This window comes from Microbacterium sp. J1-1 (assembly GCF_024498615.1).
Classification (GTDB): Bacteria; Actinomycetota; Actinomycetes; order Actinomycetales; family Microbacteriaceae; genus Microbacterium; species Microbacterium aurugineum.
Window position 1 is genome coordinate 1,016,461 of record NZ_CP089590.1, and the last position, 57,420, is coordinate 1,073,880.

At 69.5% G+C, this 57,420-nt stretch carries 47 protein-coding genes and 1 riboswitch (2 of these 48 cut by a window edge); of the genes, 19 read left to right on the plus strand and 28 right to left on the minus strand.

The window, feature by feature from the left end; genetic code table 11:
* The 9 genes in view from LRQ07_RS04855 to LRQ07_RS04895 are tightly spaced (at most 37 nt apart) and all read right to left on the minus strand, a layout consistent with a single transcriptional unit that may run on beyond the window.
* Positions 1 to 322 carry the 5' end (the start) of a C45 family autoproteolytic acyltransferase/hydolase gene (locus tag LRQ07_RS04855; protein WP_256535990.1) on the minus strand. 770 nt of this gene lie to the left of the window's left edge, so the window shows 322 of its 1,092 coding nt (coding positions 1-322); the start codon lies at positions 320 to 322; its stop codon lies beyond the left edge, outside the window.
* Positions 319 to 996: an FMN-binding negative transcriptional regulator gene (locus LRQ07_RS04860; protein WP_232762372.1), complete on the minus strand. Its 678-nt coding sequence runs from the start codon at positions 994 to 996 to the stop codon at positions 319 to 321. The genes LRQ07_RS04855 and LRQ07_RS04860 overlap by 4 nt, the downstream gene beginning before the upstream one ends.
* Positions 966 to 1,985 (minus strand): P1 family peptidase, encoded by a 1,020-nt coding sequence (locus LRQ07_RS04865; RefSeq protein ID WP_231555033.1) that lies wholly within the window; start codon positions 1,983 to 1,985, stop codon positions 966 to 968. Before LRQ07_RS04865 ends, LRQ07_RS04860 begins: the two co-directional genes overlap by 31 nt.
* Complete coding sequence (locus LRQ07_RS04870) at positions 1,982 to 2,752, minus strand: ATP-binding cassette domain-containing protein (RefSeq protein ID WP_256535991.1); 771 nt, start codon at positions 2,750 to 2,752, stop codon at positions 1,982 to 1,984. Before LRQ07_RS04870 ends, LRQ07_RS04865 begins: the two co-directional genes overlap by 4 nt.
* Positions 2,749 to 3,744, minus strand: coding sequence for an ABC transporter ATP-binding protein (locus LRQ07_RS04875; protein ID WP_256535992.1), 996 nt, complete (start codon positions 3,742 to 3,744; stop codon positions 2,749 to 2,751). The genes LRQ07_RS04870 and LRQ07_RS04875 overlap by 4 nt, the downstream gene beginning before the upstream one ends.
* Complete coding sequence (locus tag LRQ07_RS04880) at positions 3,741 to 4,625, minus strand: ABC transporter permease (RefSeq protein WP_256535993.1); 885 nt, start codon at positions 4,623 to 4,625, stop codon at positions 3,741 to 3,743. Before LRQ07_RS04880 ends, LRQ07_RS04875 begins: the two co-directional genes overlap by 4 nt.
* Positions 4,622 to 5,587 carry an ABC transporter permease gene (locus LRQ07_RS04885; RefSeq protein WP_131494453.1) on the minus strand — a complete coding sequence of 322 codons (966 nt, stop codon included), beginning with the start codon at positions 5,585 to 5,587 and terminating at the stop codon, positions 4,622 to 4,624. The genes LRQ07_RS04880 and LRQ07_RS04885 overlap by 4 nt, the downstream gene beginning before the upstream one ends.
* A gap of 1 nt (position 5,588) precedes the next feature.
* Positions 5,589 to 7,199 (minus strand): ABC transporter substrate-binding protein, encoded by a 1,611-nt coding sequence (locus tag LRQ07_RS04890; RefSeq protein WP_256535994.1) that lies wholly within the window; start codon positions 7,197 to 7,199, stop codon positions 5,589 to 5,591.
* A 37-nt stretch (positions 7,200 to 7,236) separates the two neighbouring features.
* Positions 7,237 to 9,264, minus strand: coding sequence for a primary-amine oxidase (locus LRQ07_RS04895; RefSeq protein WP_256535996.1), 2,028 nt, complete (start codon positions 9,262 to 9,264; stop codon positions 7,237 to 7,239).
* A gap of 141 nt (positions 9,265 to 9,405) precedes the next feature.
* On the opposite strand from LRQ07_RS04895, the gene LRQ07_RS04900 reads away from it, so the two are divergent.
* Complete coding sequence (locus LRQ07_RS04900) at positions 9,406 to 10,425, plus strand: LacI family DNA-binding transcriptional regulator (RefSeq protein WP_256535997.1); 1,020 nt, start codon at positions 9,406 to 9,408, stop codon at positions 10,423 to 10,425.
* The gene (locus LRQ07_RS04905; protein WP_256535998.1) at positions 10,422 to 11,573 is read left to right on the plus strand and encodes a CaiB/BaiF CoA transferase family protein; all 1,152 of its coding nucleotides are present in this window, start codon (positions 10,422 to 10,424) and stop codon (positions 11,571 to 11,573) included. The genes LRQ07_RS04900 and LRQ07_RS04905 overlap by 4 nt, the downstream gene beginning before the upstream one ends.
* On the opposite strand, the gene LRQ07_RS04910 is transcribed toward LRQ07_RS04905, so the two are convergent.
* The gene (locus LRQ07_RS04910; RefSeq protein ID WP_256535999.1) at positions 11,570 to 12,907 is read right to left on the minus strand and encodes a PucR family transcriptional regulator; all 1,338 of its coding nucleotides are present in this window, start codon (positions 12,905 to 12,907) and stop codon (positions 11,570 to 11,572) included. The two genes, LRQ07_RS04905 and LRQ07_RS04910, sit on opposite strands and share 4 nt — an antisense overlap.
* Before the next feature lie 89 nt (positions 12,908 to 12,996).
* Between LRQ07_RS04910 and LRQ07_RS04915 the strand changes: the two genes are divergently transcribed.
* From LRQ07_RS04915 to LRQ07_RS04950, 8 genes are all read left to right on the plus strand, one after another.
* Entirely contained in the window at positions 12,997 to 14,322 is a 1,326-nt protein-coding gene (locus LRQ07_RS04915; protein WP_256536000.1) for an aminotransferase class III-fold pyridoxal phosphate-dependent enzyme, read from the plus strand.
* Complete coding sequence (locus LRQ07_RS04920; protein WP_256536001.1) at positions 14,319 to 15,497, plus strand: acyl-CoA dehydrogenase family protein; 1,179 nt, start codon at positions 14,319 to 14,321, stop codon at positions 15,495 to 15,497. The genes LRQ07_RS04915 and LRQ07_RS04920 overlap by 4 nt, the downstream gene beginning before the upstream one ends.
* A complete protein-coding gene (locus tag LRQ07_RS04925; protein ID WP_256536002.1) occupies positions 15,497 to 16,948 on the plus strand; it encodes an aldehyde dehydrogenase family protein in 1,452 nt (483 codons plus the stop codon). The genes LRQ07_RS04920 and LRQ07_RS04925 overlap by 1 nt, the downstream gene beginning before the upstream one ends.
* 183 nt (positions 16,949 to 17,131) lie before the next feature.
* Positions 17,132 to 18,652: a DNA-3-methyladenine glycosylase 2 family protein gene (locus tag LRQ07_RS04930; RefSeq protein ID WP_256536003.1), complete on the plus strand. Its 1,521-nt coding sequence runs from the start codon at positions 17,132 to 17,134 to the stop codon at positions 18,650 to 18,652.
* Positions 18,649 to 19,146, plus strand: coding sequence for a methylated-DNA--[protein]-cysteine S-methyltransferase (locus LRQ07_RS04935; protein WP_256536005.1), 498 nt, complete (start codon positions 18,649 to 18,651; stop codon positions 19,144 to 19,146). Before LRQ07_RS04930 ends, LRQ07_RS04935 begins: the two co-directional genes overlap by 4 nt.
* 319 nt (positions 19,147 to 19,465) lie before the next feature.
* Positions 19,466 to 21,397, plus strand: a complete 1,932-nt coding sequence (locus tag LRQ07_RS04940) for an ABC transporter ATP-binding protein (protein ID WP_256536006.1) — start codon at positions 19,466 to 19,468, stop codon at positions 21,395 to 21,397.
* Complete coding sequence (locus LRQ07_RS04945; protein ID WP_047519850.1) at positions 21,394 to 23,208, plus strand: ABC transporter ATP-binding protein; 1,815 nt, start codon at positions 21,394 to 21,396, stop codon at positions 23,206 to 23,208. The genes LRQ07_RS04940 and LRQ07_RS04945 overlap by 4 nt, the downstream gene beginning before the upstream one ends.
* Before the next feature lie 121 nt (positions 23,209 to 23,329).
* On the plus strand, positions 23,330 to 24,145 hold the full coding sequence (locus LRQ07_RS04950; RefSeq protein ID WP_232762358.1) for a hypothetical protein: 816 nt from the start codon (positions 23,330 to 23,332) through the stop codon (positions 24,143 to 24,145).
* Between the two features lie 102 nt (positions 24,146 to 24,247).
* Here the strand turns inward: LRQ07_RS04950 and LRQ07_RS04955 are convergent, their stop codons facing one another.
* Positions 24,248 to 24,706, minus strand: a complete 459-nt coding sequence (locus tag LRQ07_RS04955; protein ID WP_131492478.1) for a GNAT family N-acetyltransferase — start codon at positions 24,704 to 24,706, stop codon at positions 24,248 to 24,250.
* A 176-nt stretch (positions 24,707 to 24,882) separates the two neighbouring features.
* Here LRQ07_RS04955 and LRQ07_RS04960 point away from each other — a divergent pair, with 176 nt between their 5' ends.
* A complete protein-coding gene (locus LRQ07_RS04960) occupies positions 24,883 to 27,102 on the plus strand; it encodes an NADP-dependent isocitrate dehydrogenase (protein ID WP_134353193.1) in 2,220 nt (739 codons plus the stop codon).
* Positions 27,103 to 27,337: 235 nt separating this feature from the next.
* Here LRQ07_RS04960 and LRQ07_RS04965 read toward each other — a convergent pair whose 3' ends face one another.
* Both LRQ07_RS04965 and LRQ07_RS04970 read right to left on the minus strand, forming a co-directional pair.
* Positions 27,338 to 28,825, minus strand: coding sequence for a L,D-transpeptidase family protein (locus LRQ07_RS04965; RefSeq protein ID WP_256536007.1), 1,488 nt, complete (start codon positions 28,823 to 28,825; stop codon positions 27,338 to 27,340).
* A 108-nt stretch (positions 28,826 to 28,933) separates the two neighbouring features.
* A complete protein-coding gene (locus tag LRQ07_RS04970; protein WP_134353195.1) occupies positions 28,934 to 29,338 on the minus strand; it encodes a RidA family protein in 405 nt (134 codons plus the stop codon).
* Between the two features lie 25 nt (positions 29,339 to 29,363).
* On the opposite strand from LRQ07_RS04970, the gene LRQ07_RS04975 reads away from it, so the two are divergent.
* The 5 genes from LRQ07_RS04975 to nagB all read left to right on the plus strand — a co-directional run bounded on the left by LRQ07_RS04975 (position 29,364) and on the right by nagB (position 36,886).
* A complete protein-coding gene (locus LRQ07_RS04975) occupies positions 29,364 to 30,581 on the plus strand; it encodes an alanine racemase (RefSeq protein WP_256536008.1) in 1,218 nt (405 codons plus the stop codon).
* Positions 30,572 to 33,838 carry a family 20 glycosylhydrolase gene (locus LRQ07_RS04980; RefSeq protein ID WP_256536009.1) on the plus strand — a complete coding sequence of 1,089 codons (3,267 nt, stop codon included), beginning with the start codon at positions 30,572 to 30,574 and terminating at the stop codon, positions 33,836 to 33,838. Before LRQ07_RS04975 ends, LRQ07_RS04980 begins: the two co-directional genes overlap by 10 nt.
* Positions 33,839 to 33,917: 79 nt before the next feature.
* Positions 33,918 to 35,105, plus strand: a complete 1,188-nt coding sequence (locus LRQ07_RS04985) for an ROK family transcriptional regulator (RefSeq protein ID WP_131492472.1) — start codon at positions 33,918 to 33,920, stop codon at positions 35,103 to 35,105.
* A 43-nt stretch (positions 35,106 to 35,148) separates the two neighbouring features.
* Entirely contained in the window at positions 35,149 to 36,114 is a 966-nt protein-coding gene (locus tag LRQ07_RS04990; RefSeq protein ID WP_197055606.1) for an ROK family protein, read from the plus strand.
* Entirely contained in the window at positions 36,107 to 36,886 is a 780-nt protein-coding gene (gene nagB, locus LRQ07_RS04995; RefSeq protein WP_047519835.1) for a glucosamine-6-phosphate deaminase, read from the plus strand. Before LRQ07_RS04990 ends, nagB begins: the two co-directional genes overlap by 8 nt.
* Positions 36,887 to 36,901: 15 nt before the next feature.
* Here the strand turns inward: nagB and LRQ07_RS05000 are convergent, their stop codons facing one another.
* From LRQ07_RS05000 to LRQ07_RS05030, 6 genes are all read right to left on the minus strand, one after another.
* Positions 36,902 to 37,309: an NUDIX hydrolase gene (locus LRQ07_RS05000; protein ID WP_047519834.1), complete on the minus strand. Its 408-nt coding sequence runs from the start codon at positions 37,307 to 37,309 to the stop codon at positions 36,902 to 36,904.
* Positions 37,302 to 38,666 carry an FAD-binding oxidoreductase gene (locus tag LRQ07_RS05005; RefSeq protein WP_232762352.1) on the minus strand — a complete coding sequence of 455 codons (1,365 nt, stop codon included), beginning with the start codon at positions 38,664 to 38,666 and terminating at the stop codon, positions 37,302 to 37,304. The genes LRQ07_RS05000 and LRQ07_RS05005 overlap by 8 nt, the downstream gene beginning before the upstream one ends.
* A gap of 24 nt (positions 38,667 to 38,690) precedes the next feature.
* Complete coding sequence (locus tag LRQ07_RS05010) at positions 38,691 to 39,062, minus strand: YrdB family protein (RefSeq protein ID WP_232762351.1); 372 nt, start codon at positions 39,060 to 39,062, stop codon at positions 38,691 to 38,693.
* A 9-nt stretch (positions 39,063 to 39,071) separates the two neighbouring features.
* Positions 39,072 to 41,060, minus strand: coding sequence for a sigma-70 family RNA polymerase sigma factor (locus LRQ07_RS18490; RefSeq protein ID WP_264760418.1), 1,989 nt, complete (start codon positions 41,058 to 41,060; stop codon positions 39,072 to 39,074).
* A gap of 697 nt (positions 41,061 to 41,757) precedes the next feature.
* Positions 41,758 to 42,927: an N-acetylglucosamine-6-phosphate deacetylase gene (locus LRQ07_RS05025; protein ID WP_256536010.1), complete on the minus strand. Its 1,170-nt coding sequence runs from the start codon at positions 42,925 to 42,927 to the stop codon at positions 41,758 to 41,760.
* Positions 42,924 to 44,435, minus strand: coding sequence for a family 20 glycosylhydrolase (locus LRQ07_RS05030; protein WP_256536011.1), 1,512 nt, complete (start codon positions 44,433 to 44,435; stop codon positions 42,924 to 42,926). The genes LRQ07_RS05025 and LRQ07_RS05030 overlap by 4 nt, the downstream gene beginning before the upstream one ends.
* A 106-nt stretch (positions 44,436 to 44,541) precedes the next feature.
* Positions 44,542 to 44,626, plus strand: a riboswitch (ZMP/ZTP riboswitch).
* Positions 44,627 to 44,666: 40 nt separating this feature from the next.
* Between LRQ07_RS05030 and glyA the strand changes: the two genes are divergently transcribed.
* Both glyA and LRQ07_RS05040 read left to right on the plus strand, forming a co-directional pair.
* A complete protein-coding gene (gene glyA / locus LRQ07_RS05035) occupies positions 44,667 to 45,941 on the plus strand; it encodes a serine hydroxymethyltransferase (protein ID WP_256536012.1) in 1,275 nt (424 codons plus the stop codon).
* Positions 45,938 to 46,816, plus strand: a complete 879-nt coding sequence (locus LRQ07_RS05040; RefSeq protein WP_232762348.1) for a bifunctional methylenetetrahydrofolate dehydrogenase/methenyltetrahydrofolate cyclohydrolase — start codon at positions 45,938 to 45,940, stop codon at positions 46,814 to 46,816. The genes glyA and LRQ07_RS05040 overlap by 4 nt, the downstream gene beginning before the upstream one ends.
* A gap of 46 nt (positions 46,817 to 46,862) precedes the next feature.
* Here LRQ07_RS05040 and LRQ07_RS05045 read toward each other — a convergent pair whose 3' ends face one another.
* The 9 genes from LRQ07_RS05045 to LRQ07_RS05085 form a co-directional block, all read right to left on the minus strand.
* Positions 46,863 to 47,426, minus strand: coding sequence for a phage holin family protein (locus tag LRQ07_RS05045; protein ID WP_256536013.1), 564 nt, complete (start codon positions 47,424 to 47,426; stop codon positions 46,863 to 46,865).
* Positions 47,427 to 47,459: 33 nt separating this feature from the next.
* Positions 47,460 to 48,182, minus strand: a complete 723-nt coding sequence (locus LRQ07_RS05050) for a DUF6882 domain-containing protein (protein WP_256536014.1) — start codon at positions 48,180 to 48,182, stop codon at positions 47,460 to 47,462.
* A gap of 22 nt (positions 48,183 to 48,204) precedes the next feature.
* Complete coding sequence (locus LRQ07_RS05055) at positions 48,205 to 49,452, minus strand: MFS transporter (protein WP_134353203.1); 1,248 nt, start codon at positions 49,450 to 49,452, stop codon at positions 48,205 to 48,207.
* A 110-nt stretch (positions 49,453 to 49,562) separates the two neighbouring features.
* Complete coding sequence (locus LRQ07_RS05060) at positions 49,563 to 50,363, minus strand: HpcH/HpaI aldolase family protein (RefSeq protein ID WP_256536015.1); 801 nt, start codon at positions 50,361 to 50,363, stop codon at positions 49,563 to 49,565.
* Positions 50,348 to 51,133 carry a fumarylacetoacetate hydrolase family protein gene (locus LRQ07_RS05065; RefSeq protein WP_256536016.1) on the minus strand — a complete coding sequence of 262 codons (786 nt, stop codon included), beginning with the start codon at positions 51,131 to 51,133 and terminating at the stop codon, positions 50,348 to 50,350. The genes LRQ07_RS05060 and LRQ07_RS05065 overlap by 16 nt, the downstream gene beginning before the upstream one ends.
* 9 nt (positions 51,134 to 51,142) lie before the next feature.
* Positions 51,143 to 52,309: a 3,4-dihydroxyphenylacetate 2,3-dioxygenase gene (gene hpaD, locus LRQ07_RS05070; protein ID WP_047522686.1), complete on the minus strand. Its 1,167-nt coding sequence runs from the start codon at positions 52,307 to 52,309 to the stop codon at positions 51,143 to 51,145.
* Between the two features lie 93 nt (positions 52,310 to 52,402).
* Positions 52,403 to 53,902, minus strand: coding sequence for a 5-carboxymethyl-2-hydroxymuconate semialdehyde dehydrogenase (gene hpaE / locus LRQ07_RS05075; RefSeq protein WP_131492449.1), 1,500 nt, complete (start codon positions 53,900 to 53,902; stop codon positions 52,403 to 52,405).
* Entirely contained in the window at positions 53,899 to 54,585 is a 687-nt protein-coding gene (locus LRQ07_RS05080; protein ID WP_131492447.1) for a GntR family transcriptional regulator, read from the minus strand. Before LRQ07_RS05080 ends, hpaE begins: the two co-directional genes overlap by 4 nt.
* A complete protein-coding gene (locus LRQ07_RS05085) occupies positions 54,582 to 56,105 on the minus strand; it encodes a fumarylacetoacetate hydrolase family protein (protein ID WP_256536017.1) in 1,524 nt (507 codons plus the stop codon). The genes LRQ07_RS05080 and LRQ07_RS05085 overlap by 4 nt, the downstream gene beginning before the upstream one ends.
* Before the next feature lie 87 nt (positions 56,106 to 56,192).
* Between LRQ07_RS05085 and LRQ07_RS05090 the strand changes: the two genes are divergently transcribed.
* On the plus strand, positions 56,193 to 57,420 hold the 5' portion of the coding sequence (locus LRQ07_RS05090) for an MFS transporter (protein ID WP_256536018.1). Its footprint extends 152 nt past the window's final position; only the first 1,228 of its 1,380 coding nucleotides appear in the window; the start codon lies at positions 56,193 to 56,195; its stop codon lies beyond the right edge, outside the window.

Sequence of the window (57,420 nt, forward strand, 5' to 3'; positions counted from 1 at the left end):
CGATCGTGGAGCATTCCATCGACGGGGTCATCCGGGCGAGGATCTCGGTGCGGGCGGTGAGCAGATGCACGTCGGTGAGCGCCAGCCCACTGCCTTCCGCGACACCACGGAACTCGTCCGCGACCTCGCGCGCGAAGGACTCGACCATGCCCCGGCACTCGTCGGCGATGCTCCTGGCCTGCTCCGCGGAGACCCCGGACTGCTGGAACAGCCGGAGGTACGAGTCGCGCGCCGCGCGCAGCTGCGGTGCCCAGCGCTGGCCGAAGCGGTGGCCCTCTTCGCGCTGATCGGCGGTTTCGGATGTCCACTCGTGGATGATCATGCTTCTCCTCCGATGCGCTCGACGAGTTCGGCGACGTCTCCGTAGGGGCAGCCTCGGGCGCGCGAGGCGGCGGCGACACGTCGTCTGACCTCGATCGGCTTGTCCTGGCTGACCTTGAACACCGCGCGCTGCTCGATGATCTCGAAGCGGAACGAGACGATGCCGCCGACGATGCGCTCGAACGTGGGGAGCGAACTCGTCATGTCCCAGCGCGTGGGCTCCAGACCTTCCAGCTCCTCGACCGTCCGCGTGACGACGTGCATGCCGTCTGCGGAGTCCTCCAGCACGGTCACCCGTGCCGTCAGGTGCACCGCCGCATAGTCCCAGGTCGGGACGTTCGGGTCATCCGCGTACGTCGTGGGCGAGACGTAGTCGTGGGGGCCGGAGAACACCAGGAGCACGGCGTCGCCATCGGAGATGTGCTGCCACTGCGGGTTCTTGCGGGCGACGTGTCCGAGGAGCTCGCCTCCGACGAAGCCTCCGTCATCGGCCAGGCGCTCGATGATGACCGGCGTGTGGGTGACGGTCGGGGCGCCGGACTCGCCGCCGCCGTTGGACACGATGAGCGCGAACGGATGTCGCCGGACGAGCTCGTTCACCTCGTGCTGCGACGGGGCGAGGTACTTCTCGAACTCGTACACGGTCAGCCCGCCGCGCAGAGGATCGCGTCCCACGCGGTCTCGCCGGCGAGGGTCGCGACCGCGGTCGAGTTCAGCGAGAGCCGCCCGCGGGAGGATCCGGGGTCTTCGGGCAGCGCGACCTCGTCGGTGGTGAGGGCGAACAGCGTGTCGCCGTCGAGCGGGGTGTGGAACGGCTGGATGCCGCGGTGCATCGAGCTGTGCACCTGGAGTCCGAACTGCTTCAGCTCGACGTCGGACAGCTGCACGTTAGTGACAACAGCCGTGATCGTGGTGTTGCCGGCCATGGAATCCAGCAGCCGAGATTCGCCGATGGCCTCTTCGTAGTCCCGTGCGGGGTGGCGGCGTTCTCCGGTCGCGTCGTCGTAATTGCCGCGGATGATGCGCCCTTCCCGGTCGAGGATCACACCGTAGGGGTTGAGCACCGTCACGACGAGGACCTTCACATCGCCGACCTGGCGGAAGGCGACGCCCTGTCCGGTGAACTCGACACGCGCGGGGTCGACCTTGCCGGACGACGCCGACGCCCCGCCGCCGACGCGTCCGACCTCCACGACGCCCTCGCGCGCGGCCCGCAGCGCGGCCTTGCCGAGCGCGGCGTCGGGGAACACCGAGTTGTCGCGGACCGAGTAGTCGTAGATGATCGCCCCCGACACCAGCTGGAGCTGGTCGAAGCCGGACCGGTGGTCCACACGCGCGAACAGCTCCTCGGAGACTCCCGCGACGGCGGAGAGCCCGTACACGGACCCGCCGGCGAGGCAGATCGCATGGTTGTAGCCGTAGAGACCGCTCGCACCGACAGCGCCTCCGCGCCGGTCGGTGAAGGTGCGAGCGCCCGCCGGGATCGAGACGACCGTCGCGCCGGTCGGTCCCTCCGCGTACTCGGCCGTCCCGAGGAGGACCCCGGGGAAGTCATACTCGACCAGACCGCGGTCGGTGCCGTGGACGGGGGAGAGGGCGAAATCGTCGTTGGAGAGGCGCGGCCCGGCGGAAAGGACGGGGGCGAGGCGGTGGGTGTCGGTCACGATGAGAGCTCCTGGAAAAGTTGACGCGAATAGGGATGGCTGGGCAGGTCGTAGAACACGTCGGTCGGCGCGTGCTCGACGATCTCACCGGCGCGCATCACCGCCACGTGGTGGGAGATGTAGCGGACGGCGGCGAGGTCGTGCGAGATGAACAGGGCGGCGAAGCCGTGCTCGGCCTGCAGATCCTGGATGAGGTTCAGGATCTGCGCCTGCACGGAGACGTCGAGCGCGCTGACCGCTTCGTCGAAGACGATGAACGCCGGACGGGTGACGAGGGCACGGGCCACGCTCACACGCTGCAGCTGACCACCGGAGAGCTGATGTGGTCGGCGGGCGGCGAAGGAGGCGGGGAGCCCGACCTGTTCGAGCATCGCGATGGCACGGTGCTCGACCGCGGGGGTGCGCCGCTCGTGCACGAGGAGCGGTTCGAGGACCGAGGACAGGACGGTGGAACGTGGATCGAGCGCCCAGCGAGGGTGCTGGAGGACCGCTTGCATGCGACCGGCGCGGGAGCGCAGACTGCGGGCGAGCGGCGCGCCTTGGAACCGCACGGTGCCGGTGTCGGGGCGCTGCAGGCCCAGGACCACCGAGCCCGTCGTCGTCTTGCCCGAACCGGATTCGCCGACGAGGCCGAGTGTCTCTCCGGGGGCGACCGAGAACGACACGTGTGCCATCGCCGTGACCGTGCGCCGACTCGCACCGATACCGGAGGAGAAGGCGAGGCCCACGTCGTCGAGTTCGATCGCGGGTGCGGTCGCGTCGCTCATACGATCACCCCTTCGTCCGGCACCAGGCCGGCTCGGCGGTCCGCTTCACCGAGTTCGGCGGCGCGGATGCACAGGCTGTGCCGTGGGGGCACGGGATCGGGGCGGACCACCTCGCACGCGTCGATGCGGTGAGCACAGCGCGCGGCGAAGGCACATCCCTCGGCCTCGCCATGCAGGACCGGCGGGGAGCCCGGGATGCTGGACAGGCGCTCGCCGCATCGTGCCCGGGAGGGATCGGTGGCGGCGAGGGCGCGGGCGTAGGGGTGGACGGGACGCCCGAGCACGGCGGCGGCGGGACCTCGCTCCACGACGCGCCCGGCGTACATCACGGCCACCTCATCACACCAGCGCGCGACGGCGGGCAGATCGTGGCTGAGCCAGAGGATCGTCGTCTTCTGCTCCCGTGCCTGGGTGAACAGCAACCGGATGACCTCTTCGCGGACCTGGCTGTCGAGTGCCGCGGTCGGCTCGTCGGCGATGAGCAGTTTCGGCCGGCGACACATCGCCATCGCGATCGCCACGCGCTGCGCCATGCCACCGGAGATCTGGTGCGGGAACAGTCTCACCACCCGCGCGGGGTCGCTGATCCTCATCGACTCCAGCAGCGCGAGCTGCCGGGGCAGGCCGTCGTCGTCGCCGATGGCCCGCAGCACGAGCCTCAACTGCGCACCGATCCGCATCGTCGGGTCGAGGGACCCGATCGGGTCCTGGGCGATGTAGGCGAGCGTGTCGCGGCGGTAGGCGCGCAGCGCATCGTGGTCGAGGCTCCGCACGTCGATGCCGTCGACCTCGAGCTCTCCGCGCACGATCTGTGCGGACTTCGGCTGGAGGCGTCCGATCACGGCGGCGAGGGTGGACTTGCCCGACCCGGACTCGCCGACGATGGCCATCGAGCTCCCGGCGGCGACGTCCAGGTCGACGCCGTCCAACGCGCGGACGGTGGTGGTCCCGGTGAAGTCCAGGGCCAGGTCGCTGATGCGTACGGCGGTCATCGGAGGGACCTCGTCTCTCGCGGTTCGAATCGGTCTCGGAGTCCGTCGCCGATGATGTTGATGCACAGGATCGAGATCACCAGCACGATGCCGGGGATGATGAGGAGTTGCGGCGCCTGTGTCATGTAGAGCATCCCCTGCTGGATGAGCAGTCCGAGAGAAGCCTCCGGTACCTGCACGCCGAAGCCGAGGAAACTCAGTCCGCCCTCGACGAGGATCGCGACGGACAGGGCATAGCTCGCCTGCACGGCGATGGTGCCCCCGATGTTCGGCAGCAGCCGCCGGGCGAAGATCACGGGGGTCCTGACGCCGCTGATGCGCGCCGAAACGATGAAGTCGCGGTCGGCGACTCCTCTCGTCGCGATGCGGACGACGCGGGTCATGAGAGGGATCGTGATCACGACGATGCTGATGATCGCGGCGGGCCGACCGGGGCCGATGAGCGCGGACACGAGGATCGCGAGCACGAGCGCGGGGAAGGCGTACAGGACGTCCGCGACGCGCATGACCGCTTCATTGACGGCGCCTCCGTAATATCCCGCGAGCATTCCGAGGATCGTGCTCACCACCGCGGAGCAGAGGACCGCGATGAGGGAGACCACGAGCGTCGTCGCGGTTCCCTGGAAGAGCCGAGGCAACAGCGAGCGGCCGAGGTTGTCGGTGCCGAGCGGAGCGATCGCGGAGGGGCCTTCGAGGCGCCCGGCGACCGTCGCATCGGTGGAACCGGTCAGGCCGGAGAGGACCGCGATCACGGTGGCGACGACGATCACCCCCAGCACGATCACGGCCGTGCGCAGGACGGCATCGCTGCGTCGCCACGCGCCTCGGGATGACTGTCCGGCCGCGCGGATGCGATGGGCGGCCGTGGGTGCGATGGTCATCGGCGGCTCCCTCCGGTCAGGCGCAGGCGCGGATCCAGCGCGTTGGCGATCAAGTCGACGATGAGGCTCGCGGCGATGAAGACGACCGCGGCGAGGAGCACGGCGCTCTGCACGATCGCGTAGTCGCGTCGACCGAGGGCGGTCTGCAGATACGAGCCCATGCCGGGGATGTCGAAGACGAACTCGACGATCACGGTGCCTCCGAGCAGGACGGCGACCAGGGCGCCCACGATCGTGAGGATGGGAGCCGCCGCGTTGCGCAGCACGTGGTGCCGCACGATGAATCCGGGTGTCTCCCCGCGTGCGACGGCTGCCTGCACGTGCGGCTCGACGAGGACGTTCATGACGGCATCCCTCGTGTTCCGGGCGACCACGGCCACGCAGCCGACGGACAGAACCGTGACCGGGAGCACCAGCGATCCGAAGAAGCGTGCCGGATCGACGGCGAAGGGGGCGAAGCGTCCGAGCGACACCCCGAGACCCAGGGTCGACACGGCGAAGACCACGAGTCCCGCGAGGAGGAACTCGGGGATGCTGATGCCGAGCGCGCTGACGATACGACCCGCCGCGCCGGCCGAACCCTCCGAGCGGAGCGCGGCGATGAACCCGAGCGGGATGCCGACCAGGAGGGTCACGATGATCGTCAGCAACGCGATCGTCGCCGTGACCGGGAGTCTCGCACCGAACTCCTCCGACACCGAGACGTTGGACACGAAGGAATACCCCAGGTCGCCGGTGAAGACGCCGAAGAGCCAGTGGAAGTACTGGGCGACGACCGGATCGTCGAGCCCGGATGCGGCCACCGCCTGGGCCCGCTGCGCCTCGGTGGCGAGCGGACCCAGGACGAGGTCGATGTAGTCGCCGGGCATGAGGCGCACTGAGGCGAAGATCAGCACCGAGACGACGAGCAGCGTCAGCAGCGCGGCGCCGATGCGCCGGAGCGACCACAGAGCGACGGCCATGTCAGTTGGCGCGGAACTCGGTGAGGTAGCGCAGGAAGTTGCCGTAGCCCTCGTCGCTGCTGAGCGTCGGGGACAACGACGCCGTGTTCCAGCCGATGGTGGAGGGGCGCAGCACCAGGGGCACCATCTCGCTCTGCTCGTCGGCAAGTGTGCAGAGGTCCTGGAAGACCGCGGCCCGCTCCTCACCCGGCGCGGTGGTGTACCCGTCCTCGATGAGGGCGTCGAGCTCGTCGCTCCCCTTCATGAAGACCGCGGAGAATCCGGCGACCTCGGGGTTCCACCACGTCGTGACCATGGCGGGATCGGCGTACCCGGCGAACCAGCTCAGCGCGAGGTCGAAGTCCGCGGGGCTGCCGTAGACCTTGGCGGAGTACGTGGCGAAGTCGACCTGCTGGATCTCGACCTTGACGCCGATCTCCGCCAGATTCTGCTGCATCACCTGAGCGATCTGTGCGAGCACCGGCTCGTCGGTGTAGACGAAGAGGTCGAGCTCGAGTCCGCCGACCTCGTCGATCACGGACTTGGCCGCGGCGACGTCCCGGGCCGCGGAAGGCAGATCCTCCGCGCGGCAGGCATCGGGCAGGACGGCGGGGGTGATGCCGGTGGAGGCGGTCGACCCCCCGAACGCGAGCTCGTTGATCGCGTCACGGTCGATGGCGGAGTTGATCGCGAAGCGCACGTCCTCATCCTGCAGCGCCTCGTCGCCGGTGAGGGAGTTGATCATCAGGTAGTGGAAGTCGGTGTTCCGCTGTCCCACCACGGTCACGTCCGCCGCGTTGGCGAGGAGTTCCGCGGAGTCGATCGAGTTCAGCACCGCGAAGTCGGCGGATCCGTCGCGCAGCGCCGCTGCCCGCGTCGCCTCGTCGCCGACGATGTCGACCGTGAGGGTGGAGAAGCCGAGGGCATCGGCATCCGGGTGGTGGACGTTCGGCTCGAACGTCCACTCCTCGTCCTGACGGTGAGCGGTCGCGACGAGCGGGCCCGTGCCGAGCATCTCCGTGGTGATGTCGACCTCGCCGGACTCGATCTCCGCCATCGGCAGGATCGCGGCGGGGATGTTCGCGAGAGCCGCGAGGAACGGCGCATAGGGGCTGGACAGCGTGACCGTGACCTCGAGGTCTCCGGTCTCCTCGATCGAGGCGACCGGGCCGAGCTGTCCGGTCCAGGTGGTGGGGATGTCGATCAGCCGCTGGAGGCTGCCGACGACATCGGCTGCGGTCATCGGGCGTCCGTTCGAGAACACGGCGTCATCGGCGAGGGTGAAGACGTACTCGGTGTCGCTCGGAGTCTCCCAGGATGTGGCGAGCTTCGGCGCCACGTCGAGGTTCTCATCGATCGTCGTGAGCGTCTCGTAGGAGAGCCCTTCGAGCATCCAGGAGCGGGCGGTGGCGGCCCCCTGCGGGTCGAGGCCGCTCGCCTCCGCGGTGTCGTAATCGACCTGGACGACGAGGTCGCCGCCCCCGTCGAACGCCTCATCGGCGACGGCGAGGAAGCCGGGTGCGGCTTCGTCCTGAGTGGGTTCGGTTTCGGGTGAGGCGCCGGCGGCGCACCCGGTGAGGGCGAGGAGGGCGACGGTGGCGACGGCCACCCCCGCACGAGCTGCTTTGTGCATGTCGGTGTTTCCCTTCGGGATGTCGGGCGACGGCCGGTCAGGCGTCGGACGACGACGGGCGGACAGAGAGGTGATGCAGGTGGTGCTCGGTTCGGGCTGCGCCGGCGTCCTCGTGAGCGCAGGCGCATGCGGTGGGGGAGGCCGGAACGTCGAGGGTCGGGTTCCGGTCGAAGAAGTCGTGGGGTTTCAGTGTGAAGCCGCAGCTGTCGACCGGCATGATGGGCCAGTCCTCCGTGCGCGGGAAGTGCGTGAGGCCGAACGTGTGCCACAGCACGAGGTCTGCGCCGTCCAGCGAGGCGTTCTCGGCGACGAAGGCCGGCAGCCCCTGCTCCGGTGCGCTCTGGTTGACGACGTCGCCGGCCGGATAACGCTCCTCGGGGTCGTACGCGGTGACCCACAGATCGGCGGTCGCGAAGCGGGCGCGCGAGGCGATCACGGATTCGGGGCGTGCGAGGAGGACGGGCTTCCCCTCCGGTGTCAGGACGTAGGAGGTGGGACGACCGAGCCGGTTCGTGGCCGTCGCGCTGCTCACCCGCCATGTGCGGTCGACCGACGCGTCGGCCCGGCGCCGCCCCTCGAGCTCGCTGCGAAGCCGGGTCCGGGTGAAGCCGATCGCGCTGCCGTGCAGGTTGTCGTCGGAGATCGGGAGCGACCGCACGTCGACTTCGTCGATGACGGCAGGCCCGTCGTCGACCGCCATGTCCAGCCGCGCGCAGAACAGGTGCTGGTGGTACGGCGCCGCGAGCCCCGGGGCCAGCTCGCTCGCGAAGCGGCCGGTGCGCTCGTCATAGGCGGCGGTGAACACGAGTCCGGTGGCCTTGGCCTCGAACTCGATCTTGCCGTCCAGGTAGAAGTACCAGTAGAAGCCGTAGTCGTAGTTGCCCACCGTGACGAAGAACGAGATCACGAGTCGGCGCTGGCGGCGGACGTCGCTCGATCCCGTGAACTGCTCGGTGTGCTTCCACAGCACCCCGGCGTCCTCCTCGTGGACGCAGATCACGTTCGGGAGCACCTTCACGTTGCCGCGGGCGTCGGCGATCGGGACGTCGAGGTAGGTGATGTCGCCGACGCAGTCGCAGCCGAGTTCCAGCGAGTTCGCGAGTCTGCCGAGGAGATACTCACCGGTGTCGAAGTAGTTCTGCCAGAAGCGCACGGGCCCCGGGTCGCCGTAGGGCACCAGCATCTCGGCGATTGAGGCGCGGTGCACGATGGGGCGGACCCGGCCCTCGTCCTCGAACCCGATGCCGTGCAGGATGAGTCCTTCGCGCATGTCGTAGCCGATGCGCAACGACCACTTCTCCCAGGTGATCACGTCTCCCTCGAAGGCGAAGCTCGGTCCTTCGGGCTGAGTGATGACGATCGGCTTCTGTGTGGTCCGCTCCGGGCCGAATGTGCCGGGCACGTGATAGTCCGCGGTCTCTTGTGGAATCGGCATCGCGCCCACGTCGATGACATCGACCACGGTGCGCGCGGCGACGTCGACGTATGCCACCAGTCCGTCGATCGGATGTGCCCAGGGCATGGTCTGTGGAGTGGGCTGATGGTGTCCGAGCACCCGTGCGAGTCGGCGCCCGCTCTCGCCCTCGATCGGGAAGCGCCCGGCTGACAGCCCGGCCAGAGCGACCGTGCTCGGGTCCTCGATGCCCCGGGCGGCGAGTGCTTCGGCCCAGCGCTCGTCGGCGCCGATCAACTCGCGGATGATCGCGTGCTCCTCCTGGAGCAGGGGGACCTGGCCGTCGTGCTCCGGGTCGATGTCGACGTCCGTGACGATCTCGCCGGTGCCGATGTCGACCGAGAGGGCACGAGCGCGTCCGGTGTCGGTCTCGAGCAGCTGGACACGGGCGCGGCGGGGGACGGGGCGCCCGGCGGCGACCTCGGTGCGGTCCGGCTCATCGAGTCCGACGTAGGCGATCCGCTGCGCCTCACCCAGTGCGCCGTGGGCACGCAGCGTCTCGGAGACCCGCTGCAGCTCGTCCGCGGAGAGCGTCGCGTACGGCGCACCGGATTCGTCTCCGAGCGGGCGCGAACGCTGGACGTGGTCGGACGGGGAACAGCTGCAGTTCATGGAGTCTCCATCGGATGTGAGTTCGGGAACGTCTGCGTGCCGGAACGTTCCGGCAAAAGTATGCGATGAATGTGTTTCAGCGCAAGACCTGATGTGTTTCGAGTGGATTACGACGTGCTCCGTGTGGTTAGACTCGGCCGCATGCAAGAGCCACGACGGGTCAGATTGATCGACGTCGCACGGCGCGCGGGGGTCGGGAAGACCACGGCGTCCGATGCGCTGAGCGGCGTCGGGCGCGTCTCGCAGCCCACCAGGGAGGCCGTCCTGGCCGCGGCGGCGGAGCTCGGCTACTCGGTGAACACCGCGGCCCGGCATCTGCGCGGCGGCAGCATCGGCACGATCGGCATCGTGCTTCCTGAGGTCGTGTCGCGGTCGGCGTACTACATGGCTTTCACGTTCGGTATCGTCACCAGCGCGGCCGCTCACGACATCGACGTGACGATCGTGAGCCCCTCCGTCTCGTCTGGCCGTTCACGTCCGATCCGTGCCGACGGACTCATCATCGGCGACCCGCTCTCCGGTGACCCCGGCCTCCCGGCGCTGATGGCGTCGGGGATCCCCGTCGTCACCCAGGAGCACCTCCCGGACGATGTCGACGGCACGCCGGCGGGTGTCGTGTGGTCCTCGCATGAGGCGGGCATGCTGCGGCTCCTCGACGAGATCGATGTCACCGGCGCCCGGCACCCCGTGCTGCTGGTCGCGCCCGACGCCACCGACTGGTCGCGCCAGCTGGTCTCCGGCTATCGGAAGGGGTGTGCGACACGCGGATTCGATCCGGTCATCGCCCCCGTCTCCTTCGAAGCATCGTGGCCCGACGTCAGGGTGGCGACGGAGCGGGTCCTCCAGGCGCATCCGGACACGGACGTGATCATCTGCGGTCCGGATTCCAGTGCGATCGAGGTCGCCGCCGTCCTCGGACGACAGGGGCGGACGGTCGGTCAGGACATCACGGTGGTCTCGTGCGTGGACCATCCCTCGCTGCCCTTCCTGACCCCGTCGATCACATCGATCGATCTGCGGCCTCGAGACTCCGGGGTCGCCTGCGCCGAGCTGCTCATCGACCTGATCGAGGGGCGTGCCGCGCCGGGTACGGACGTGGAGTTCCCGATCTCCGTCGTCGCGCGGGAATCCACCGCCCACCCGCTGCGGGTGCACGCATGACCGCACCGCTCGACGGCATCGTGGTCGCCGATTTCTCCCGTGTGCTCGCCGGGCCCCTTGCGACGATGACGTTGGCCGACCTCGGGGCGCGCGTGATCAAGGTCGAGCGCCCCGGCACGGGAGACGACACCCGGGCATGGGGGCCGCCGTACGCGGAGTCCGGCATGACGACGTACTTCGAGTCCGCCAACCGGGGCAAGGAGTCGGTTACGCTCGACCTCACCGACGCCGGAGATCGCAAGAGAGCGCTCGAACTCATCGCCCGCAGCGACATCGTGATCGAGAACTTCCGGCCGGGACTGTTCGCCGCACTGGGATTCGATGAGGAGAAGCTCGCGGCGGCCCATCCGCGTCTCATCTCGGTGTCGGTGAGCGGCTTCGGCCTCGGCGCAGGGGCATCGCTCCCCGGCTACGACTTCGTCGCGCAGGCGGTGGGCGGTCTCATGCACATCACGGGTGAGAACGACGGTGAGGCCATGAAGGCGGGGGTCGCGCTCGTCGACGTGCTCACCGGCAAGGACGCGGTGATCGGCATCCTCGCCGCGCTGCGCCGACGCGAACTCACCGGCCACGGATCGAGGATCGAGGTGAACCTGCTCTCGAGTCTCCAGGCGGCCCTGGTGAACCAGATGTCCGCGCACCTCGGAGCGGGCGCGGAACCGGGCCGGCTCGGAAACCGACATCCGTCGATCGCCCCCTATGAGTCGCTGCGTTGCGCCGATGCGCCGATCGCGGTCGCCTGCGGCAACGATGCCCAGTTCGCGAAGATGGTCACCGCGCTCGGTCGGCCGGAGCTCATCGACGACGAGCGCTTCCGTCGCAACCCGGACCGTGTCGCGAACCGCGAGGATCTCGTCGTGGAGCTGGAGGGCGCGCTGGTCACGGATACGGCTGCGGCCTGGGCGGAGCGGCTGAACGAGATCGGCGTCGCCGCGGGGGTCGTGAACTCCGTGGGCGAGGGCGTCGAACTCGCCACGCGTCTGGGCCTCGACCCGGTCCGGGAGCTGATCGGGGAGGACGGCCGGCGTTCGCGCCAGATCCGGTCACCGCTAACTTGGAAGCCGGAGATCCCCGTGTCGGTGGCGCCTCCGCCCCGGCTGGGCGAACACGACGACCGCGTGCGGGCCTGGCTCGACGGCCGTGACTAGACGGATCGATCCCGGATCGCCAACCACAGTTCGGCGGCGACGTCGGGATCGTCCAGCGCGACGCCGAGCAGGCTCTCTGCGGCGGCGATGCGGGGGCGGACGGTGTTGCGATGCACACCGAGCTCCCGGGCGGTGCGCTCCGCCTGGTGGCGATGCCGGAGATACGACGTCACGGTGCGCAACAGCATCGGGTCCGTCGCCGCGAGCAGGTCCGCCCACCCTGCGGCGCGCGACTCCGGTTCGATCACGAGAGCGGTGTCCGGCGCGCGACGGTGCAGGGCCAGCGCACGAGCGGTCGCGGCGGGGACGTCGTCGAGGGTGACCGGAGCGCTGAGCACTCCGGACCTGGCGGAGGGGTGCTCAGCGGGGTCGAGGAGTGCGACGACCACGCCGTCCGACTCGGCCGAGAAGATGCTCGGATCCAGGGCCCCCACGAGGACGCGGAACTCCAACGGCAGGTCGAGGTCGGCGACGGCCGCCAGCGCGCGCGCCGCGGCTGTGTCTCCTCGCAGCGCCAGGGCGGTGAACCACCCTTCGGCTCGTCGGGTGCCGGCCGTCGGCGAGGTGACCAGTCGCAGGAGCGCGCTCGCGGTGAGGGCGAGCTGACGGTCCGCCCGTGCGAGGGGGCGGCCGGCTCCGATGGCGAGGGCCCCGCGCGTGAGCTCGCCGTCCGTGACCGCGTGAGCCACGACCGCGGACCCCTGGGACACGAAGGAGGCGGCCTCGACTCCGGATCGGAGGAGCGATCGCTCCACATCGACCCGCACCGCGGGCAGGAGGCCTTCGAGGGAGGGCGGATGCAGCGTTCCGAGCGACGCCCCCGGTCCGAAGGGGAGCCAGGCCACCCATCCGCCGATCGCCTGCGACATCTGGCGCAGGATCGAGGCGACGGGATCGCGGCCGGCCGCGGCTTGGACCAGCCGCGTGTGCGTGTGGGCGGTGCGCAGCGCCTCATCCTGTCCGCCCCGTCCGGTGATCGACCAGAACGCCCGCGAGACATCGAGGAAGGGTGCTCCGTCCGGTACCGCGAACACCGGGATGCCGAGCGTCCGACATCGGTCGACGAGCGCGGCCGGAGGATCGTCCCAGCCCTCGCCGAGGCCGATCCCGATCGCACCGACGTCCTGCGCATCGAGTCGATCCACATAGGCGTCCATCGGTCGGCTGCGCAGCGGGATGCCCGTGGTGAGCAGCAGCTCTCCGCCGTCCAGGTAGCGGCCGGGATCGTCGAGCTCCGACACGTGCACGCCCGTGATCGTCCGCGCGGCGTCGAACGGCGCGAGCGGGCGCAGCGCGGTGCCCGCCGTGCTGACCAGTTCGCCGAGGGAGACCATGCATCCAGTGTGCGGGATGCACAGTGAGTCTGCCAAGACTGGGCGAAGTGTTCGTCCGCTCGGGCGTCTGAGCTTCTAGCGTCGAGCCCATGACGACTGTTCCTCACCTGCGCACCGAGATCCCCGGACCCCGGTCACGCGAGCTCCATGCCCAGCGCGAAGCCGCCGTCGCCTCCGGCTTCGGCATCACCCTCCCGGTCTTCATCGAGCGAGCCGGCAGCTCGACGCTCGAGGACGTCGACGGGAACACCCTCATCGACCTCGCATCCGGCATCGCGGTGACCAGTGTGGGGGCGGCGAATCCGGTCGTGCGCGCCGAGGTCGCCGCGCAACTCGACCGGTTCACGCACACGTGCTTCATGGTGACCGAGTACGAGGGCTTCGTCCGCGTCGCGGAGTGGCTGAACGAGCACACCCCCGGTGACTTCGACAAGCGCACCGCGCTGTTCAGCACCGGAGCCGAAGCCGTGGAGAACGCCGTCAAGATCGCGCGGGCCCACACCGGTCGTCCCGCCGTGCTCGTGATCGACGAGGCGTACCACGGTCGATCGCTCCTGACGATGGCGATGACCGCGAAGGAACACCCGTACAAGACGGGCTTCGGGCCCTTCCCCGAGGCCGTGGTCCGCGCCCCCAACGCGAATCCGCTGCGCGGGCAGGGGGCGGATGCGGCCCTCGCCGAGATCGAGCGGCTCATTGCGGAGCACGGCCCGGAGCACTTCGCCGCCCTGGTCGTCGAACCGATCCAGGGCGAGGGCGGCTTCGTCGTTCCGGCTCCCGGGTTCCTCCCTGGCCTCCGCCGGATCGCCGATGCCTACGGGATCGTCCTCGTCGTCGACGAGATCCAGTCCGGACTCGGCCGCACCGGGACGCTGTTCGCGAGCGCGCACGAGGGCATCGCCGGTGACATCACCCTCACCGCGAAGGCGCTCGGAGGTGGCCTGCCGTTGAGTGCCGTGACGGGGCGTGCGGACATCATGGACGCCGCCCATCCCGGCGGGCTCGGCGGCACCTACGCGGGCAATCCGCTGGCGTGCGCGGCTGCGCTCGCCGTGTTCGAGGTGCTCGACGATCCGGGGCTCCTGCCGGGGGTCACCGGCATCGAGCGCTCGATCCGTCGGCATCTCGAGCCCCTGGTCGACGAGCTCGCCGTGGTCGCCGAGGTCCGCGGGCGCGGTGCGATGATGGCCGTCGAGTTCGCAGATCCGGGAACGCTCGCCCCTCGTCCCGACCTCGCCCAGCGGGTCGCTGCGGCATGCCATGCGGCGGGGGTGATCGCCCTCACCTGCGGCACGCACGGCAACGTCATCCGGTTACTCCCGCCTCTGGTGATCGAAGAGGCCGTTCTGGAGGCCGGCCTGGACATCCTGACCGCATCCATCCGCACCGTCGTCGCCGAGGAGGCCACCGCATGACCGTTCCCGACCTGCTCGACTTCGACGAGCTCCTCACCGAGGACGAACGGGCTACGCGCGACCGCGTGCGCGCTTTCGTCGACACGCGCATCCGCCCCCACATCGCCGACTGGTACGACCGTGCCGTCTTCCCGACCGAGCTCGTCCCGGAGCTCGCCGAGCTGGGCGTGCTGGGCATGCACCTCGACGGATACGGATGCGGCGGCCGCAGCGCCGTCGAGTACGGGATCGCGGCGATGGAGCTCGAGGCGGGCGACTCCGGTCTGCGCACCTTCGTCTCCGTGCAGGGCTCGCTCGCGATGAGCGCGATCCACAAGCACGGCAGCGAAGAGCAGAAGCAGGAGTGGCTCCCGCGGATGGCGCGGGGAGAGGTCATCGGCTGCTTCGGCCTCACCGAGCCCAACTCCGGATCCGACCCCTCCAGCATGACCACCTTCGCCCGTCGCGACGGAGATGGCTGGGTGCTCAACGGCGCGAAGCGCTGGATCGGGCTCGCCTCCATCGCCCAGGTCGCGATCATCTGGGCGCAGACGGACGAGGGGGTGCGCGGCTTCCTCGTCCCGACGGACACGGCGGGCTTCGTGGCGACGCCCATCGCCCCGAAGCTGTCGATGAGGGCCTCGATCCAGTGCGACATCACGATGACGGATGTGAGGCTGCCCGCCGATGCCCGGTTGCCGGGGGCGCGGGGGCTGCGTGCGCCGTTCTCGTGCCTGAACGAGGCGCGGTACGGCATCGGCTGGGGGGTGATCGGTGCCGCACGCGACAGCTATGACGCGGCGCTGACATACGCCCGGTCGCGCATCCAGTTCAACCAGCCCATCGCCGCGTTCCAGCTCACCCAGCAGAAGCTGGTCGACATGGCGGTCGAGATCGAGAAGGCGCAGTTGGTCGCCCTGCGACTCGGACGGCTGAAGGACGCCGGGCGACTGGAGCCGCATCAGATCTCGGTCGCGAAGCTCAGCAACACCCGAGCGGCCATCGCGATCGCGCGTGAGGCGAGGACGATCCTCGGCGGCAACGGCATCTCCGGCGACTACTCGCCACTGCGTCATGCCGCGAACCTCGAGTCCGTCCGTACCTACGAGGGCACCGACGAGGTGCACACGCTCGTGCTCGGGGCGCACATCACCGGTTTCTCCGCGTTCCGCAGCACCGACTCCGAAGGAGCATGATGGCCACCACGTACGATCTCCGACACTTCATCGACGGGACCTGGGTCACCGGTGAGGGACCGCTCCTGGTCGATGTCAACCCGAGCCGACCCGGCGACATCGTCGGGCGGGGGCCCGGCGCGTCCGCGGCCGACGTCCACCGTGCCTTCGCCGGTGCACGAGCCGCACTCGACGGATGGCGCCGGACTCCCGCCAGGGCGCGGGCCGCGATCCTGCTGCGAGCGGCCGACATCATCCACGCGAATCGCGAGGAGTGGGGGCGCGAGCTCGCGCGGGAGGAAGGGAAGACACTCGTCGAGGCGATCGGCGAGACCGGGCATGCCGCGAACATCCTCCGCTTCCACGCGCAGGAGGTCGAGCGTCAGAGCGGCGGCCTGTTCGAGTCGCCGAGTGCCGGAGAGCGCATCCTCGTCATCCGTCGTCCGGTCGGGGTGATCGGGGCCATCACCCCGTTCAACTTCCCGATCTCGATCCCGGCCTGGAAGCTGGCCCCCGCCCTGGTCTGGGGGAACACGGTGGTCTGGAAGCCGGCGACCTTCGTCCCCCTGCTCGCGATGCGGTTCGCTCAGGCGCTCGAGCAGGCCGGGCTTCCGCAGGGCGTCCTGAACCTCGTGAACGGTGACGCCGGCGTGGGGGAGGCCATCGTGTCGCATCCCGACGTCGATGCCGTCACGTTCACCGGTTCCACGAAGGTCGGCAGGATCATCGCCGCGCAGCTCGCCGCGCGCGGTGTTCCGTTCCAGGGGGAGCTCGGTGGGAAGAACGCGGCTCTCGTCCTCGCCGACGCCGACCTCGACGTCGCGGTGGAGCAGGTGGCGGTCGGAGCCTTCCGCGCGGCCGGACAGAAGTGCACCGCGACCTCCCGAGTGATCGTGCACGAGGCTGTGGCGGACGAGTTCCTGCGACGACTCGCGATCCGCACCGAGCGGATGGTCGTGGGCGACGCGCAGGACGAGGGCGTCGACGTGGGCCCCGTGGTCGATGCCGGAGCGCGCGATCGCGTGGCCGCCGCTCTGGTGCGCGCCCGGACCACGGCGAGAGCGGTCGTCGACGCCGGGCCGTACTCCTCCGGTGAGCTCGCCGAGGGGTACTTCATCCCCCCGTCGATCTTCGAGCTGAACGAGGAGGATCCGGGCGAGCTGTGGACCGAGGAACTCTTCGGCCCGGTCATCGGGGTCCGCCGCGTCTCGTCCACCGCGGAAGGCATCGCGCTCGTGAACGACAGCGAGTTCGGACTCTCGACTGCCGTGTTCACGACCGGACTGGCCGAAGCGCTCAGCGCGATCGAGGACATTCGCGTCGGGGTGGTGCACGTCAACTCGGCCTCCGCCGGCGCCGACCTGCACGTGCCGTTCGGGGGGAGCGGTGCCAGTGCCCTCGGCCCGAAGGAGCAGGGCGGCGCGGCCCGGGAGTTCTACACCGAGACCGCGACGGTGTACCTGCGCGGCTGACCCCGCCCGCCCGCCCGCCCGCCCGCCCCTTCGCCGAGACCCCCGCTGCCCGCCGAGGCCCCCGCCTGCCGACGTGTGCAGGCGGGGGTCTCGGCGGTGCGCGGGGGTCTCGGCGCAAGAGTGTTCCACAGCCATGTCCGATTTCCGCCAGTCGAGGTCGGTGGGTCATGACAGAGTGGAGGCATGAGCTTCCCCGTGACCGACTTCGACGAGCGCTATCGTGCGATCAGCGCCCGAGACACCCGCTTCGACGGGCAGTTCGTCACGGCCGTCCGCTCGACCGGGATCTACTGTCGTCCGAGCTGCCCCGCACGCACGCCCCGACCGCAGAACGTGACGTTCTATCCGACCAGTGCAGCTGCACACGAAGCGGGCTATCGCGCGTGCAAGAGGTGCCTGCCCGAAGCTGCTCCCGGATCACCGGACTGGAACCTGCGCGGCGACACCGCGGCACGGGCGATGCGGCTGATCTCCGACGGTGTCGTGGAACGGGAGGGCGTCCCCGGTTTGGCCGCGCGTCTCGGATACTCGAGCAGGCACCTCACCCGTCTGCTCAGCGCCGAACTGGGGGCCGGGCCTCTGGCCCTCGCGAGGGCGCATCGCGCGCACACGGCGCGGATGCTGCTGGTCGGTACCGACATGCCGATCTCCGATGTGGCCTTCTCGGCAGGCTTCGCCAGCATCCGGCAGTGCAACGAGACGATCCGTGAGGTGTTCGACCTCACCCCCGGCGAGCTCCGCGCACGACGCCGGACGCCGGCCATGTCAGCCCCGGGGGCGATAGACCTCGTGCTGCCGTACCGTGGTCCGCTCGACGCGAGCGGCATCTTTGCGTGGATGGCGGCGCGCGCGGTGCCCGGCGTCGAAGCGGTCTCCGAGTCGTCGTTCTCCCGGCACCTGCGCATGGCCGGAGGCGCGGCCTGGTTCGAGGTGCGGCAGGATCAGCGATCGGGCTTGCGTCTGCGTGCTCGGGTGGCCCGGCTCGGGGACCTGGCACCGCTGGTCTCGACCGTGCGTCGCCTCTTCGACCTCGACGCAGATCCGCTGGCGATCGATCAGGCGCTGTCCGCACATCCCGAGCTCGCCCCGCTCGTGGCCCGCACACCGGGCATCCGGGTGCCTGGATCGGCCGACCCCCATGAGATGCTCATCCGCGCCATGATCGGACAGCAGATCACCGTGGTCGCCGCCCGCACGGCGCTTACGGCGCTGACCGAGGCCCTGGGGGAGCGGACCGACGACGGGCTGCTGTTCCCGACCATGGCGGCCATCGCGGAGCACGGTGTCGAGGTGCTCCGTGGCCCGGCCGCGCGCATCCGGGCGATCACGGGTGCTGCCGCCGCCCTCGCCGACGGCTCGCTCACCCTCACGGTCGGTGACGACGGTCCGATGCAGCGTGAGCGGCTCCTGGCGCTGCCCGGCATCGGACCCTGGACGGCCGACTACGTGCGCATGCGGGTTCTCGGTGACCCCGACATCCTTCTTCCCGGCGATGTCGCGTTGCGGGCGGGCGCGGCGGCCTCCGGCGTCCCCGGAGAGGCGCGGGCGCTCACCGCCTGGGCGGAGCGCGCGGCTCCCTGGCGCAGCTACCTCAGCGCACACCTCTGGCGCGCCGCGCCGGTGCGCCCGGCGAGGACCCGGCGTGCGGCACCCCCGACGCGTCCCCCTCGCACCGATCACACGACCTCGAAGGAGACCTCATGACCGCTCTCATCCAGACCATCGACACCCCGGACGGGGCCTTCACGATCCTCACCGACGACCGGCAGCGCGTGCTCGCCTCCGGGTGGACCTCCGATGTCGAGGCGATCCTCGGGCGGCTCTCGGCGGCGAACCGTCCCGTGCACGTGCGCGAGGGCGAGACCGACGCGGCAGCCGCGGCGCGCGCCTACTACGGCGGCGATCTGTCGGCGATCGACACAGTCGCGGTCGCGCAGACCGGCACCGCGCTCCAACTCGCGGGATGGTCGGCTCTGCGTGCGATCGAACCCGGCGCTCCGCTCACCTACACCGGCTTCGCTGCACGGCTCGGCAACCCGAACGCCGTCCGGGCGGCGGCGTCGATCTGCGCACGCAACGCCCCGGCGCTCTTCGTGCCGTGCCACCGGGTGCTGCGGACGGACGGCAGTCTCGGCGGATTCGCCTGGGGACTGAGCGTGAAGGAGAGCCTGCTGGCGCGGGAGTCGATCGGGGTCTGAATCGACCGCGGTCCCGGGATCGTCCCGATTCGTCGAACCTCCCTCGACGAATCGGGAATGACTCTTGCGTTCAGCTGGTTCACAGCAATAGGCTGGTGGGCTGTCGCGCCGACCGGACGACACCGCCGAGCCCTGAGGAGGACACCATGACATCGATCGCCACCGCGCGGATCGCAGCTCTCGGCTCGAACCCGGCACGGCCGCTCCTCTAGCGCCGCCCCGCTCCCTTTCTTCCGCACCGGATGCCGGACTCCAGGAGTCCGCTCTCGCATCCGACCCCATTCGCACTCGCTTTCCATACGAAACTCATCTGAGAGACATGTCCTCCTCGCCTTCCGCGCAGAACTCCTCGCCTTCCTCCACTCTTTCCACCCCGGCTGCACTGTGGCGCCTGAAGCCCTTCGTGAAGCCCGTCATCTGGCGGCTCGCCGGCGGTGCCGCCAGCGCGCTCATCGCCGCGCTCATCGCCCTGATGATCCCGATCGTCCTCGAACAGATCATCTCCGGCCCGGTCCGGTCGGGAGAGATCAGCGCGATCGTCTGGGGCGCCGCGGCCGTCTTCGCGCTCGCCCTCGGCGAAGCGCTGATGGTCTGGCTGCGTCGTCAGTTCGTGCTCAATCCCTCGACCGAGGTCGAGTACAAGATGCGCACAGAGCTCTACTCGCGCCTGCAGACCCTTCCGGTGTCGTTCCACGACCGCTGGGGCTCCGGCCAGCTGCTCAGCCGCATGATGCAGGACATCGGTCTCATCCGCCGTTGGCTCGCCTTCGGGCTGGTCCTGCTCGTCGTCAACGTGCTCACGATCATCATCGGTTCGATCCTGCTGTTCCGGTGGCACTGGCTGCTCGGTGCGATCTTCCTGGTGACCGCGATCCCGCTGTGGATCCGCGGCTACCTGTTCGAGAAGCGCTACGGCGCCCTGACCCGTCGCAGCCAGGATCAGGCCGGCGATCTCGCGACCAGCGTCGAGGAGAGCGTGCACGGCATCCGCGTGCTGAAGGCGTTCGGGCGCGGAAAGCATGCGCTCAGCCGCTTCAGCCGCCAGGCCGAGACCCTGCGCGAGACCGAGATGAGCAAGGCCGGCGCGATCGCGTCGATCTGGTTCTGGCTCGACCTCATGCCGCAGATCGCGTTCGGTCTCAGCCTGATGTCCGGGATCTGGCTGATCTCGCAGGGGCAGATCGATGAGGCTCAGCTGTTCGCCTTCTTCGCGATGGCCGTCGTTCTGCGCTGGCCCATCGAGTCGATCGGCTTCCTGTTCTCGTTCATGCTCGATGCCCGCACGGCCACCGATCGCGTGTTCGACATCTTCTCCGAGACCAACACCATCACCGACCCGGAGAACCCGGTGCACATCGCGCATCCGCGCGGAGAGCTCGCGTTCGAGAACGCGCACTTCCGCTACCAGGACGCCGGTTCGCACGAGCGGGATCTGCTCGACGGCATCGACCTGGTGCTGCGCCCCGGTGAGACCATGGCGCTGGTCGGGCTCACCGGCAGCGGGAAGACCACGCTCACCACGCTCCCGACGCGTCTGTACGACGTGACCGGGGGAAGGGTCACGCTCGACGGCGTCGATGTGCGAGACCTCCCGCTCGCCGAGCTCCGCCAGCACATCGCCATGGCGTTCGAGGACGCGACGCTGTTCTCGGCGACCGTCCGCGAGAACGTGCTGCTCGGCCGCGCCGAACTCGACGTGCACAGCGAAGAGGGGGAGCGGGTGCTACGCGAAGCCATCGAGGTCGCTCAAGCGTCGTTCGTCGATGCGCTCCCCGAGGGCGTCGAGACCGTGATCGGTGAGGAGGGGCTCAGCCTCTCCGGTGGTCAGCGTCAGCGGCTCGCCCTCGCCCGCGCGGTGGCGGCGAAGCCGAAGGTGCTGGTGCTGGACGACCCGCTGTCGGCGCTCGACGTCGACACCGAAGCGCTCGTCGAGGAGGCGCTCCGGCACGTCCTCGCCGACACCACGGCCATGATCGTCGCGCACCGCCCGTCGACGGTGGCACTCGCGGACCGGGTCGCCCTGCTCGAGGGTGGCCGCGTGACCGCGGTCGGCACGCACTCCGAGCTTCTGAAGACGAGCCGGCACTATCGGCATGTCATCTCCAGTCTGGAAGCGGAGGAGGCGGCGCGGACCGGAGCGATCCCGATCATCCGTGACGAGCAGCTCGCGGTCGCCGAAGAAGTCCGTGAAGGACTCGCGAAGCAGGCCGCGGACGAAGACCCGATCATTGAGAAGGAGGTGCAGCGATGAGCTCCGCCATCACCGGAACCCAGAACGAGGACCGTTCCGAGTACACCCGCGAGGAGAGCAAGGAGATCCGTCGTCGGTCCCTCCGACTGCTCGGTTCCCTTGTCCGCCCGCTGAAGCTGCAGATCGTCCTGGCCGCTGCGGTGCTGATCGTCTCGACCGCGCTGCAGGTCGCCGGACCGATCCTGATCAGCATCGGGCTCGACCGTGCGCTGCCGGCCGCGGTGAAGCAGGCCGACTGGATGCCGACCTTCATGATCGGCGGCATCTACCTGCTCGCCGGAGCGCTGGCCGCGGTGCTGATCGCCTGGTACGTGATCATCGCCGCCAAGCTCACCCAGGCGGTGCTGCTCGATCTGCGCAAGCGCATCTTCCTGCACACTCAGCGCCTGAGCCTGGAGTTCCACGAGTCCTACACGTCCGGCCGCATCATCTCGCGCCAGACCAGTGACCTGGACTCGATCAAGGAACTCCTCGACGGTGGACTGAACGAGCTCGTCTCGGGCGTGCTGTTCGGTGTGTTCACGTTCATCGCCCTCTGCATCTGGGACTGGCAGTCGGGATTGATCCTCGCGATCGGCGGCGTGCCGCTGTTCTACCTGATGCGCTGGTTCTACTCGCGCTCGCAGCTCGTCTACCGCGAGTCGCGCGTGATCAGCGCGAAGGTCATCGTGCAGTTCGTCGAGACCATGACCGGTATCCGCGCCGTGAAGGCCTTCCGCAAGGAGCCGCGCAACGACAAAGCGTTCCAGGAGATCGCGGGCGACTACCGCGATGTGAACCGTCGATCGATGCTGCTGTTCGGGACGTTCGAGCCCGGGCTGATGGGCGTCGCCGCGCTGGTCCTCGGCATCGTGGTGCTCTGGGGTGGGATCCGTGTCTCCGAAGGCGCACTCACGGTGGGCGTGCTGCTGTCGGCGGTGCTCTACGTGCGCAACTTCTTCGCGCCGATGCAGGAGATCGCGATGTTCCTGAACTCCTACCAGTCGGCGACGGCTGCGCTGGAGAAGGTGTCGGGTGTGCTCGAAGAGGTGCCGACGGTGCCGGACCCCGAGAAGCCGGTCGACCTCTGGGAGTCCCGCGGCCACATCCGGTTCGACGAGGTGACCTTCGGTTACAACGGCGAGAAGACGATCCTCCCGAACTTCTCGCTCGACATCCCCGCCGGCGAGACGATCGCTCTGGTGGGCACGACGGGCGCGGGCAAGTCGACGCTGGCGAAACTGATCTCGCGGTTCTACGACCCCTCGGAAGGACGCGTCACACTCGACGGAGTGGACCTGCGCTCGCTGCACCCGAAGGACCTCCGCCGCGCGATCGTGATGGTCACGCAGGAGGCCTACCTGTTCAGCGGCACCGTCGCCGACAACATCGCCCTCGGGAAGCCGGATGCCTCGCTCGAGGAGATCCGTGCGGCGGCGAAGGCCGTCGGGGCGGACGAGTTCATCTCGTCGCTTCCGGACGGGTACGGCACCGATGTGAACAAGCGCGGTGGACGGGTCTCTGCGGGACAGCGTCAGCTCATCTCGTTCGCGAGGGCGTTCCTGGCCGACCCGGCGGTGCTGATCCTCGATGAGGCGACGGCATCGCTGGACATCCCGTCGGAGCGTCTCATCCAGGACGCGCTGCAGACGCTGCTCAAGGACCGCACGGCGATCATCATCGCGCACCGACTCTCGACCGTCGCGATCGCCGATCGGGTGCTGGTGATGGAGCACGGGAAGATCATCGAGGACGACAGTCCCGAGGCGCTGATCGGAGGCACGGGCAAGTTCGCCCAGCTGCATGCAGCGTGGCAGGGCACACTGGTCTGATGATGTCGTCGCTTCCTCCGCTGCGGACCCGGGCACGCCCCGGGCCCGCAGCGGAGGAGGTCCGTCTCGGAGCCTCCGCGCAAGGGGTTCGGCGGACGCGCAGGCTCGGTAGCATCGAATCATGGACCCGTTGCTGCTCGCCGCCGAGTGGTGGTGGCTCGCGCCGACCGCGGCCGCGGCAGGAACGGTCGGCTGGATCGGCCTGCGCAGGCGGAGCACCATGAGCGGGCGGCGCCTCGAGGTCGATGCGGCGCGGCACGACCTCCGGATGGCCCAGGCTGCACTCGTCGAGAGGCGCGCGGCGCTCAAGGTCGCCCGCGCCGATCATGCCAGGGTCGTGGCGGAGCGCGCGGCGCGGCGGGCGTCCCCCGATCAGGTCGCGAGCTCCCGGCGCATGCTGCGTGACGTCGAGCGCGACGCCAAAGCGTGTGCGGCCGACGTCAAGGCCAAGCAGGCGAGGCTCCACGCCGCAAGAGCCGCTGTTCCCGCGGCTTCCGCTCCCCGTCCCCTCGACCGGTTGCGCTCCACGCATGATGCGGTGGTCGCCCGGTGGATGGTCTATGAGACTGACCCCGCGCGCCAGATCGCCTATCCCGAGATGACCGACATCAAGCAGCCGGCGACGGTCGCGTATCTGCGTGCATCGGAGCGGGCGAGCGAGCTCCGACGCGGCCTCGGGGATCGGCCGACGCCCGCCGAGTTTGCCGCGTACCGGGATGCGGTGGCGGCGCTCGCGAGTGCCTTCGAGGTCGCCGAGCACGCGGCCCGGGTCAAGGCGGGAGAGGTGCCGGCGGCGCCCGCCTGGCAGGACGCGGCTCAGGATGCCATCGCTCGTTCGACCGAGGCGATCGAACGAGCGGCTGCCTCGGCGGCTTCGGCGCTGACCAACTGGGCCTCGCGAGGGCGCCGCGGAGACCCGCCCCGCAGCGATCGCTGACCACGCGAGGCGCACGCGGCCCCGAAGGTGCGTGGGAGCGGTCCCGCAGCCGAGGGCGACGAGGTCTCGATGGGGGAGGGGATTCGAGACCCCGCCGCCGGTCTAGGGTGTGACTCGGATCTCGGCGATGACCTCGCCGTAGGCGGTCTCGCCGACGGGCGTGAACCCGACGCGGTGGAAGAACGTCTCCGGACCGCCCTCTCCGGCCTCGTAGATCACGTTGACGTGGTCGACACCGCGTGCGCGGGCTTCGTCGATGAGGGACTCGACCGCATACCGGCCGACGCCGCGTCCCTGATCATCGGCGTCCACGTTGATGCGCCACAGCACGGAGCGGAAGTGCTCCTCCGGCGCTTCGTCGTCGAAGTTCGCGCTGACGAAGCCGACGACCTCGTTGCGGTCGAGGATCACCCGCTGCCAGGACGTCTTCGGATTGATGACCGTGGCCGCGATCCCGTACGAGACGGGAGCGAGGAACTGCTCCTGTCCGGGCTTGAGCGACAGGTTGTTCACGGCGACGATCGTCGCAGCGGAGAGTTCGACCATGCGCAGTTCGGACATGCACCCAGGCTAACCCCTCCGACGCGGAGGCACACGTCCCCGCGGGACATTTCACTTCGGCGTGCTCGCGCATCATGCCGGGGAGGCGTCGGCGGCCCCGGCCCGGCCACGCGGTCAGAGCCACTCAGGTATCTTGGTGTCGAGACAAATTGACTATCAGAGCGGAGAACCACCTGGTGACCGACGACGCCATCATCTACACGCACACGGACGAAGCGCCGGCGCTCGCCACCGCCTCGTTCCTGCCGATCATCCAGGCCTACACCGGCCAGGCAGGCATCGAGGTCGAGACTCGCGACATCTCGCTGGCAGGACGCATCCTCGCCGCCTTCCCCCAGAAGCTCTCGCCGGAGCAGCAGGTCGGCGATGCGCTTGCGGAGCTCGGCGGACTCGCCACGCTCCCCGAGGCGAACATCATCAAGCTGCCGAACATCTCGGCGTCCATTCCCCAGCTCAAGGGTGCGATCGCCGAGCTGCAGGCGCAGGGCTACGACATCCCGGACTTCCCGGACGAGCCGTCGTCGCTCGAGGAGAAGGACGTCCGGGCCCGCTACGACCGCATCAAGGGCTCCGCCGTGAACCCGGTGCTGCGTGAGGGCAACAGTGACCGCCGCGCTCCTCTCGCGGTGAAGAACTACGCGAAGAAGCACCCGCACCGCAACAAGCCGTTCGCTGCGGGATCGAAGACCCGTGTCGCGACCCTCGGCCACGACGACTTCAAGCACAACGAGCGTTCCTGGGTCGCGGCCCACGACGACGTGCTCAGCTTCCGTCACACCGCGGAAGACGGCACGGTCACGGTGCTCAAGGAAGGACTGAAGGTCCTGCCGCGCGAGATCATCGACGCGACCTTCCTCTCAGCCACGGAGCTCGACGCGTTCCTCGCCGACACTCTGGCGGCCGCGAAGGCCGACGACGTGCTCTACTCGGTGCACCTCAAGGCCACCATGATGAAGGTCAGCGACCCGATCATCTTCGGTCACGTGGTGCGGGCCTTCTTCGCCGACGTGTTCGCGCAGTACGGCGATCAGCTCGCCGCTGCCGGGCTCAGCGCGAACGACGGCCTCGGATCGATCCTCAGCGGGCTCGCGAACGTCGCGGGGGGCGAAGAGATCGCCGCGGCCTTCGACAAAGCCATCGCAGAGGGGCCCCGCCTCTCGTACGTGAACTCCGACAAGGGCATCACGAACCTGCACGTGCCGAGCGATGTGATCGTCGACGCGTCGATGCCCGCACTCGTGCGCAACGGCGGCAAGCTCTGGGGCAAGGACGGGGAAGAGGCGGACACGCTCGCCGTCATCCCCGACTCCTCCTACGCGAGCGTCTACCAGGCCGTGATCGACGACGTGATCGCCAACGGTCCGCTCGACCCCGCCACGATCGGCACCGTTCCCAACGTGGGGCTGATGGCGCAGGCGGCCGAGGAGTACGGCAGCCACGACAAAACCTTCGAGATCGCGGCGGACGGTATCGTCCAGGTGCTCGACAGCGAGGGCACCGTCGTCATCGAGCACACGGTCGGCAAGGGCGACATCTGGCGCGCGACGCAGACCAAGCACATCCCGGTGATGGACTGGGTCCGACTCGCGGTCTCGCGTGCCCGTGCCACCGGCGACCCCGCGGTGTTCTGGCTCGACGCCAACCGCTCGCACGACGCGCAGATCATCGCCAAGGTGCACCAGGGGCTCGCGACGCTCGATACCAAGGGGCTCACGATCACGATCCTCGCGCCCGAGGAAGCCACGCGTTACACGCTCGCGCGTATGCGCCACGGCCTGGACACCATCTCGGTGACGGGCAACGTGCTGCGCGACTACCTGACCGACCTGTTCCCGATCCTCGAGGTCGGCACGAGCGCCAAGATGCTCTCGATCGTGCCGCTCCTCGCCGGCGGTGGACTGTTCGAGACGGGGGCGGGAGGCTCCGCACCCAAGCACGTGCAGCAGCTGGTGGAGGAGAACTACCTGCGCTGGGACTCGCTGGGCGAGTTCTTCGCGTTGGCCGCCTCGCTCGAGCACTTCGCCGACCGTACGGGCAACGAGAAGGCGCGGGTGCTGGCCGAGACCCTCGACGCCGCGACCGGAACCTTCCTCGAAGAGGACCGTTCACCGGGACGCGCGCTCGGAACGATCGACAATCGTGGGAGCCACTTCTACCTGGGCCTGTACTGGGCGCAGGAGCTCGCGAAGCAGACGAAGGACCCCGAACTCGCTGCGGCCTTCGCCCCGATCGCCGCGACGCTCACCGAGAACGAGGAGAAGATCGTCTCCGAGCTCAACGCGGTGCAGGGCGCGCGGGTGGAGATCGGCGGCTACTACCGTCCCGATGACGCCCTCGTCTCCGCTGTCATGCGCCCGTCCGTGACGCTGAACGGCATCGTCGACGCCCTGCGTTGATCCACGGGAAAGGGGGCGGATGCGTCGGCATCCGCCCCCTTTCCTGTCCCTGCTCCCTGGTGCCGCTCCGTCCGCTGTCCCTGCTCCCTCCCGGATGCATGATCCCCGGCCACACGCATGACCCGGTCCGGGGGCGGGCTCTTGCACGTGTGGTTCGGTCATGCATCTGCGCGGCCGGCGCGGATCAGCGGTGCGTGCGGATCAGCGGTGTGTGCGGATCAGCGGTGCGTGCGGATCAGTAGTAGACGGAGATCTCGAGGCCCTCGGGGGACCAGTCGTAGACGTACTTGGCCAGATCGATCGGCAGGTTGACGCAGCCGTGGCTCATCCGCTGACCGAAGTTGTTGTGCCAGTAGGTGCCGTGGAAGCCGATGTTCGGGGCGAACCAGGTGATCCACGGGACGTCTTCCGTGCAGTAGGGCGCGCCCTCGAAGCAACCCATGTCCTGCATCGCCGTGTGCGCGAACACACGGAAGTTGCCCGCCGGGGTCAGGGTGCCCGGAAGGCCGGTGGAGACGGCCCAGGACTTGACGACCTCGTCGTTCTCGAAGAGGTACGTACGCTGCTGGCTCAGGTTGATCTCGATACGACGGAAGAGGTTGACCGTCTCGAATGCGGTCTCGGTGACCGTGAGCTTGTAGACGCCGTCGCCCGCGGCGAGCTGCTGAGCGAACTCCGCCGCGACGTCTGAGGTGTCACCGAGCGCGCGGCCTGCGACGCCCTCCCGCTCGGCGCGGAGCACGGTGCCGCCGGAGTCGACGATGTTCGTGGCGTTGACGGGAGCGCGGTCGACGAGTCCGGGAAGCGTGTCGACGGTCGCCTGGATGGTCGCGGGGTCGGCCTCGATGCGCAGCTGGCCGTCTTCATCGATCACGGTGAGCCAGCTGGCGGCGACTGCCGGCGCGACGGGGACGGTGCGTTCATCGCCAACGTAGAAGCCGACGGTCGAGAGCATGGTGTTGAGGGAGGCGGCCGTGGCCGTGGCGTCGTCGTCGGAGACGGCGGGCAGGGCTTCGGCAGGACCACCCGGGTAGTCGAACGTCGTGCTCCCGCCGGCGACCGCGTCGGCGAAGGCGGCGTTGAGATCGTCGACATCGATTCCGGTGCCGGCCTCCGACGGGGTGATGACGTAGGTGCCGGCGGCCGCGTCGAATACGACACCGGCGTCCACCGGGTCGTCGAAGCTCGTCGGGACGGCGCTGCGCAGCGCCGCGGACGCGGTGTCGGCATCGAGGGTGATCTCGCCCGGGACGGGATCGCCCATCCACATGCCGAGATTCCAGAGCGGACGCTCTGCGAAAGCGGTGTCGGCGAGTGCGGTGGCGTCGACCGTGGCGCCGAGGTCTGCGCCGGTGAGTACGGTGTCTTCTCCCGCACCCGTCAGGGTGACCTCGGTCTGAGCGATCTGCGTGCTGACGGCCTCGGCGGCAGCGCCCGGCGTCATCCATCCGACCGGCACTCCGGCGACGGTGGTGCCCGGTGCGATGAGGACCAGGGATGCGGCGCCTGCGGCCAGAGCGACGGCGCCGAGACCGATGCCGATCCAGAGGCCGAGGTGCCGCTTCTTGGGGGCCGGTTCGATCGGAGCCCAGGCCAGCGGCTGCTCGCCGGTGGTGGGCGGCACCGTGTCGGTCGGCGCGTCTGTCGGCGTGAGCACGGCCGTCGGGGCGGAGTCGTCGCCGTGCGCCTCGGCCGCGCCCGGCGCAGAAATCAGATCGGTCACGAACTTCACCCCCCGGTTCTCAAACGTGTCCTGGGGATCAATGGTACGGGATGGGAGGTAACGGGGAGGCAACGGTCCGTGGTATCGTCACCCCCCGCGCTCCGGGGGTCAGTCGATGATGGCGATGCCGTCGATCTCGACGAGCATCTCCTCCCGCGGCAGGCCGGTGAAGACGGTGGTGCGCGAGGGGAGCACGCCGCTCGTGGTGTGTGCCGTGACGAACGCACCGTAGGCGTCGTTCATGATCGGGAAGTCCTCGCGCTTGGTGAGGTAGACGCGCAGCATCACGACGTCATCGAAGGTCGCGCCCGATGCCTCCACGATCGCCTTGACGTTCTCGAGGGTGCGAGTGGTCTGCGCGGCGACGTCCCCCGGGTAGAGGTATTCGTTCGTCTGCGGGTCGACGGGGCCCTGCCCGGAGACCTGCACGAACGGACCCTTGCGGATCCCCTGGGAGAAGGTGTGGGCGGGGGCGGGGGCGGCGTCGGTGGAAACTCGGATCTTCGCGGTCATGCCGCCAGCCTAGTAGCCTTGTTAGATGCCTCTACAAATTCCGGATCCCGTTCTCGGCGCCTGGACGAAGGGCTTCCCGGCACGCGCCGCGGGACTCCGTCTCTCGGAGGTGCCCGACGCCGGACTGCGCCTCTCCGATCTCGTCACCCCGGTGCTCACGGTGCACGAAGAGGCGCTGGGCCACAACGAGGAGACCGTGTTCGCCTGGGCGAAGGAGCAGGGGGTGATGCTCGCCCCGCACGGCAAGACCACGATGGCGCCGGCGCTCTGGCAGCGGCTCCTCGACGCGGGTGCGTGGGGCATCTCGGTCGCCACGCCGTGGCAGGCCGAGGTGGCGATCGAGGCGGGCGTCCCGACCGTCCTGATCGCCAACGCCGTCACCGACCGCGCCGCCGTGCGTCGACTCGGTGAGCTGCTCACCGCCGACGAGGATCTGCGTGTCCTGTGCTGGGCGGACTCGATCGCCGGGGTCGAGATACTGGCGGCGGGGATGGGTGATGCGGCACGACCGCTCGATGTCCTCGTCGAGCTGGGCGGCGCCCACGGCCGTACGGGCGCGCGGACCGTGGCAGAGGGGGAGCGGATCGCTCAGGCGATCTCGGACGCCCCTGGTCTCCGGCTCGCCGGTGTCACGGGTTACGAGGGACCGTTCGGACCGGACCGCAGTGACGCGTCCATCGAGGCTGTCGACGCCTACCTCCGGACCCTGATCGCGCTGCATACGAGGGTGGAGTACCCCGAAGGTGTCCGGCCCGTGCTCAGTGCCGGCGGCAGTGCGTTTCCCGACCGCGCGGCGGCTGTGCTTTCCTCCGCGGGGGCCGGGGCGGATGTCGTCCTCCGCTCGGGCGCGTTCCAGATCCACGACGACGGCTTCTATTCGAGGATGTCCCCGTTCGGCCCCGTGACCGGCACCGCGCCGCTTCGCTCCGCGATGCACGCCTGGTCCCGCGTCGTGTCGCAGCCGGAGGACGGACTCGCCCTGCTCGATGCGGGGCGGCGGGATGTGCCGTTCGATCTCGACCTGCCCGTGCCGCAGTCCGTCGAGGGGGAGATCACCGCCCTGAACGACCAGCACGCCTTCCTCCATCTCGCGGACGGTGCGGCGGTGGCCGTCGGCGACGTCGTGCGTCTCGGTCTCTCACACCCGTGCACGGCGTTCGACAAGTGGAGGGTGGTCGCGGTCATCGACGATCCCGACGCCGCTGATCCTCGCGTGATCGGAGCGGTCGCGACATGCTTCTGAGCGCGGAGAAGGCTGCGGTCGGGCTGGTGCGGGTGTATCGCTCAGCGACGGTCGTCGATGGGACGGGTGCCGCCCGCTTCGTTGCCGACGTGGCGGTCGAAGGTGCCCGGGTCGTCGCGGTCCTGCCGGTCGCGGAGCCGGACGACGTCCTCGACCTTCCGGACGGGGCGATCGAGATCGACGCGCACGGTCTCGTGCTCGCGCCCGGATTCATCGACATGCACGCCCACAGCGAGCTCGCGGTGCTGAGCGGCACCGCCCACGACGCGAAGATCCGGCAGGGCGTGACGACCGAGGTCCTCGGCCAGGACGGTCTCGGCTATGCGCCGCTCGACGACGCCACCGCCGCTGTCATCCCGGGCCAGATCGCCGGATGGAACGGGATGCCCGCCGACACGCCCTGGCGCACCATGGACGACCTCCTCTCCGCGATCGACGCGGCGACGGTCGCGAACGCCGCTGTCCTCGTGCCCCAGGGGAACCTCCGGATGATGGTGGTCGGTCACGAGAACCGTCCGGCGACCGCCGAGGAGATCACCGCGATGGCGGAGCTGCTGGGCGCGGCTCTCGACGCCGGCGCCTTCGGGATGTCGAGCGGCCTCACCTACACGCCCGGGATGTATGCCGACGCAGCCGAACTCGAGGCGCTGTGCCGGGTGGTCGCCGAGCGCGGCGGATACTGGGCCCCGCACACCCGCAGCTACGGCGGGGGAGCGCTCGATGCCTACCGGGAGGCGCTCGACATCGGTCGCCGCACCGGCTGCCCCGTGCATCTCACGCACGCCACCATGAACTTTGCTCCGAACAGGGGACGCGCCGGGGAACTGCTGGCAGTGATCGACGGGGCCATCGCCGACGGTGTCGACGTGACCCTGGACACCTACCCCTACCTGCCCGGTGCGACGACGCTCGCGGCTCTGCTGCCGAGCAGGCTGGCAGCGACGGGCGACCTGCTGCGTGTCATCTCGGACCTCGATGCCGCCGGTCGCGAAGCCGTGCGCTCAGAGCTCGAGGACATCGGCTGCGACGGGTTCCACGGCGAGACGGCGGACTGGACGCAGATCCAGATCTCCGGCACCGCCAACCCCGCACTCGCCGATCTCGTCGGTCGCACGGTGGAGGAGATCGCCGAGACGACCGGACGACGGGCCGTCGATGTCGTGCTCGACACGGTGCTCGCCGATGCCGGTGCCACCGGGATCCTGATGCACATCGGTGATGAGGAGAACGTGCGCGCGATCATGCGCCATCCGCAGCACTCGGGAGGAAGCGACGGGATCCTGATCGGTGCCCGACCGCACCCGCGGGGCCGTGGCACCTTCCCCCGGTACCTCGGACACTACGTGCGCGAGCTCGGAGTCCTCACGCTGGAGGAAGCTGTCCAGCACCTTTCCGCGACGCCTGCGCGTCGCTTGGGCCTCGACCGCGGAGACGCCCCGCGCGGCGTCATCCGGCAGGGAGCGATCGCCGACCTGGTGCTGTTCGATCCGGAGACGATCGCCGCGGGCGCCACCTTCGACAGCCCCTTCACCGCTCCGCAGGGCATCGTCGAGGTGCTGGTCGACGGCGTGGCCGTGGTCTCCGACGGCGAACCCACGGGGGCCGCGCCGGGGCGGGCGCTGAGGATGCCACCGGCGGCACATCGGTCGACGGTCCCCCGCGTCCGGGCGCACATCGAAGCTGCGGAGCCCGGCTTCGTCTGGACGAGCGGGACACCGATCGCCGGGTCACCGGAGGTCGCGGCCGCGGTCGCGTGGCTGGGCGGCGGAGGGCACGATGCCGCCGCCGCACCCATCCGGCTGCTCATCGACGGTGACCTCGGCGCCGAGGCGGCGTCGAACGGCCGCATCGCCGACGAGGCCTTCCGCGTGCGCGTGGACGCCGACGGCATCGAGGTCCGGGGCGCGAGTGCGGCCGGGGTGTTCCGGGGCGCCACGGTGCTGCGACAGCTGCGCGATCCGGATGCGGAGTCGGCGCTGATCCCGGCCGGTGCGTGGGAGGGGGCGCCCGCATACGGCTGGCGCGGGGTCATGCTCGATGTGGCGCGGCACTTCCGGCCGGTCGACGAGGTGCGTCGGGTGATCGACCTCCTCGCCGAGCACCACCTCAACGTCCTACATCTGCACCTCAGCGATGACCAGGGGTGGCGCTTCGAGGTTCCCGGCTACCCGCTGCTCACCGAGGTCGGCTCGCGCCGAGAAGCGACGCAGCGCGGTCATGGTCCGCTCGCGACCGTTGAGCCGGGCGTGCATGAGGGGTATTACACCACCGCAGAGCTGCGCGAGCTCGTCGCCTACGCGGCCGATCGTTTCGTGACGCTCGTGCCGGAGGTCGAGCTGCCCGGCCATGTCCAGGCCGCGCTCGCCGCCTACCCGCAGCTCGGCAATGTCGATGTCGCCGCCCCGGCTGTCTCCGCGTGGGAGCGCTTCGGGGTCAATCCCCGCACCCTCGCGCCGACCGAGGCCGCGCTGGCGTTCGGGCGCGCGGCGATCGATGCCCTGTGCGAGGTGTTCTCGTCGGAGTGGATCGGGATCGGCGGCGATGAGGTCCCCGTGACCGAGTGGGCGGAGAGCCCGGCGGCCGCCGCGCGGATGACGGAACTCGGACTCGCCACCCCGTACGACGTGCAGCCGTGGTTCACGGCGCACTTCGTCGCGCACGTCCGGGCCAGAGGGCGCACGGCGCTCGCGTGGGACGAGGTGCTCGAGGGCGAGGTGCCGGAAGGCGTGCGGATCCTCGCCTGGCGGGGGCCGGTGGCGATGCGCGCCGCCCTGTCGCGCGGGATCCCCGTCGTGGCATGTCCCGACCTCGAGGCCTATCTCGACTACCCGCAATCGGAGTCGGCGGAGGAGCCGATCAGGGTGGGTCCGCCGTTGACGATCGAGCGCGCGTACACGCTTCGCGTCGAGGAGGGTGCGGTGGGCGGTCAGGCCAACGTGTGGAGCGAGCATCTGCCCACCCGTGACCGTGTCGACTTCGCGATGTTCCCGCGGCTCGCGGCGATCGCCGAACGGCTCTGGCAGGGCGGCGAGCCGGCACCGTACGCCGACTTCGCTCGGCGCCTTCCGACCCATCTGCGCCGTCTGCGCGCCGCGGGTGTGCGGTATCGTCCCTTGGATGGGCCCACGCCCGATCAGCGTCGTCCGGGAGTGCCCGGCAAGCCCCTCACGATCGAGGCCAGGGAGGGGATCGTCGCCGGCCTGGTCGCCCGTCTCAGGGAGCGCTCGGAGAGCACTCCCGTCGAGCATCGAAAGTAATGTAACGTTTCGGTAACCCTCCTCGCGGGTCTGCGGGGAGAGGTTGCACAAATTTTGTTCGTAAGGTCTACTAACAAACATGTCCGTTTCGGATGAACAGCGTCCCGCCTCGCCGGTGGAGTACCTCGGCGTGAACACGCATGCCTTCGGCCCGGGGCGCCACCTGCGGTCCCGCTCGAAAGTGCTTCCGGAGCACGCGCGCGGACACAACCGCGCCCTGGTCCTGCAGACGCTGTACCACGCGGGAGCCATGAGCCGCGCTGACCTGTCCCGCGAGACGGGGCTGACCCGGGTGACCATCTCCGACCTGGTCGCCGAGTTCATCGCAGACGGCATCGTCATCGAGATGGGCGTCCGCGAGGCCGTCGGCCCCGGAAAGCCGCCGATCCTCATCGACATCGACCGCGTCGGTCACCAGATCCTCGGTCTCGATCTCTCCGGCCCCAGCGCCTTCACCGGTGCCGTCCTGAGCCTCGACGGCGACGTGCTCGAACGTCGTGAGGTGCCGCGCCCGGAGTCGCCCGACGGTGAAGCCGCCTATGCCGCGTTGCGCGAGCTGGCGCAGACGCTCATCGCCGCCTCCACCCAGCCGTTGCTGGGCGTCGGGATCGGCACGCCCGGTGTGGTGCGGCCGGACGGAGTCGTGCTGAGCTCACCGAACCTCGGATGGACGAACTTCCCGCTCGAAGCGAAACTCGGGGTCGATCTCGACCTTCCCGTGCTCGCCAGGAACGATGCCAACGCCGCCGTGTTGGCCGAGTACACCTTCGGCGAAGCCAAAGCCGACTTCATGCTCATCAAGATCGGACGCGGCGTCGGTGCCGGTCTCATCACCGGAAGTCAGCCGCTGCTCGGCAGCCGCTTCGCCGCGGGGGAGATCGGACACGTCGTCGTCGGAACCGACGGCGGACCGCGATGCGCCTGCGGCAAGGACGGCTGCCTCGAGGCCTGGCTGAGCGTCAGCCGCCTGGGTGCCGCGATCGCTGCCGACCCCGACTCCCGCGACGACATCCTCCGTGATGCCGGAACCCGCATGGCGATCGCCATCGCCCCCATCGTCGCCGCGCTGGACCTCTCCGAGGTCGTCCTGTCCGGACCGGCCGACCTGCTCGACGGCATCCTGATCGACGCCGCCATCGAGACCCTCCACGCACGGACCCTCGAGGGCGTGTTCGAAGACGTCATCGTGCGCCTGACGCACCAGGACGACATCGTCCTGCGCGGTGCTGCGGTGATGGTGCTCTCCGGACAGCTGGGAGTGTCGTGACGTCCGCCTGCACCGACGCCGACACCGCGGGGAGCCGCATCCGATGAAGGGTGCAGGAGCCGCCGACCGAGCCGGTCGGCAGATTCGAGTGGGCCTGGACGTCGGCGGCACCAAGATCGACGCGGTCGCCGTCGACGCCACCGGCGAGATCATCGGTCGCCACCGCCGACCGACCGGATGGGGTGAGGAGGCGGTCGTCGAGAGCATCGTGGCGTCGGTCGCCGCGCTTGCCGACGAGGCCGGCCTTCCGATCTCGCGCATCGGCTCCGTCGGCATCGGCATCCCGGGGCTGGTAGACGCCGAAGCGGGGCGCGTCGTCCACGCGGTCAATCTCGGCGTGGAGTCACTCGATCTCGCGGATCGGGCCGAGCGCGCCCTCGGAGTACCCTTCCGCGTCGAGAACGACGTGAAGGCGGCGGCCCTCGGGGCGGCCGTGCTCAGCGGGGTCACCGGGTCGATGGCGTATCTGAATCTCGGTACCGGCGTCGCGGCCGGGATCGTGCTCGACGGACGCATCTGGCGCGGCGCCCGCGGGACGGCCGGTGAGGTCGGGCACATCTCGGTCGATCCGCGCGGACGGCTCTGCGGCTGCGGGCAGCGCGGCTGTGTCGAGACCTTCTGCGGTGGGGGAGCACTCGCCAAGGCCTGGGGGCGGCCGGGGGCGCTGCCGATCAGGGACATCTTCGATGCCGCCGACGCCGGCGATCCCCTGGCGTCCGCCCTTCGCGATGATCTGTACCACGGCGCTGCGGCCGCGGTGCGTGTGCTCGTGCTCTCGGCGGATGTCGAGACCGTCATCATCGGGGGCGGGCTCACCGCGCTCGGCGACCGTCTCGAGAACGGTGTCCGCGCGGCGCTGCATGCGGGGGCGGAGGCGTCACCGTTCATGCGGTCGCTCCGCTTGGATGAGAGAATCGAACTGCTCCCCGCGGGATCGCCCGCTGCCGCTTTCGGCGCCGCACTGGTCGGCGCATCCATCACCGAGAAGGAGATCGTCCCGCATGGCTGAGGTCGTCATCGTCGAGAATGCCGAGGCCGCCGGCGCATTGGTCGCCACCGAGATCGTGGAGCTGATCGAGCGTCGTGCCGACGCCGTCCTCGGCCTCGCAACGGGATCGACTCCGCTGCCCGTGTATCAGGCTCTGCGCGCCCAGCTCGCCGGTCGTGATCTCTCGCAGCTGCGAGGCTTCGCCCTGGACGAGTACGTCGGCATCGATCCCGCGCACCCGGAGAGCTACCGGTCGGTCATCTCGCGCGAGGTCGTGGAGCCGCTCGGCCTCGATCCAGAGCGGATCCATGTGCCCAACGGCGCGCTCGCGACGATCCAGCACGCGGGTGACGACTACGAGGCCGCGATCGACGCCGCTGGCGGTGTCGACCTGCAGATCCTCGGGATCGGCACCGACGGGCACATCGGCTTCAACGAGCCGGGTTCCTCGTTCGCCTCGCGCACCCGTGTCAAGACCCTCACCGAGCAGACCCGCGAAGACAACGCCCGTTTCTTCGACTCGATCGACGACGTGCCGATGCACTGCATCACGCAGGGGCTCGGCACCATCCTGAAGGCGCGCCACCTCGTGCTGCTCGCGTTCGGCGAGGGGAAGGCCGACGCTGTCGCCCGCGCGGTCGAAGGGCCGCTCACCGCGCTCCTCCCGGGGTCTGCGATCCAGCTGCACCCGCACGCCACGGTCGTCGTCGACGAGGCCGCAGCGTCTCGCCTCGCCCTGGCCGACTACTACCGCTACACCTTCGCGAACAAGCCGGCCTGGCAGGGCATCTGACGCCGGAGGAGGCGGTCAGTCCGCGAGCGGGGGCCAGGCGATCGGTAGCAGGTGCTCGATGCTCAGTGGCGCCAGCGGAAGTGTCGCGACATCGCTCGGGGTGATCCACCGCAGCTCGGCCAGCTCCGCCTGGACCGTCACGGATCCGGGATCGAGGGAGGCGGCGAAAGCCTCGGCCACCACACGGTGACCCGGCTCGTTCGCGGCTGCGGAGATGAAGGTGCCGAGGGGGCGGAGGTCGGACTCGTCGAGCAGCACCCCCAGTTCCTCGTGCAGCTCGCGGATCAGGGTCTGCGCCGCGGTCTCCCCCTGCTCGGGCTTGCCGCCCGGCTGCATGAACCGGGTCGTCCCCTGTTTGCGCACGACCAGGACCCGGCCCTCGTCATCCGCGATCACGGCCGCGCTCACGTGGATGTCAGGCATCGGGGCTGAAGACCTTCCCAGGGTTGAGGATGCCGAGCGGGTCGAACACCGCGGCGATCTGACGCTGCAGCTGCCACTGGTCCTCGCCCAGCTCGTCGGCGAGCCAGCGGCGCTTGAGGACCCCGATACCGTGCTCACCGGTCAGGGTCCCGCCCAGTCGGATGGCTGCGCGGAACAACTCGTCAGCCGCGGCCCAGACCTCCGGCGGTGCCTCAGGACCGTCGAAGAGGAAGTTCGGGTGCAGGTTTCCGTCGCCGGCGTGCGCCACGGTCGGGATCGTCAGCGCGTACTCCTGCTCGATGCGCGCGATCTCGTCGAACATCGCGGGCATCGCACTGCGCGGCACCGAGACGTCCTCGATGAGTGTGGTGCCGAGCGACGCCATCGCGGCGTGCATGGACCGGCGGATCGCCAGCAGCCGTTCCCCTTCGTCGCGGTCGCGCGAGACGACCGTGACCCCCTCGTGGGCGCGGAGGATCTCGGCGATCGTGGCGGCCTCGGCGACGGCCGCGGGGCCATCGGTCTGGATGGTCAGCTGGGCCGCCCCTGACGTGGGGGCGGGGAGCGAGAGCAACGCGTGCACGGCCGCGAGGCTGGCGGCGTCCATCAGCTCCATGATCGCCGGTTGCACGCCTGCGGCGGTCACCGCGGCGGAGGCCGCCGCAGCGGCGCGGACGCCGGGGAAGGTGGCGGTGATCGTGCAGGTCTCGCCCGGGACGAGCCTGCGCAGTTTCAGCGTCGCTCCGACCACCACGCCCAGAGTGCCCTCGGAGCCCACGACCAGCGCGGTGAGGTCGAGGCCCGTCACGCCCTTGACGCTGCGATGCCCGAGATGCAGCAGCCTGCCGTCGGCGAGGACGAGGTCGACGCCGAGCACGGCATCGCGCACGACACCGTACTTGGCGCACAGCAGTCCGCCCGCGCCGGTGGCGATGTTGCCGCCGATCGTGGAGATGTCGCGGCTCGCGGGGTCGGGTGCCCACCAGAGCCCGTGCCGTGCGAGTTCGGTGTTGAGGTCGGCGTTGAGGATGCCCGGCTCGACGACGGCGAGCAGGTCGTCGGGACGCACCTCGTGGATCTTGGTCATGCGCCGCAGGGACAGCACGATCTCGCCGCTGCCGGCGTTCGCCGCACCGGCGAGGCCGGTCCCGGCACCGCGGATGACGACCGGCGTACGGGTCTCGGTGGCGATGCGCATGGTCTTCTGGACGTCTTCGACGCATTCCGCGTGCACGACGGCGAGAGGGCGTCCGGGGGCCGCGTGGCCCGATCGATCGGCTCTGGCCTCCTCGAGCGAGGCCTCGTCGGTGTCGATGAGCACGCCGAGCGACTCGCGCAGAAGCGTCAGAACAGTCACGACAGGCCACTCACGACAGGCCACTCACGACAGCGCGCGCCGACCGCTGAGCACTCCGGAGACCACGGCCACGAGCGCGAAAGCCGTGCCGATCAGGGCCTGTCCCATCGACCACCACGCGATGGTCACACCGACGTAGATGAGCAGCTCGACCGCGGCGCGAAGGAACGGGTGCACACGGAGGACCGCCCGTGGCGAGAGGAACAGCGCCCAGATCACGACCACGATGACGGGTGCCCCGATGCCGACGATGATGTTCCACGGGAGGTCCCAGCCGGCGAAGCCCCACAGCGCGAGCGAGGCCACGGCGACGACCAGGACGACGGCGCGGACGATGTCGAGGACGGAGAAGGTCGGGCGGTCGACACCGGGGACGGGGGCGGAATCCGAGGGCATGGATCCAGTCTATTCGTCGGCGGGAGCGTCCTCGGTCGGGGCCGTGGAGTCATCCGCTGCTCCGGTGCCGGGCGCAGCGGATTCGGGAGCCGTGGACGCGGCAGGCTCGACCGCGGCGGGGTCCGTCTCCTGCGGGGTAGCCTCCGTGGGCCCCTCGTCTGCAGGTGCGTGGTCCACGGGGGTCTCGTCGGCGGGCGCCGTGTCGTCCGTCGGCGTCGTGTCGTTCGTGGACTCGTCGACCGGCGTCTCTTCTGCCGGGGGCTCCTCGGCGTTCGGTTCCTCGGTCGCGGGGTCCTCGGTGTCCGGCTCCTCCGTCGGCGGAATCTCCCAGTCGCCCAGGAATTGGATCCCCGTGTAGCCGCCCTCGCGGCTGAATTCCAGGAGCGGCAGGTCGATCGATCCCGCCCACTCTCCCGAAGAGAGAGTGTGGATGACGGTGACCTTCGTCGCCTCGGGCGCGGCGTTCTGCGCGGCGGTCGGGGAGAAGACGAGCGTTCCCTGGCCGAACTCATCGAGGACGATGGTGTCGCCGCCGTCCGGACTGTCGTCGAGCAGGCCCTCGACGGTCGCGCCCGGTGCGCCGAAGATGTTCACGGAGTACTCCGCGACCTCGGGATCCGGGGGATCCACCGGCGGCACGGGGTCGACCGGCTCGGGAGGCACGACCGGAGCCACAGGGGCCACCGGGGTCACTGGGGCGACCGGAGGGGTCTCGACCGGTGGGGCCGCGTCCGCGGCGGGCGTCGTGGTCTCCTCCACAGGAGGGGCCGGCGCAGGCGGATGGGTGACCGGCTCGTCGATCACGACAGGTTCCTCGAGCGTCATCGACTCATCGGGTCCGACGTCCGAGGTGATCGACGACGGGTCGGTGTCGCCGGCATTGGGCAGCGACGTCTCCGGGTTCGCTCCGGCGAGTCCGGGGAGGATCGTCGCCGCAGCGACGACGCCGGCCACGACCAGAGCCGCGGATCCCGCTCCCACGAGTGCGCCGATCCCGGTGAAGACTCCGCCGGAGGCACCCGCGCCACCGGCACCGCCGCCTGCGGCGCCGCCCGAACCTGCGCCGCCGCCGGAACCCGTGCCCGCGCCGGACGCGGCCGTGCCTGCGGCGACGGCCCCGGCTCCTCCGTCGCCGCCGAAGACGGCACCGGGGATGCTGGACGGCATGGCCGCGAGAGCGACGATCGGGGTGCCCGCGCCCTGCAGGGTCGCGAGGTAGCCCGAGGCTCCGGCGACGCCCAGCACGAGAGGAAGCAGAACGAGGGCGAGGCGCTGCGAGACGTCCTTGGCCTCGGCAGCGACGATCATGCAGCGCGCGCAGTCGTCGAGATGCAGTTCGAGTCGCTTGTGGTCGCGCGTGCTGAGGTTGCCCCGCGAGTAGGCGCCCAGATGCTCGATGGCCCACTGGCATTCGGAGCCGTCTTCGGCGCTGCGCAGATGCGCCTGGATCCAGGCTTCACGCAGCCCCTCACGGGCGCGGAACGCCAGTTGCGACACGGCACCGGACTTCATCCCGAGGAGGTGGCCGACTTCCTGCGGCTTCATCTGCTCGATCTCGGTGTACCAGAGCACTTCCTGCCAGCGCGTGGGAAGACTGCGGAACGCCTGCGCGGTGAGGCTCCGGTCGAGCGCCTCGTTCGCCGCCTGGTCGGTGGTCTCGGGGTCGGCGACGGTGTCGAGTTCGTCGATCGCGGTCTCGCGACGGGCACGTCCCCAGCCTGCCGCGGTGTTGCGGATGCTCGTGAACAGGTAGGCGCGGAACGACCCGTTCGGTCCGCCGCCCTTGATGATCGCCTGGTAGATGCGTGTGTACGCCTCCTGCACCAGGTCATCCGGGTCGATCGATGATGTGATGGATCGGGCCACCGTGATTCCCGAGGGGTAGTGGCGTCGCCAGAGTTCGCCGAAGGCCCCCGTGTCGCCCGAACGGGCGCGGAGGATCAGGTCGGCATCACCGATCAGTTCGTCGTGACTCGAGTTCTCTTCGTGCACAATCATCCATCTGTCGCTGGGCGCGGTTGCGCTTCTACAGGGTGAGACGCGTGGAGGCGCCGCTCATCACGCGACTTTTCCAGTCTCTCGCGAATCTCCCAGGGAAGCCACTCTTTCCCACGAAGTACGCAGATTTCCGGGGGCGCGCGTCGGCGGATCCGGTCCGCGCCCGAGCGTGGAAACGCTGTTTCTCGAAGAATTTCGCGAAGTCGCGTAATGAATCCGTGGCGCGACCGTCTCATCGTTAGGACAGCCGAATCGGGCTCCGGGGGCGGAGTCCAGGCGCCGGTGCGAGCGGTTTTCGCTTCGGTGGGCGGGCCGGGGCCTCGGGGGAGGCACCCCGCCCGTCCGTCTCAGGAGGGGGAGCGAGGCCGCCGTTCGGGGGAACGGCGGCCTCCCGCCCGCACCGGGTGAGCGACGGAAAGAACTTCTCGAAGATTTTCCACGAAGTCGCGTAATGAATCGATGAGACCGTCGTCTCATCACAGAGAGACAGCCACGAAGAACTCCTCCGGGGGGCGGGGTTCAGGCACTGGTGCGAGGGGTGAATGCACCGGTGGGCCGGTCGGGAGCCTCGGGGGAGGAGTTCCCGGCCGCCCGTCTCTGCAGGGGACGGGGCCGCCGATCTGGGGAACGGCGGCCCCCCGCCCTGTGCACGCACGACCGGAGAGCGCAGAGCTGCGCGTCACGCGCGACGCAGGACCTAGGCGAGTCGGGGTCCTGACCAGACGCGCGCGACGCGCAGTTCCGCATCCAGCAGCACGACGTCGCCGAGCATGCCGGGGCGCAGGCCACCGAGCACGGCGCCGCGTCCGATCGCCCGGGCCGGAGTCTCGGTGAGCGCCCGCACGGCCTCTTCGAGGGTCACGCCGGCAGCGACCGCGCGCTGCAGCGCCACGTCTTGGGTGAGCGTCGATCCGGCGATCGAGCCGGTGTCATCCGCCCTGGCCACGCCGTTCTTCACCGTGACGCTGACCGCCCCGAGGTCGTAGTGACCGTCGGCGCTTCCCGCCGCGGCCATCGCATCGGTGACGAGCGCGACCCGACCGGGGGCCGCGTCGAACACGAGCTTGACGACGTGCGGATCGAGGTGCACGTCGTCGGCGATCGCCTCGAGCACGACCCGGTGATCCGCCGCAGCGGCCAGCACCGGACCCGGCGCACGATGGTGGATGCCAGGCATCGCGTTGAAGGCGTGGGTCAGGATCGATGCACCGGCCTCGAACGCGGCGACCGCCGTCGCGGCATCCGCGTCGGTGTGACCCACCGCGGCCGCCGAGCCTGCGGCCACGATCTGCCTGATCGCGTCGAGCCCGCCGGGGAGCTCCGGTGCGATCGTCACCTGACGGACCGTGCCTCGTCCGGCATCCAGCAGTCGTGCGACGTCCGCGGCGACCGGATGGCGCAGCAGCGACGGCTCGTGCGCGCCATGGTGACCGGGGTCGAGGAACGGACCCTCGAGGTGGGAACCGAGGATGTCGGCGTCCGTCTCGGTCAGGTCGGCGATCAGGGCGACGTTCCGTGCGAGCGAATCCACCGATGCGGTCACGAGGGACACCACGGCACGGGTGGTGCCGTGGGCGCGATGCAGGTCGCGACCGATGCGGATGGCGTCGACACCGTCGTCGAAAGACGCTCCCGCTCCGCCGTGCCCGTGGATGTCGACGAAGCCGGGGGTGAGTAGGGCGCCGGCCCCTGCGATGGATGCGGCATCGACGATCACATCTGCCGACATCCAGTCCGAACCGGTGCCGCGGGCTGCGACGGTGCCGTCTTCGATCCGGATCCAGGCGTCTTCGGTGATGGTGCCGCCGTCGACGAGGCGCGCCGAATGGATGACCAGCGAGCCGGTCGCGGAGGAGTGGGTGCTCAACGTTCGCTCCAGGGGATTTCTTCTGCGGGGTGGAAGTCGACCCCCTCAGCTTTCCACAGCGGCGCGAGCGCCCCGACCCGGACGCGGAAGGATTCCCAGGTGCGCTCCGGGCCCTCCTGCGGCGACCAGGCCACTTCGGCCTGTGCTGCCGCCCGGGGGAAGACGAGTTGCTCGACCTCCGCGAGGGTCCGGGTGGTCTCTGACCAGAGCGGGGCTTCCACACCGAGGATCGCGGCGTCCGGCACGTCGAGGACGGCCGTCGGCTCCCACTCATAGGCGGAGCGGACGTCGATGATGGCCGCCCAGGTGAGGCCGAGGGGGAAGTCCTCGGAGTACTTCATGTCGAGATAGGTGACGTTCGCCGCCGACATGATCAGCCCGCCGCCGCGCTCGACGAAGTGGGCGGCCTCTTCGGCGTGCGTGCCCTCGGGGGTCGTCTTGCCCCAGTACTGACCGACGGTGCCCTCGGCGATGTGTGCGGCCGAGCCCATCTCGTGCCAGGCGACCGGCGTCTTGCCGGCCTCGACGACGATCGCGGTGGCGCGCTCGGCGAACAGGTCGAAGTCGGCCTGCGGGGTGCCGAGCGATTCGTCGCCTCCCACGTGGATGTACGGCCCCGGGGTCATCTCGGCGAGCTCGCGGACGACGTCGCGCACGAACGCGTAGGTGCGCTCGTCGTGGATGCGGACGCTCGAGTGACCGACGCCCCAGCCGAGGTACGTCTCGCCGGCGACGGGCAGCGGCTGGCCGAGGCGAGCGGAGTCGGCGATCAGGTTGTCGTTCAGCACGGGCGCCTCGACGAGCTCGGGGTAGGCGACGCCGATCGCATGGGTGTGGCCGGGCAGATCGATCTCGGGGATCACGATCATGTGACGCGAGGCGGCGTAGGCCACGATCTCGCGGTAGTCGTCCTTCGTGTAGAAGCCCCCCGGGTCTCCGTTCGCGGAGGTGGCGGCCGCCCGCTCGGTCAGCAACGGCCAGGAGTCGATGTGCACGCGCCATCCCTGGTCATCGGTCAGGTGCAGGTGCAGGTGGTTGAACTTGAGGGCGCTGGTGCTGTCGATGAACTTCTTCACGTCGTCGACGCCGAAGAAGTGCCGAGCCACATCGAGCATGACACCTCGTCGGGCGAAGCGCGGGGAGTCGGCGACGTCGGCACCGAGCAGCGCCCAGCCGGAGTCCTCCTGGCGCAGCAGTTGCAGCAGCGTCTGGACGCCGTAGAAGAGCCCGGCCTCGTCGGCGCCGACGAGGATCGCCCGCTCTCCGATCTCGAGCGTGTAGCCCTCGGGTGCGGAGGAGGCGGGGTCGACGAGGAGCTCGATCTCGGCGTCGGCCTCATCGACGAGGGCGAGGCGGATTCCGGTGCGGCGCTCGATCGCGTCGACCAGCTGTGCGGCGGCCGGGGAGGAGGCGAGCACGCGCGTCGTCGCGGTGAGCGGCATCCGTTCCTCCCGTGCGACGGCGGACACGGGCGCAGGGACGAGCGGAAGAGGATGAGGAAGGACCATGAACAAAACCTACCGGTCGTCGTGGCAGGAGGGAATGGGGGAATCGAAACGATTCTGCGCCGTCGTCGTCGCGACCGCGTGCGACGGCTCCGGCATCGGCTATGCTCGTAACCGTCGCGACTGGCGTCTGGGTGGACTACCACCGGGGAGCGACTGACCACGGAATTCGACCGCGCGCCTGGGCCGATAGGAACACCCCTTTCGAATCCGTTGTCAAAGGAGCACGTCATCATGACCGACCGTTACTTCAACGCCCCGCTCGCCGAAGTCGATCCGGAGATCGCTCAGGTCCTCGACCGTGAGCTGAAGCGTCAGCAGACCTTCCTCGAGATGATCGCCTCCGAGAACTTCGTTCCCGTCTCGGTACTGCAGTCGCAGGGCTCGGTGCTCACGAACAAGTACGCCGAGGGCTACCCCGGGCGTCGGTACTACGGCGGCTGTGAAGAGGTCGACGTCGCCGAGTCCCTCGCGATCGAGCGGGCGAAGAGCCTGTTCGGTGCCGAGTTCGCGAACGTGCAGCCGCACTCCGGCGCCTCCGCCAACGCCGCGGTCCTCCATGCCATCGCCCGGCCCGGCGACACCCTGCTCGGCCTCTCCCTCGACCAGGGTGGTCACCTGACGCACGGCATGAAGATCAACTTCTCGGGTCGTCTGTACGACATCGTCGCGTACGGTGTCGACCCCGAGACCTCGACGATCGACATGGCGGAGGTGCGCCGTCTCGCGATCGAGCACCGACCCAAGGTCATCATCGCCGGCTGGTCGGCCTACCCGCGCACGATGGACTTCGCGGCGTTCCGCGAGATCGCCGACGAGGTCGGGGCTCTGCTCTGGGTCGACATGGCGCACTTCGCGGGTCTGGTGGCCGCGGGCCTGCACCCGAACCCGGTGCCCCACGCCCACGTCGTCTCGTCGACCGTGCACAAGACGATCGGTGGGCCGCGCTCGGGCTTCATCCTCACCAACGACGCCGACATCGCCAAGAAGATCAACTCCGCCGTGTTCCCGGGCCAGCAGGGCGGGCCGCTCATGCACGTGATCGCCGCCAAGGCGACCGCTTTCAAGCTCGCAGGCACGCCCGAGTTCAAGGAGCGCCAGGAGCGCGTGCTGCGCGGTGCCGCGCTCATCGCCGAGCGTCTGTCGAAGCAGGACCTGAAGGATGCCGGCATCGCCGTGCGCTCGGGCGGCACCGATGTGCACCTGGTGCTGGTCGACCTGCGTGATGCCGAGATCGACGGCAAGCAGGCAGAAGACCTCCTGCACGACATCCACATCACCGTGAACCGCAACGCGGTCCCGAACGACCCGCGCCCGCCGATGGTCACCTCGGGTCTGCGCATCGGCACGCCCGCACTCGCGACCCGCGGTTTCGGGGACGCCGAGTTCACCGAGGTCGCCGACATCATCGCGCTCGCACTGCTCCCCGGTGCGGACGTGGAGTCGCTGCGTACCCGCGTCGACGCCCTGGCTGCCGCGTTCCCGCTCTACCCGGACCTGCAGCAGTGACCGCGAAGATCCTGGACGGGAAGGCCGCATCGGCCGCGATCCGTGCGGAGCTCACCGAGCGGGTAGCCGCGCTGAAGGCGAAGGGGATCACCCCGGGCATCGCGACGGTGCTCGTCGGCGCCGACCCCGCCTCGCAGCTCTACGTGGGCATGAAGCACCGACAGTCCGAGAGCATCGGGATGAACTCGATCCAGCGCGAGCTCCCGGCGGACGCCACGCAGGCCGAGGTCGAGGCGCTGATCGACGAGCTCAACGCCGATCCCGCGTGCCACGGGTACATCGTGCAGCTGCCTCTTCCGAAGCACCTCGACACGGACGCCATCCTCGAGCGGATCGACCCGGCGAAGGACGCCGACGGCCTGCACCCGACCAACCTCGGCCGCCTGGTGCTCAACGTCAACGGTCCGATCCACACGCCGTTGCCCTGCACACCGCGCGGCGTGATCGAGCTGCTGCTGCGCAACGACTACGACCTCAGGGGCAAGCACGTGGTCGTGGTCGGCCGCGGGGTCACGATCGGCCGTTCGATCGGGCTCCTGCTCACCCGTCGCGACCTGAACGCCACGGTCACGCTGACCCACACGGGCACGGTCGACATGCCTCGCTACCTGCGGGAGGCCGACGTCATCGTCGCGGCCGCGGGCGTCAAGCACCTCATCCGTCCCGAAGACGTCAAGCCGGGCGCAGCAGTGCTCGACGTCGGCGTGACCCGGGAGACCGACTCGGAGACCGGGAAGAACCTGGTGTTCGGCGATGTGGCACCCGGCGTCGCGGACGTCGCCGGGTACCTTTCCCCGAACCCGGGTGGCGTCGGCCCGATGACCGTCGCCCTACTCATGACGAACGTCGTGGAGGCCGCAGAGCGGCTCGCCTGATCGCTTCCGGAGGGGTGCCCGCGTGGCGCACCCCTCCGGACGACGGTCAGCCGAGTTCGTCGAGCATCCGACGCTGTTCGGGGGTCAGGCCGTCGCGGAGCTCTTCTCGGGCAGCCGCCGTCTCCGGCGACTCCGACGCCGCGGTGTTCGTGGCGGCGGCGGGCTTCGATCGGCTGCCGCCCCTCACCTTCGCCTGCACGGAGTCATAGATCTCTGCGGTCTTGGCCCGCATCCTGTCATCGATCCGGTCGTAGATCACCCAGCCGAGGAGCAGAGCGACCGGCGGGAGCACGAAGCCCCAGAATCCCGAGGCGCGGACGCCGCTCAGCCACACCGTGAGCACCCAGATGATGAGCTCGACGACGTACACGAGCACGTACTGTACGACCTTCTCGCCGGCCTTCGTGCGCTCGGCGGCGGACTTCGCCGCCGACTTGCGGAACGCACCTGCCAGCAGAGGTTTCACGAAGAGAGCGGCGAGGGTCAGGACGACCGACGCCCACAGGGCGTTCAGGCCCACCGAGACACCGGGCAGCAGCACGCCGATCAGCAGCAGCACGGCGACGTTGAACACCGCGAGCGCGACGAATCGCACGATTCCGTTCTTCATGCGACCAAGAATCCCACATCCGCCTTCGCGGGCTCACCCCTGTGCGGTGAGCGTGCTCTCGATGCCGCTGATGCGGGCCTGCTCGTCGAAGCGGAATGTCGCGGTCCCCGAGGCATCCGTGACGATCGCGCCCGAGAAGGACTCGTCGGTCCAGGTGAGGGTCCAGCCTGCGAGCCGCGCGAGGTCCCACACCGCCGTGCGGGCGTCGGAGAGTTCCATTCCCGAGAGCACGCGGGGAAGCGCGACGACGGCCACCGCGACGGTGAGCGGCGCGAGCGGAGCGTCGAGCAGGAACACTGCCCGGGTGCCGTTGCCGACGGGGGCCGAGTAGTAGGGCGAGCGTCCGGTGAGCTCGACCGCGGCGCCGCCGACCGTGTGCGCGGCCTGCGCGATCCACTCGTCGTCGCCCGAGGCCTCGGCGGGGAACGGCACCTCCGGCGTGGTCAGTTCGGTGATGCCGTGCGCGGTGCCGTAGGCGTGCAGCTGCGTCGCGATGCCCTGCGGGTCACCACTGGGATGAGCCCAGGCCCAGAGCAGCGAGCGCGGCCCCGGTGCGATCGTGGCGATCAGGTGCGCGCGTGTGACGAACTGGCGCGACGGGTCGTCGTTCGCGGTGAAGGTGAGCGTTCCCTGCGCCATGTCCGCGTCCCAGCGGTGCTCGCCGAGGGCATCGGCGGCGGCGGAGAGGGCGTCCTGGCGGAGCGCGACGAACAGAGCGGCACGGTCGGCGAGGGGCTGGAGCGCGGCGTAGGTCATGCCGACAGTCTCGCGGCAGATGCTATGAATCCGCTAGTTCGGCCGGGGTCTTCGTGACCGCTTCCGGTCGACCCATCCGCCAGACACTCGGCACCATCAGGGTGACCAGCGCGATCGACGCGTAGACGACGCCCGAGGTCACGAGCACGGTCGCAGGATCCGCGTGCGTGATCAGCCAGCCGTAGATCAGCGTGCCGATCGGCATCACGACGAAGCTGCCGAGCATGTCGTAGCTCGCGACCCGGGAGAGTTTCTCACCGGGGATGTTCTCCATCATCGCGAGGTTCCATCCGGTGCTGAAGACCTCGGCGCCGGCACCCGCGATGAAGGCGGCCATCGCGAGGAGGACCACGGCGGGATGGACGCCCAGTATCGTCACCGGGATCGCGAACGCGGCGATGCCGATCATGCCGTAGCGCAGCGGCCTCCGCAGCGGGAACCACATCAGCAGCAGTGTCATCAGCAGCACGCCGGCACCCTCGGCGCTGAGCACCCATCCCCACCCCGTGATCCCGAGGAGGTCGTTGTTCTTCGCGATGTAGGGGCCGACCACGCCCCAGGCACCGATGTGGATCGCGTTCATGACCATGAAGGCCAGCACGACCGTCCACAACCAGGAGCGACTCCAGAACTCCCGCCACCCGATTCGGAGGTCATGGAACATCGTGGTGCCGCCGGCATGCGAGGGCGGCGGCAGCTTCACGAGCGCGAGCACCGGGATCGCGACCGCCCAGCCCGCGGCCTGGACCACCATGGCCCACGCGGGGCCGGCCGTGGCCACGAGGATCCCGGCCAGGACCGGACCGCCGATCGTGACGGCGGAACGGACGAACGACAGCATCGCGTTGGCCTGTTGCAGATGCTCGGGGGTCGTGAGCTGCGGGATGATGCCCTGCATCGCGGGGAGCACGAAGGCGGTCGAAGCACCGTTGACGATCGAGAGCAGCACGAGCAGCGGAATCGTCGCATTGCCGGTGAACAGGAGAGCCGCGATCGCGCCGATGGACAGGATGTCCACCACGTAGCAGGCCTGGATGATCAGAGCGCGCGGCAGACGGTCGGCGATGACACCGCCGAACAGCACGAACACGATGTTGCTGACAGTGAAGGCGGTGAGGACGAAGGACAGCGACCGCGCGTCGTTGTCGATCTCCAGCACGGCGAACGCGAGTGCGATCGACGACATCGAGCCGGTGATCATGGTGATCGCGCGTGCCAGGAAGAACCAGCGGAAGTTCCGGTCCTGCATCGCGGCGAGGCCGCGGATCATCTCCTGGACTCGCTCGTGCGCATCCGATCATCTTGCCACGGCGGGCACCTCGAATCGCGCACATGGTCCCCTCCAGGCCGCCGAAGCAGCCAGTTGCGCGACTTGAAGGGTCAGTAGCTGGCGCGTGAGGTCCCGTCCGCACGGATGAAGCGTGCGGCGAGGGCCTCGGAGGCACGGGCGAGCAGTGCGACGTCCGCGCCGACCGCCACGAAGTCGGCACCGGCGGCGAGGTAGGCGTCCGCCGTGGCGGGGTCGAAGGCGTTGACACCCACCGGTTTCCCGGCGGCCGTGACGGCATCGAACACGGTCTTGACCGCGGCCGTGACGTCGGGATGGGTCTGCTGGCCGAGCAGGCCCATCGAGGCCGAGAGATCGGACGGACCGACGAACACCGCATCGACACCGTCGACCGCGGCGATCTCGGCAGCGGCTTCGACCCCGGCGGTCGTCTCGATCTGGACCGTGAGGGAGGTGTGCTGCGCGGACTCCTGAAGGTAGTCGTCGACGCGGTTCCACCGAGCACTGCGTGCGAGCGCACTGCCCACCCCGCGGACGCCGGCCGGGGGATAGCGGGTGGCGGCGACCGCGGCGCGTGCCTCCTGGGCAGATGACACCATCGGGACGATCAGGTTCTGCGCCCCGAGATCGAGGACCTGTTTGATCGCGACGGTGTCGTTGGAGGGGACGCGCACGACCGGGGTGATCGGGTACGCGGCGACCGCCTGGAGCTGCAGGAGCACCGCGTCGAGGGTGTTCGCCGAGTGTTCCATGTCGATCAGCAGCCAGTCGAGTCCTGAGCCTGCGGCGACCTCTGCGAGGAGCGGGCTGCCCGAGCAGACCCACATCCCCACGGACGGACGATCAGAGCCGGCGAGCTGCTCTCGGAACGACGGATCTAGACGAAGCGACATGCGACAGTTCCCATCGGTCCGTAGTCGCACAGCACGTCATCGCCGCGCGACACCCACATCGGGCGCGTGAACGATCCTGCCAGGATGATCTCGCCCGCCTCGAGACGCGCGCCGTGCTGGTGGAACTTGTTCGCGAGCCACGCCACTCCGGTGGCCGGGTGGCCGAGCACTCCGGCGGCGACCCCCGTCTCCTCGATCTCACCGTTGCGGGAGAGGACCCCCGGCACCCATCGCAGATCGATCTCGTCGGGACGACGGTGGACGGTTCCGAGAACCATCGCGCCGTAGGCGGCGTTGTCGCTGATCGTGTCGACGATCGTCCGACCCTCAAGCTCGATGTGCGAGTTCAGCACCTCGAGTGCCGGGACGGCGTAGTCGATCGCCTCCAGGGCATCCTCGAGGGTGCAGTCCGGCCCCTCGAGCGGCTTCTTCAGCACGAACGCCAGCTCGACCTCGATGCGCACGTTCGAGAAATGGTCGACCGGGATCTCTGCGCCCGACTCGTGGACGGTGTCGTCGAACATCACCCCGTAGTCCGGCTCGGTGATACCCGTCGCCTGCTGCATCGCCTTCGACGTCAGACCGATCTTGCGCCCGACGAGGCGGCGCCCCGCGGCGATCTGGGTGTCGCGCCAGACGCCCTGGATCGCGTACGAATCCTCGACCGTGGCCTCCGGGTATCGCGCTGTGATCCGGGGGATCATCGCGTGCGTGCGATCGGCTTCCGCGAGTTCGGCAGCGATCTGCGCGATCGTCTCCTCTGACAGCATCCGTGCCTCCTAGAGCTGGTGGCCCAGCTTGTACTCGCCCTGCTTGTACTCGGGCATCGACTTCTCGCCTTCGTCGGCACGCGTGTACGAGAAGCCGTCGGCGCCGATGGTCACCGCCATCTCGCTGGAGTCGGTTCGCGCGGTCACGGGCTGCGGGTTGCCGTCGAGGTCGAGCACGAGCGAGGCGTCGGTGTACCAGGAGGGCACGACCGGGGTGCCCCACCAGTCGCGGCGCTGGTTGTCGTGCACATCCCACGTCACGACCGGGTTGTCGGGGTCGCCCGTGTAGTAGTCCTGCGTGTAGATCTCGACGCGGTGGCCGTCGGGGTCGCGCAGGTACAGGTAGAACGCGTTCGAGACGCCGTGACGGCCCGGGCCTCGCTCGATCGCGTCCGACCGGCGCAGAGCACCGAGCTTGTCGCAGATCGCGAGGATGTTGTGCTTCTCGTGGGTGGCGAAGGCCACATGGTGCATGCGCGGACCGTCGCCTCCGGTGGTCGCGGTGTCGTGGACGGTCGGCTTGCGGCGCAGCCAGGCGGCGTAGACGGTGCCTTCGTCGTCCTGGATGTCCTCGGTGACCCGGAAGCCCAGGTCCTGGTAGTGCCGCACCGCGCGCGGCACATCGGGGGTGACCTGGTTGAAGTGATCCAGACGCACGAGCTCACCGGGGGTGTGCAGGTCGTAGCGCCACGACAGACGCTCGACGTGATCCGTGGCGTAGAAGAACTCATAGGGGAAGCCGAGCGGGTCGACGACACGGACGGAGTCGCCGATGCCCTTGACGAAGCCGTTCTCGTTGCGGCGGACGTCGCAGCCCAGTTCGGTGTAGAACTCGACGGCGCGGTCGAGGTCTTCGGGCGTGCGCACCCGGTAGGAGAACGCGGCCACGGCGGCGATCGGCCCCTGACGCAGGATCAGGTTGTGGTGGATGAACTCCTCGGTCGAGCGCAGGTAGATCGCCTGCTCGTCCTCCTCGGTCACGTACAGGCCGAGGATGTCGACGTAGAACTGTCGCGAGGCGGCCAGGTCGGTGACCACGATCTCCATGTACGCGCACCGCAGGATGTCCGGTGGCGTGCTCTTCGGGGTCGTCACGGGGTTGTCCGATTGGATCGGTGCCTCCTGGCTCACGTAGTAGCCCGAGGAGGTCAGGGTCTTTGCGGTCTTGTCGGTCATGTCAGCGTCCTTGCTTTGGGGGTTCCGGTCGCGATATGTCAGCGTTCTGAGCCGAATAGGGTGACATATCGCGACCGGAGCGCGGGGAGAGGGTCAGTTCTTGCCGAAGGTCGGGTTGTGCGAGTGAGCCGCGAGCGTGATGTGCACGCTCTGCTGGTCGGTGTAGAAGTCGATCGAGCGGTAGCCGCCCTCATGGCCGAGACCCGAGGCCTTCACACCGCCGAACGGGGTGCGGAGGTCGCGCACGTTGTTGCTGTTCAGCCAGACCATGCCGGCCTCGACGGACTGCGCGAAGTTGTGCGCGCGCTTGAGGTCGTTGGTCCAGATGTAGGCGGCGAGCCCGTACTTCGTGTTGTTCGCGAGCGACAGTGCCTCCTCGTCGGAGTCGAACGGCGTGATCGCGACGACCGGCCCGAAGATCTCCTCCTGGAAGATGCGGGCATCGGGGGAGACGTCGGCGAACACCGTGGGGGCGACGAAATTGCCCTCCTCGAAGCCCTCCGGACGACCGCCGCCGGCGACCAGGCGCCCCTCCGTCTTGCCGATCTCGACGTAGCTCATCACCTTGTCGTAGTGCTCGGGGTGGACGAGCGCGCCGACCTCGGTGGCCGGATCGTGGGGGTAGCCGACCTTCACGCGCTTCGCCTGCGCCGCGTAGCGCTCCACGAACTCCTCGTAGATCGAGCGCTCGACGAGGATGCGGGATCCTGCCGTGCAGCGCTCGCCGTTGAGGGAGAACACGCCGAAGATCGTGGCGTCGACGGCGGCTTCCAGGTCGGCGTCGGCGAAGACCACGGCCGGCGACTTCCCACCGAGCTCCATCGACAGGCCCTTGAGGAACGGGGCCGCGTTGCCGAAGATGATCTGTCCGGTGCGGCTCTCGCCCGTGAAGGAGATGAGCGGCACGTCGGGGTGCTTGACCAGCGCGTCGCCCGCGTCTTCGCCCAGGCCGTTGACGAGGTTGAAGACACCCTGCGGAAGACCGGCCTCCTCGAAGATGCCCGCCCACAGCGAGGCGGACAGCGGGGTGAACTCGGCGGGCTTGAGCACCACCGTGTTGCCGGTCGCGAGCGCGGGGCCGAGCTTCCACGACTCGAGCATGAAGGGCGTGTTCCAGGGTGTGATGAGGCCCGCGACGCCGATCGGCTTGCGGTTGACGTAGTTCATCTGGCGGCCGGGAACCTTGAACGCATCGTCCGACTGCGCCACGATGAGGTCTGCGAAGAAGCGGAAGTTCTCGGCGGCGCGACGGGCCTGACCCAGAGCCTGAGTGATCGGGAGGCCGGAGTCGTAGGACTCGAGCTCGGCCAGGCGGGCGTCCCGCGACTCGACGATGTCCGCGATCCGGTGCAGCACGCGTGACCGCTCGCGCGGGAGCATCCGCGGCCAGGGGCCCTCGTCGAACGCACGCCTCGCGGCGGCGACCGCGAGGTCGATGTCGGCCTTCTTCCCGGCGGCGGCGGTCGTGTAGGCCTGGTTGGTGACCGGGTCGAGGACATCGAACGTGTCGCCGTCGACGGAGTCGACGAACGCGCCGTCGATGTAGTGCTGGATGTGGTCGGGAAGGTCGGCGGGGATGCGCGAATCAGTCATGACGGTTCTCCTGTGGCGTGAGCGGTACGGGTGTGCAGCGCATCGAGGAACGCGTCCCTCGTGCGCCAACGGTGGTTGCGGGCGGCGAGCTCGATCTCGAGCGGGTCCGCCCCTTCGCGGATGAGTTCGAGGATCTGCGTGTGCTCGTCGACCGAGTGGTGGGCGCGCCCCGGGACGTAGGCGAACGTGGTGTCGCGGATGCCGGAGAGCCGGGCCCAGCCGCGATGGACGAGGTCGAGCAGATGCGGGTTCGGGCACGGGGCGAACAGCACGGAGTGGAACTGACGGTTCAACTCCGTGAAGCTGTGTGCGTCGAAGTGGTCGAGCAGTCGCGTCATGCGCTCGTTCACCTCCGCGGCCTCGGCGAGAGCGTCGGCGTCGAGCAGCGGAGCGGAGAGCGCGGTGGCGGCGCCTTCGACGAGCCCCAGGGTCTGCATGGTGTGCGCGTACTCGCTCTCGTCCACGAGCGTCACCCGCGCGCCGACGTTGCGTTCGAACGTGACGAGACCTTCGGCTTCGAGACGGCGGATCGCTTCCCGGACTGGAACCACGCTCATGTCGAGCTCCTCGGCGATCGCGCCGAGCACCAGGCGGTATCCCGGGCCGAAGACGTGTGCAGCGATGCGGGAGCGGATCCAGGTGTACGCCTGCTCCGACTTGCTGGTGCTGGCGACCGTGGTCATCGCTGTCCCCGGTCGGATGTGGCGGCCTCGTAGCGGGCGCGCCACTCCGCGTTGAGGGGGAACAGTCCGTCGACCGGATGCCCGGCGGCGACCTGCTCGGCGATCCAGGCGTCCTCGATCTCCTGGGCGACCGCATCGGCGGCCACCTCTTCCGCCAGGCCGGGAGGGATGACGATCACGCCGTCGCTGTCGCCGACGATGATGTCGCCGGGCTGCACGGTCGCCCCGCCGCAGGAGATCGTGACATCCACGTCCCACGGCACGTGTTTGCGTCCGAGGACCGACGGGTGCGCGCCCTGGGAGAACACCGGCAGACCGATCTCGGCCACGGCATCGAAGTCGCGGACCCCGCCGTCGGTGACCACACCGGCCGCCCCGCGGGTCTTCGCCCGGAGCGCGAGGATGTCGCCGAGGGTGCCCGTGGTGGCGTCGCCCCGTGCCTCGATGACGATGACCTCATCTTGGTCGACCGCGTCGAAGGCGCGCTTCTGGGCGTTGTACCCGCCGCCGTGGGCCGTGAAGAGATCTTCGCGGAACGGCACGAACCGCAGCGTCTTCGCGGTGCCGACGATCTTGCGACCCGGGATGTTGACCGACACCCCGTCGATGAAGCAGGAGTGGTGGCCACGCTTGCGGAGCTGCGCCGAGAGCCCGGCGGTCGGGGCTTCGAGGAGCAGCGTCCGCAGCTCGGGCGAGAGCGCGGGAGCCTTCTCGACAGGGGGGAGGCCGGCTTCCTCGCGTGAACCCCAGGCCTCGGTGCGCTGCAGATCGTCCACGGCGGGGAGTGAGCCGAGGTCGCCGTCGAACGGGACATCGCCCTGCGTCACGGTGGTGATGAGTCGGCCCGAGGTCGGGGCGCCGGGAGCGGTCGGGGCGTCCACCTCGACCTCGACGACATCGCCGGGGACGATGACGGAGGAGCCGGCGGGGGTGCCGGTGAGGATCACGTCGCCGGGTTCGAGGGTGAAGTGCTGGGAGAGGTCGGCCACGAGCTGTGCGAGGGGGAAGATGAGCCCCGCCGTGGTGTCGTCCTGGCGGAGTTCGCCGTTGACCCAGGTGCGCACCCGGAGGGCTTCGGGGTCGACCGAGCGGGCGTCGATGACGTCCGGGCCGAGCGGTGTGTAGCCGTCGCCGCCCTTGGAGCGGACGTTCGAGCCCTTGTCGTTCGCGCGGAGGTCGTACAAGCCGAGGTCGTTCGATGCGGTGACCCCGCTGACGTGCGACCAGGCCTCGGCGAGCGGGACCCGACGCGCCGCCGTGCCGATCACGAGGGCGATCTCCCCTTCGAAGGCGAGCAGCTCGGTGCCGGCAGGGCGTTCGACCGTGCCTCCGGAGGCGGCAACGGAACTCGCCGGCTTGAAGAAATAGGAGGGGGAGGCGGGGCGCCTGCCGCGCTGATCAGCACGGGACGCGTAGCTCAGATGGATCGCGATGATCTTGCCGGGGCGGCTGATGGTCTCCGTCACGGGGCGCCTCCTCGCGCTCGTCTGCGACGCCTTGTGCGTCGTATTCGAAATCATATATCATCGGTTCACCCCTCGGCAAGCATTTGGATCCGTTCCGCTGCGCGCCGTGACAATGCGGTCACAACCAGAAGGAGACACCCCATGAGCGGGCAGTCACAGGATGGGTTCACGCCCACCGGAACCATCGCGACATCGGCCGATCGGCGCCGCGTCGTCTTCGCAACCGTCGTCGGAACCACCGTCGAGTGGTACGACTTCTTCATCTATGCCACAGCGGTCGGACTCGTGTTCGGGCAGCTGTTCTTCGAGCCGCTGGGCGCGAACAGTGCGCTGGTCGCCTTCGCGACGGTCGGCGTCAGCTTCCTCTTCCGCCCGCTCGGCGCCTTCCTCGCGGGGCACTACGGCGACAAGCTCGGGCGCAAGACCGTGCTCATGTGGACGCTCATCCTGATGGGCGCCGCGACGGCGCTCATCGGTCTCCTGCCCACGTACGAGACGATCGGGATCACGGCGCCGATCCTGCTGGTGCTGCTCCGCATCATCCAGGGCATCTCCGCCGGCGGTGAGTGGGGTGGCGCGGTGCTGATGGCCGTCGAGCACGCTCCGCGCAAGAAGCGCGGTATCTTCGGCGCGTCGCCGCAGATCGGCGTTCCCCTCGGCCTGCTCCTCGCCTCGGGCGTGATGGCGCTGATGACCGTGATCGCTCCCGGCGAGCAGTTCATGGCCTGGGGCTGGCGGGTGCCGTTCCTGCTCAGCGTGGTGCTGATCCTCGTCGGCTACTACGTGCGTCGCAAGGTCGAGGAGAGCCCGGTCTTCACCGAACTCGCCGCGCGCAAGGAGAAGGCGCAGATGCCGATCGCGCAGCTGTTCCGCAAGCACCTGCTGCTCGTCATCATCGCGGCCCTGGTGTTCGCCGGCAACAACGCCGTCGGCTACATGACCACCGGCGGCTACATCCAGGGCTACGCGACCAACCCCGAGGGGTCGATCGGCCTCGAGCGCGGACCGGTCCTCTGGGCTGTCGCGGGTTCTGCTGTCACCTGGCTGCTCACGACCCTTCTCGCCGGATGGCTGTCCGACCGCATCGGCCGTCGTACGACCTACGTCATCGGATGGGTGTTGCAGCTGATCGGTGTGTTCACCCTGTTCCCGCTCGTGAACACCGGCGAGATCGGTCTGCTGTTCGCCGGTCTCGCGATCCTGACCATCGGTCTCGGCTTCACTTACGGCCCGCAGGCGGCGCTGTACGCCGAACTGTTCCCTGCGAGCATCCGCTTCTCAGGAGTATCGATCTCCTACGCGATCGGCGCGATCGCCGGAGGGGCGTTCGCACCGACGATCGCCACGGCCATCGTGAGCGCGACCGGCT

Excerpts from the sequence above, each read along its gene's own strand:
- hpaD (WP_047522686.1), bottom strand. The coding sequence starts at position 52,309 with ATGACCGACAAGACCGCAAAGACCCTGACCTCCTCGGGCTACTACGTG.
- hpaE (WP_131492449.1), bottom strand. The coding sequence starts at position 53,902 with ATGACTGATTCGCGCATCCCCGCCGACCTTCCCGACCACATCCAGCAC.
- LRQ07_RS04880 (WP_256535993.1), bottom strand. The coding sequence starts at position 4,625 with ATGACCATCGCACCCACGGCCGCCCATCGCATCCGCGCGGCCGGACAG.
- nagB (WP_047519835.1), top strand. The coding sequence starts at position 36,107 with ATGGCTGAGGTCGTCATCGTCGAGAATGCCGAGGCCGCCGGCGCATTG.
- LRQ07_RS04970 (WP_134353195.1), bottom strand. The coding sequence starts at position 29,338 with ATGACCGCGAAGATCCGAGTTTCCACCGACGCCGCCCCCGCCCCCGCC.
- LRQ07_RS05045 (WP_256536013.1), bottom strand. The coding sequence starts at position 47,426 with ATGAAGAACGGAATCGTGCGATTCGTCGCGCTCGCGGTGTTCAACGTC.
- LRQ07_RS05010 (WP_232762351.1), bottom strand. The coding sequence starts at position 39,062 with ATGCCCTCGGATTCCGCCCCCGTCCCCGGTGTCGACCGCCCGACCTTC.
- LRQ07_RS04915 (WP_256536000.1), top strand. The coding sequence starts at position 12,997 with ATGACGACTGTTCCTCACCTGCGCACCGAGATCCCCGGACCCCGGTCA.
- LRQ07_RS04975 (WP_256536008.1), top strand. The coding sequence starts at position 29,364 with ATGCCTCTACAAATTCCGGATCCCGTTCTCGGCGCCTGGACGAAGGGC.
- LRQ07_RS05080 (WP_131492447.1), bottom strand. The coding sequence starts at position 54,585 with ATGACCACGGTCGCCAGCACCAGCAAGTCGGAGCAGGCGTACACCTGG.
- LRQ07_RS04950 (WP_232762358.1), top strand. The coding sequence starts at position 23,330 with ATGGACCCGTTGCTGCTCGCCGCCGAGTGGTGGTGGCTCGCGCCGACC.
- LRQ07_RS04905 (WP_256535998.1), top strand. The coding sequence starts at position 10,422 with ATGACCGCACCGCTCGACGGCATCGTGGTCGCCGATTTCTCCCGTGTG.
- LRQ07_RS04955 (WP_131492478.1), bottom strand. The coding sequence starts at position 24,706 with ATGTCCGAACTGCGCATGGTCGAACTCTCCGCTGCGACGATCGTCGCC.
- LRQ07_RS04875 (WP_256535992.1), bottom strand. The coding sequence starts at position 3,744 with ATGACCGCCGTACGCATCAGCGACCTGGCCCTGGACTTCACCGGGACC.
- LRQ07_RS04920 (WP_256536001.1), top strand. The coding sequence starts at position 14,319 with ATGACCGTTCCCGACCTGCTCGACTTCGACGAGCTCCTCACCGAGGAC.
- glyA (WP_256536012.1), top strand. The coding sequence starts at position 44,667 with ATGACCGACCGTTACTTCAACGCCCCGCTCGCCGAAGTCGATCCGGAG.
- LRQ07_RS05000 (WP_047519834.1), bottom strand. The coding sequence starts at position 37,309 with ATGCCTGACATCCACGTGAGCGCGGCCGTGATCGCGGATGACGAGGGC.
- LRQ07_RS05050 (WP_256536014.1), bottom strand. The coding sequence starts at position 48,182 with ATGACCTACGCCGCGCTCCAGCCCCTCGCCGACCGTGCCGCTCTGTTC.
- LRQ07_RS04930 (WP_256536003.1), top strand. The coding sequence starts at position 17,132 with ATGAGCTTCCCCGTGACCGACTTCGACGAGCGCTATCGTGCGATCAGC.
- LRQ07_RS04885 (WP_131494453.1), bottom strand. The coding sequence starts at position 5,587 with ATGGCCGTCGCTCTGTGGTCGCTCCGGCGCATCGGCGCCGCGCTGCTG.
- LRQ07_RS04925 (WP_256536002.1), top strand. The coding sequence starts at position 15,497 with ATGGCCACCACGTACGATCTCCGACACTTCATCGACGGGACCTGGGTC.
- LRQ07_RS18490 (WP_264760418.1), bottom strand. The coding sequence starts at position 41,060 with ATGATTGTGCACGAAGAGAACTCGAGTCACGACGAACTGATCGGTGAT.
- LRQ07_RS04870 (WP_256535991.1), bottom strand. The coding sequence starts at position 2,752 with ATGAGCGACGCGACCGCACCCGCGATCGAACTCGACGACGTGGGCCTC.
- LRQ07_RS04945 (WP_047519850.1), top strand. The coding sequence starts at position 21,394 with ATGAGCTCCGCCATCACCGGAACCCAGAACGAGGACCGTTCCGAGTAC.
- LRQ07_RS05065 (WP_256536016.1), bottom strand. The coding sequence starts at position 51,133 with ATGCTGTCAGAGGAGACGATCGCGCAGATCGCTGCCGAACTCGCGGAA.
- LRQ07_RS05055 (WP_134353203.1), bottom strand. The coding sequence starts at position 49,452 with ATGATCCGCGGCCTCGCCGCGATGCAGGACCGGAACTTCCGCTGGTTC.
- LRQ07_RS04900 (WP_256535997.1), top strand. The coding sequence starts at position 9,406 with ATGCAAGAGCCACGACGGGTCAGATTGATCGACGTCGCACGGCGCGCG.
- LRQ07_RS05085 (WP_256536017.1), bottom strand. The coding sequence starts at position 56,105 with ATGATTTCGAATACGACGCACAAGGCGTCGCAGACGAGCGCGAGGAGG.
- LRQ07_RS04890 (WP_256535994.1), bottom strand. The coding sequence starts at position 7,199 with ATGCACAAAGCAGCTCGTGCGGGGGTGGCCGTCGCCACCGTCGCCCTC.
- LRQ07_RS04990 (WP_197055606.1), top strand. The coding sequence starts at position 35,149 with ATGAAGGGTGCAGGAGCCGCCGACCGAGCCGGTCGGCAGATTCGAGTG.
- LRQ07_RS04940 (WP_256536006.1), top strand. The coding sequence starts at position 19,466 with ATGTCCTCCTCGCCTTCCGCGCAGAACTCCTCGCCTTCCTCCACTCTT.
- LRQ07_RS04980 (WP_256536009.1), top strand. The coding sequence starts at position 30,572 with ATGCTTCTGAGCGCGGAGAAGGCTGCGGTCGGGCTGGTGCGGGTGTAT.
- LRQ07_RS04895 (WP_256535996.1), bottom strand. The coding sequence starts at position 9,264 with ATGAACTGCAGCTGTTCCCCGTCCGACCACGTCCAGCGTTCGCGCCCG.
- LRQ07_RS04935 (WP_256536005.1), top strand. The coding sequence starts at position 18,649 with ATGACCGCTCTCATCCAGACCATCGACACCCCGGACGGGGCCTTCACG.
- LRQ07_RS04985 (WP_131492472.1), top strand. The coding sequence starts at position 33,918 with ATGTCCGTTTCGGATGAACAGCGTCCCGCCTCGCCGGTGGAGTACCTC.
- LRQ07_RS04910 (WP_256535999.1), bottom strand. The coding sequence starts at position 12,907 with ATGGTCTCCCTCGGCGAACTGGTCAGCACGGCGGGCACCGCGCTGCGC.
- LRQ07_RS05060 (WP_256536015.1), bottom strand. The coding sequence starts at position 50,363 with ATGTCGCTTCGTCTAGATCCGTCGTTCCGAGAGCAGCTCGCCGGCTCT.
- LRQ07_RS05030 (WP_256536011.1), bottom strand. The coding sequence starts at position 44,435 with ATGGTCCTTCCTCATCCTCTTCCGCTCGTCCCTGCGCCCGTGTCCGCC.